The 41,419-nt window shown below is 73.4% G+C and carries 35 protein-coding genes; 15 read left to right on the top strand and 20 right to left on the bottom strand.

The window, feature by feature from the left end:
- Positions 1-53: 53 nt before the first annotated feature.
- The gene (locus IH61_RS0131870) at positions 54-1,694 is read left to right on the top strand and encodes an MFS transporter (protein ID WP_078911548.1); all 1,641 of its coding nucleotides are present in this window, start codon (positions 54-56) and stop codon (positions 1,692-1,694) included.
- 44 nt (positions 1,695-1,738) lie between these two features.
- Here the strand turns inward: IH61_RS0131870 and IH61_RS0131865 are convergent, their stop codons facing one another.
- The 3 genes from IH61_RS0131865 to IH61_RS0131855 all read right to left on the bottom strand — a co-directional run bounded on the left by IH61_RS0131865 (position 1,739) and on the right by IH61_RS0131855 (position 6,655).
- Positions 1,739-4,204, bottom strand: coding sequence for a SpoIIE family protein phosphatase (locus IH61_RS0131865; protein WP_031076245.1), 2,466 nt, complete (start codon positions 4,202-4,204; stop codon positions 1,739-1,741).
- A 148-nt stretch (positions 4,205-4,352) separates the two neighbouring features.
- The gene (locus IH61_RS0131860; protein ID WP_031076243.1) at positions 4,353-4,973 is read right to left on the bottom strand and encodes a TetR/AcrR family transcriptional regulator; all 621 of its coding nucleotides are present in this window, start codon (positions 4,971-4,973) and stop codon (positions 4,353-4,355) included.
- Positions 4,974-5,053: 80 nt separating this feature from the next.
- Entirely contained in the window at positions 5,054-6,655 is a 1,602-nt protein-coding gene (locus IH61_RS0131855) for an AMP-binding protein (RefSeq protein WP_037973634.1), read from the bottom strand.
- Positions 6,656-6,891: 236 nt separating this feature from the next.
- Between IH61_RS0131855 and IH61_RS0131850 the strand changes: the two genes are divergently transcribed.
- Both IH61_RS0131850 and IH61_RS0131845 read left to right on the top strand, forming a co-directional pair.
- Positions 6,892-7,578, top strand: coding sequence for a hypothetical protein (locus tag IH61_RS0131850; RefSeq protein WP_037973633.1), 687 nt, complete (start codon positions 6,892-6,894; stop codon positions 7,576-7,578).
- Positions 7,565-8,254 (top strand): class F sortase, encoded by a 690-nt coding sequence (locus IH61_RS0131845; RefSeq protein WP_037973632.1) that lies wholly within the window; start codon positions 7,565-7,567, stop codon positions 8,252-8,254. Before IH61_RS0131850 ends, IH61_RS0131845 begins: the two co-directional genes overlap by 14 nt.
- Before the next feature lie 58 nt (positions 8,255-8,312).
- On the opposite strand, the gene IH61_RS0131840 is transcribed toward IH61_RS0131845, so the two are convergent.
- From IH61_RS0131840 to IH61_RS0131825, 4 genes are read right to left on the bottom strand one after another with little or no spacing between them, the layout of a single operon-like run.
- Complete coding sequence (locus tag IH61_RS0131840; RefSeq protein WP_031076239.1) at positions 8,313-9,485, bottom strand: acyl-CoA dehydrogenase family protein; 1,173 nt, start codon at positions 9,483-9,485, stop codon at positions 8,313-8,315.
- The gene (locus IH61_RS0131835) at positions 9,482-11,437 is read right to left on the bottom strand and encodes an acetyl/propionyl/methylcrotonyl-CoA carboxylase subunit alpha (protein WP_037973631.1); all 1,956 of its coding nucleotides are present in this window, start codon (positions 11,435-11,437) and stop codon (positions 9,482-9,484) included. Before IH61_RS0131835 ends, IH61_RS0131840 begins: the two co-directional genes overlap by 4 nt.
- A gap of 11 nt (positions 11,438-11,448) precedes the next feature.
- Positions 11,449-13,047, bottom strand: a complete 1,599-nt coding sequence (locus IH61_RS0131830) for an acyl-CoA carboxylase subunit beta (protein ID WP_031076236.1) — start codon at positions 13,045-13,047, stop codon at positions 11,449-11,451.
- Positions 13,044-14,765, bottom strand: a complete 1,722-nt coding sequence (locus IH61_RS0131825; protein ID WP_031076234.1) for an acyclic terpene utilization AtuA family protein — start codon at positions 14,763-14,765, stop codon at positions 13,044-13,046. The genes IH61_RS0131830 and IH61_RS0131825 overlap by 4 nt, the downstream gene beginning before the upstream one ends.
- A gap of 250 nt (positions 14,766-15,015) precedes the next feature.
- Here IH61_RS0131825 and IH61_RS0131820 point away from each other — a divergent pair, with 250 nt between their 5' ends.
- From IH61_RS0131820 to IH61_RS0131805, 4 genes are all read left to right on the top strand, one after another.
- Entirely contained in the window at positions 15,016-16,644 is a 1,629-nt protein-coding gene (locus IH61_RS0131820; protein ID WP_078911547.1) for a PQQ-binding-like beta-propeller repeat protein, read from the top strand.
- A gap of 271 nt (positions 16,645-16,915) precedes the next feature.
- On the top strand, positions 16,916-17,410 hold the full coding sequence (locus tag IH61_RS0131815) for a hypothetical protein (RefSeq protein WP_031076229.1): 495 nt from the start codon (positions 16,916-16,918) through the stop codon (positions 17,408-17,410).
- 129 nt (positions 17,411-17,539) lie between these two features.
- Positions 17,540-17,953, top strand: coding sequence for a VOC family protein (locus IH61_RS0131810; protein WP_031076227.1), 414 nt, complete (start codon positions 17,540-17,542; stop codon positions 17,951-17,953).
- A 104-nt stretch (positions 17,954-18,057) separates the two neighbouring features.
- Positions 18,058-20,430 carry an ATP-binding cassette domain-containing protein gene (locus IH61_RS0131805; RefSeq protein WP_031076225.1) on the top strand — a complete coding sequence of 791 codons (2,373 nt, stop codon included), beginning with the start codon at positions 18,058-18,060 and terminating at the stop codon, positions 20,428-20,430.
- A 22-nt stretch (positions 20,431-20,452) separates the two neighbouring features.
- Here IH61_RS0131805 and IH61_RS0131800 read toward each other — a convergent pair whose 3' ends face one another.
- The 7 genes from IH61_RS0131800 to IH61_RS0131770 all read right to left on the bottom strand — a co-directional run bounded on the left by IH61_RS0131800 (position 20,453) and on the right by IH61_RS0131770 (position 27,003).
- On the bottom strand, positions 20,453-20,980 hold the full coding sequence (locus tag IH61_RS0131800) for a GNAT family N-acetyltransferase (RefSeq protein ID WP_037973629.1): 528 nt from the start codon (positions 20,978-20,980) through the stop codon (positions 20,453-20,455).
- Positions 20,981-21,053: 73 nt separating this feature from the next.
- A complete protein-coding gene (locus IH61_RS0131795; protein WP_031076220.1) occupies positions 21,054-22,886 on the bottom strand; it encodes an endonuclease/exonuclease/phosphatase family protein in 1,833 nt (610 codons plus the stop codon).
- Between the two features lie 292 nt (positions 22,887-23,178).
- Positions 23,179-23,523 carry a hypothetical protein gene (locus IH61_RS0131790; RefSeq protein WP_031076218.1) on the bottom strand — a complete coding sequence of 115 codons (345 nt, stop codon included), beginning with the start codon at positions 23,521-23,523 and terminating at the stop codon, positions 23,179-23,181.
- A 46-nt stretch (positions 23,524-23,569) separates the two neighbouring features.
- Positions 23,570-24,001: a hypothetical protein gene (locus IH61_RS0131785; protein ID WP_031076213.1), complete on the bottom strand. Its 432-nt coding sequence runs from the start codon at positions 23,999-24,001 to the stop codon at positions 23,570-23,572.
- Between the two features lie 287 nt (positions 24,002-24,288).
- A complete protein-coding gene (locus IH61_RS0131780) occupies positions 24,289-25,221 on the bottom strand; it encodes a Gfo/Idh/MocA family protein (protein WP_031076211.1) in 933 nt (310 codons plus the stop codon).
- A gap of 53 nt (positions 25,222-25,274) precedes the next feature.
- The gene (locus tag IH61_RS0131775) at positions 25,275-25,817 is read right to left on the bottom strand and encodes a TetR/AcrR family transcriptional regulator (RefSeq protein WP_031076209.1); all 543 of its coding nucleotides are present in this window, start codon (positions 25,815-25,817) and stop codon (positions 25,275-25,277) included.
- A 274-nt stretch (positions 25,818-26,091) separates the two neighbouring features.
- Positions 26,092-27,003 (bottom strand): LysR family transcriptional regulator, encoded by a 912-nt coding sequence (locus IH61_RS0131770; RefSeq protein WP_031076207.1) that lies wholly within the window; start codon positions 27,001-27,003, stop codon positions 26,092-26,094.
- A gap of 216 nt (positions 27,004-27,219) precedes the next feature.
- Between IH61_RS0131770 and IH61_RS0131765 the strand changes: the two genes are divergently transcribed.
- Entirely contained in the window at positions 27,220-28,602 is a 1,383-nt protein-coding gene (locus IH61_RS0131765; protein ID WP_051838426.1) for a PD40 domain-containing protein, read from the top strand.
- Between the two features lie 201 nt (positions 28,603-28,803).
- Here IH61_RS0131765 and IH61_RS0131760 read toward each other — a convergent pair whose 3' ends face one another.
- The gene (locus IH61_RS0131760; protein ID WP_031076203.1) at positions 28,804-30,006 is read right to left on the bottom strand and encodes a glycine C-acetyltransferase; all 1,203 of its coding nucleotides are present in this window, start codon (positions 30,004-30,006) and stop codon (positions 28,804-28,806) included.
- 48 nt (positions 30,007-30,054) lie between these two features.
- Positions 30,055-31,083: an L-threonine 3-dehydrogenase gene (gene tdh, locus IH61_RS0131755; protein WP_031076201.1), complete on the bottom strand. Its 1,029-nt coding sequence runs from the start codon at positions 31,081-31,083 to the stop codon at positions 30,055-30,057.
- Positions 31,084-31,595: 512 nt separating this feature from the next.
- On the opposite strand from tdh, the gene IH61_RS0131750 reads away from it, so the two are divergent.
- Positions 31,596-33,023, top strand: coding sequence for a serine hydrolase domain-containing protein (locus tag IH61_RS0131750; RefSeq protein WP_078911546.1), 1,428 nt, complete (start codon positions 31,596-31,598; stop codon positions 33,021-33,023).
- Positions 33,024-33,101: 78 nt separating this feature from the next.
- Here IH61_RS0131750 and IH61_RS0131745 read toward each other — a convergent pair whose 3' ends face one another.
- A complete protein-coding gene (locus IH61_RS0131745) occupies positions 33,102-34,163 on the bottom strand; it encodes an ATP-dependent DNA ligase (RefSeq protein ID WP_031076196.1) in 1,062 nt (353 codons plus the stop codon).
- A gap of 66 nt (positions 34,164-34,229) precedes the next feature.
- Here IH61_RS0131745 and ligD point away from each other — a divergent pair, with 66 nt between their 5' ends.
- Positions 34,230-35,243 (top strand): non-homologous end-joining DNA ligase, encoded by a 1,014-nt coding sequence (gene ligD, locus IH61_RS0131740; protein WP_199823418.1) that lies wholly within the window; start codon positions 34,230-34,232, stop codon positions 35,241-35,243.
- 54 nt (positions 35,244-35,297) lie between these two features.
- Positions 35,298-35,948 (top strand): GNAT family N-acetyltransferase, encoded by a 651-nt coding sequence (locus tag IH61_RS0131735; RefSeq protein ID WP_031076191.1) that lies wholly within the window; start codon positions 35,298-35,300, stop codon positions 35,946-35,948.
- Between the two features lie 68 nt (positions 35,949-36,016).
- Here IH61_RS0131735 and IH61_RS0131730 read toward each other — a convergent pair whose 3' ends face one another.
- Entirely contained in the window at positions 36,017-37,108 is a 1,092-nt protein-coding gene (locus IH61_RS0131730) for a hypothetical protein (protein ID WP_031076189.1), read from the bottom strand.
- Between the two features lie 278 nt (positions 37,109-37,386).
- Between IH61_RS0131730 and IH61_RS0131725 the strand changes: the two genes are divergently transcribed.
- On the top strand, positions 37,387-37,644 hold the full coding sequence (locus IH61_RS0131725; protein ID WP_031076187.1) for a hypothetical protein: 258 nt from the start codon (positions 37,387-37,389) through the stop codon (positions 37,642-37,644).
- 5 nt (positions 37,645-37,649) lie between these two features.
- Positions 37,650-38,018 (top strand): hypothetical protein, encoded by a 369-nt coding sequence (locus IH61_RS0131720; RefSeq protein ID WP_031076185.1) that lies wholly within the window; start codon positions 37,650-37,652, stop codon positions 38,016-38,018.
- A 37-nt stretch (positions 38,019-38,055) separates the two neighbouring features.
- On the opposite strand, the gene thpR is transcribed toward IH61_RS0131720, so the two are convergent.
- Positions 38,056-38,658, bottom strand: coding sequence for an RNA 2',3'-cyclic phosphodiesterase (thpR, locus tag IH61_RS0131715; protein ID WP_031076178.1), 603 nt, complete (start codon positions 38,656-38,658; stop codon positions 38,056-38,058).
- Positions 38,659-38,667: 9 nt separating this feature from the next.
- The gene (locus IH61_RS0131710) at positions 38,668-39,861 is read right to left on the bottom strand and encodes an 8-amino-7-oxononanoate synthase (protein ID WP_051838425.1); all 1,194 of its coding nucleotides are present in this window, start codon (positions 39,859-39,861) and stop codon (positions 38,668-38,670) included.
- A 135-nt stretch (positions 39,862-39,996) separates the two neighbouring features.
- Between IH61_RS0131710 and IH61_RS41835 the strand changes: the two genes are divergently transcribed.
- Together IH61_RS41835 and IH61_RS0131700 are read left to right on the top strand one after the other, a co-directional pair.
- Positions 39,997-40,725, top strand: a complete 729-nt coding sequence (locus IH61_RS41835) for a hypothetical protein (RefSeq protein ID WP_037973628.1) — start codon at positions 39,997-39,999, stop codon at positions 40,723-40,725.
- Positions 40,718-41,392 (top strand): hypothetical protein, encoded by a 675-nt coding sequence (locus IH61_RS0131700; protein WP_031076174.1) that lies wholly within the window; start codon positions 40,718-40,720, stop codon positions 41,390-41,392. Before IH61_RS41835 ends, IH61_RS0131700 begins: the two co-directional genes overlap by 8 nt.
- The last annotated feature ends 27 nt before the right edge of the window (positions 41,393-41,419 follow it).

Here is a 41,419-nt window from a genome sequence, read left to right as displayed (position 1 = left end):
CCCCCCGCCCCCACCCCCAGCGCACCGGACCGGAAACCGGAAACCGATACCCCATGAGCAGCACCGCCCCTGCCCGCACCGACACCCGCGACCTCCACAGCACCCGCTGGACGGGCCTCGCCGTCCTCGTCCTGGCCGTCACCGTGGTGGCCCTGGACGCGACCGTCCTCTCCCTCGCCATCCCGTCCATCAGCGAGACGCTGCGCCCCAGCGGCACCCAGCTGCTCTGGATCGGCGACTCCTACTCCTTCGTCCTGGCCGGCCTCCTGGTCAGCATGGGCGCGCTCAGCGACCGGATCGGCCGCAAGAAGCTGCTGCTGATCGGCTCCGCCGCCTTCGGCGCCGCCTCGCTGCTGGCCGCCTACGCGCCTGGCCCCGGCTGGCTGATCCTGGCCCGCGCGCTGCTCGGCGTGGCCGGGGCGACGATCATGCCCTCCACCCTCTCGCTGATCCGCGCCCTGTTCCCGGACGACCGCGAGCGGGCCACCGCGATCGGCATCTGGGGCGCGGCGGCCACGGCCGGCGCCGCGCTCGGGCCGGTGGTCGGCGGGGTGCTGCTGGAGCACTTCTGGTGGGGCTCCGTGTTCCTGATGAACATCCCGGTGCTGGTCCTGCTGCTCGTCCTCGGTGCCCGGCTGCTGCCGGAGTCGAAGGACCCGAAGCCGGGCCGCTGGGACGTGCTGAGCGTGGCGCTGTCCATGGCCGGGGTGATCGGCGTGGTGTACGCGATCAAGGAGGCCGCCGCCCACGGCCTGGCCCGCTGGGACGTACCGGTGACCTTCCTGCTCGGCGCCGCCGCGCTGACCGTCTTCGTCCGGCGCCAGCTGCGGCTGGAGAGCCCGCTGCTGGACGTGCGGCTCTTCGCGAACCGGCGCTTCACCGCGGCGGTCACGGCCTCGCTGATCTCGCTGGTCGGCGTCTCGGGCGTGATCTTCGTCAGCTCCCAGTACCTCCAGCTGGTGCGGGGCTACGGCCCGCTGCAGGCGGGTCTGGCCGAGCTGCCCGCCTTCGCGGGCTCGGTGGCCGGTGGTCTGCTGACGGCCCGGCTGGCCCGCCGCTTCGGCGCCCGGACGCTGCTGACGACCTGTCTGCTGGCGATGGGCCTCGGCATGGGCGTCCTCGGCTTCCTCCAGCAGGACACCACCTACCTGGCGCTGGCCGCCTCGTTCCTGGTGGTCGGCACGGCCGAGGGCGTGGCCTACACCCTCAGCGCGGACCTGGTGCTCACCGCCGCGCCCGCCGACAAGGCGGGGGCCGCCTCGGCGGTCTCGGAGACGGCCTACGAGCTGGGCACGGCGCTCGGCATCGCGCTGGTCGGCTCGGTGGTCGGCTCGATCTACGCGAGCGGCCTGACCGTCCCCGCGACCGCGGGCCCGGAGGCCACCGCCCGTGCGGGCGAGTCCCTGGGCGCGGCCGTGGAGACGGCCGGCACCCTGCCGGCGGACGTCGCCGCCCCGCTGCTGGCCAGCGCCAGGGACGCGTTCGTCCAGGGCATGAACTCCGCCGGACTGCTGGCGGCCCTGCTGCTGGCGGGCTCGGCGCTGATGGCCTGGCGTCTGCTGCGCGGGCTCCCCGCCCAGGAGGCCCCCGCTCAGCAGGCCCCCGCCCGAAACACCCTCACCCAGCGGACCCCCACCCGGGAGGCCCCCGTCGAGGTGACCCCGGCTCAGGAAGCCGAGAAGACCGTAGCCTGAGCCGACCCCGGTCCCCCCGCACGACCACGTGCGGGGGGGACCTCTCAGTTCACCCCGAACGGCAGTTCCAGCTCCGCCCAGACCACCTTGCCGTCCCGCGTCAGCCGGCTCCCCCACCGGTGGGCCAGCTCGCTGACCAGGAACATCCCGCGCCCGCCCTCGTCCTGCTCCGCGAAGGGCCGCAGCTGCGGCGTCTGCCCGCCCGCGTCGGAGACCTCGACGGTGAGCACCCGGTCGCGGAAGAGCCGCAGCCGGCGCGGGGCGTCGGCGTGCAGCAGCGCGTTGGTGACGAGTTCACTGACGAGCAGTTCGGCGTAGTCGGACAGCGCGCTCAGGCCCCAGGTCTCCAGGGTGGCGCGGGTGAAGCGTCGGGCCTGGCCGGGCACCCGGCCGCCGCCGGTGAGGGGGAGGGTGGCGATGCGGTCGGCGGGCAGCGGGAGCACCCGGGCCATGATCATCGCGATGTCGTCCTCGGTGCCGTCGGTCACGAGCGCGGAGACGACGGCGTCGCAGTTCTCCTCCAGCGTGCGGCCGGGCCCGGCGAGGGTGCGGGCGAGGTGGTCGATCCCGGCGTCGATGTCCTGCCCGCGCCGCTCGACGAGGCCGTCGGTGTAGAGGGTGACGAGCCCGCCCTCGGGGAGGGTGAACTCGATGGACTCGAAGGCGACCCCGCCGACGCCCAGCGGCACCCCGGGCGGCACCTCGACCCTGCGGGGTATGCCGTCGGGGCCGACCCATACGGGCGGCAGGTGGCCGGCGGAGGCGACCTGGACGGTGCGCTCCAGCGGGTCGTAGACGGCGCAGATGCAGGTGGCGAACTGGCCCTCGCCGATGCCGGAGGCGGTTTCGTCCAGTCGGGTGAGGACCTGCTCGGGCGGCATGTCGAGGGTGGCGAGGGTACGGGCGACGGTGCGCAGCTGGCCCATGGTGGCGGCGGCGCGGATGCCGTGGCCCATGACGTCGCCGACGACGAGGGCGACGCGCCCGCAGGAGAGCGGCACCACGTCGAACCAGTCGCCGCCGACCTCGCTGACCACGCTGCTGGGCAGGTAGCGGTAGGCGATCTCCAGGCCGAGGGTGCGGTTGATCTCCTGGGGCAGGAGGCTGCGCTGGAGGGTGAGCGCCGTCTCGCGCTCGCGCCGGTAGAGGCGGGCGTTGTCGAGGGCGAGCGCGGTGCGGGCGACGAGTTCCTCGGCGAGCGCGACGTCGGCGTCGGTGAACGGCTCGGGGTTGCGCATGCGGATGAACTCGGAGCCGCCGAGGACCATGCCGCGGGCGGTGATCGGCACCATCAGGTACGAGTGGATGCCGGCCGCCATCCCGGGGGCGACGCGGTCCTCGCTGGAGACCAGTCCGCGCAGCACCTCCTCGTCCACGTGGGCGCGCAGCAGCGGCTTCCCGCTGCGCAGGCACTGGGTGTAGCTGCGGTCGGGGGCGTACTCGCTGGTCTCGCCGACGACGTCGACGGCGTGGGCGAGGCCGGATTCGTAGGATTCTCCGACGGCGACGGCCCGCAGGGTGATGGTGCGGTCGGTGGGGATGGCGCTGGGCTCGGAGCCGCGCAGGACGGGTTCGAGGAGGTCGACGGTGGCGAAGTCGGCGAAGCGGGGGACGACGGCCTCGATGAGCTCCTCGGCGGTGCGCTGGAGGTCGAGGGTGGTGCCGATGCGGGCGGTGGCCTCGGCGATGGTGGCGAGTCGTTCCTGCGCGCGGGCGGCGCGGGCCTCGGCCTGGAAGCGTTCGGTGACGTCGATGATCGAGGAGCAGACGCCGAAGACCCGGCCGGTGGAGTCCTCGAGCCGGAAGTAGGAGGCGGACCAGGCGCGGTCGCGGCGCGGGTCCCCGGGGACGCGGCCGTGGGAGCGGGCGTCGACCACGGGTTTGCCGGTCTTGAGGACCTGTCTCATGGTCTGTTCGATCTCGGCGGTGTTGATGCCGGGCAGGACGGCGGATATGCGGCGGCCGAGGTGGCCGGCGACGGGGACGCCGTTCATCCGGGCGAGGGCCTCGTTGATCCGGACGAAGCGCAGGTCGGTGTCGTAGACGGCCATGCCGATGGGCGAGCGGCCGAAGACCCCGTCGAGCACGGCGAGGTCGGCCTCGACGGCGTGCAGGGCGCGGGTGTCGGAGGCGGTGGCGAGGAGCAGCAGGGTGCCGGCGGGGCCCGCGATGGGGTGGGTGCGGAACTCCAGGTCGACCTTGTGCCCGTCGCGGTGGCGTACGGGGAAGACGCCGGACCAGCCGTTGCCGGTCATGATCCGGGAGAAGAGGGCGAGCACGGCGGGCCGGTCGGTGCCGTCGGTGAGCAGCTGGGCGGCGTAGCTGCCGACGGCCTCGTCCGCGCTGTAGCCGAGCAGGGCCTCGGCGTCGTCGCTCCAGTGCAGGATCAGTCCGTCTCCCTGGAGCAGGACCGTCGCGAAGGGGACGAGCCGGTGGCCCTCGGGGCGTGCGAAGGTGCCGCCCGGTGCGGGGCCGGCGGCATCGGTGGCGTCCCAGTCGTGTCCGTGCATGATCAGGCAGCACCCCGGTTCGGCTCGTGCCCGGCCGGGTGGGCCTCGCGGTCCGTGCCGGCCGGGGTTCTTCTCCAGACTGCACGGACATCGGCCGCCCGGCGACCCCTTGGTCTGGGGGCGTCCGGCCGCTCCGGGTGTACGGGCGTCATGGGCGTACCGGGCGCAGCGTACTCTCCAGAAGGCCCGCCCAGTACCGGATCACCCCGGAACGTCGATGGCTGTCGTCGGTGAGCAGGTTGGCGAGGCCGAGTCCGCGGGCGAGGTCGAGGGTGGCCTGGACGGATTCGCGCACGCCGGGGCGGGTCTCGTCGGCGTCGAGGAACTCGACGGCGGCGCGGTGGGCCTCGCGTCCGACGCGGCCTTCGAGCAAGACGATGCGCTCGCGCAGGGCCTCTTCGGTGGCGGCGGCGGTCCACAGGTGGAGGGCGGCGCGGAAGTCGGGGCCGGTGTAGAGGCGCACGATCATGTCGACGACGGCGCGGGTGCGGTCGGGGCCGGCGGCCGGCAGTTCGTCCGCGTGGGCGCGGACGGCTGCCAGCCGCTCGGCGGTGACGTGTTCGACGGCCGCGGTGAACAGGTCCTCGCGGGTCGGGAAGTGGTGCTGGGCGGCGCCCCGGGAGACGCCAGCCCGTTCGGCGACGACGGTGACGGTGGAGCCCTGCCAGCCGAGTTCGGCCAGGCACTCGACGGCCGCCGCGAGCAGCCGGGCGCGGGTGGCGCGGCTGCGGTCCTGCTGGGGTGTGCGGGCGGGGTGCTGGCTGGTCATGGCGGGCGGTGGTTCCTGTTCGGACGGCGTCGCGGTCGGTCGATCTTCACAGACGGGCCGCGGTCCTCGCCCGCCGGGGGTCAGAGGGCCGCCCCCTCGCGTTGGGCCTCGCGGGCGCGCAGTTCGCGGCGCAGGATCTTACCGGCAGCGGACTTGGGGACGGCGTCGACGAACTCCACGGCGCGGACCTTCTTGTAGGGGGCGACCTGCCCGGCGACGTAGCCGGTGACCTCCTCGGCGGTGAGGCCGCTGCCGGGGGCGCGGACGACGAACGCCTTGGGGCATTCGGTGCCGTCGGCGTCGGTGACGCCGATGACGGCGGCGTCGGCGATCTGCGGGTGGCCGAGGAGGACGGCCTCGAGTTCGGCGGGGGCGACCTGGTACCCCTTGTACTTGATGAGCTCCTTGACCCGGTCGACGATGTGCAGGTAGCCCCGGCCGTCGACGAAGCCGATGTCGCCGGTGTGGAGCCAGCCCTCGGCGTCGACCGTGGCGGCGGTGTCGGAGGGACGGCCGAAGTAGCCCTTCATCACCTGGGGGCCTCGGATGAGCAGTTCGCCGGGCAGGTCGGGGCCGAGGTCGTCGTCGGTGCCGTCGAGGGCGGCGACGCGCAGCTCGGTGGAGGGGACCATACGGCCTACGGAGCCGGGCGAGGGGTCGCTCTCCTGGGGGGAGACCACGTGGGTGACCGGGGAGAGCTCGGTCATGCCGTAGCCCTGGAGCAGGTGCGGCAGGCCCAGGCGGTCGGCGCAGGCGGCGGCGAGTTCCGGGTCGAGGGGGGCGGCGGCGCAGAGCAGGTACTCGACGGAGGAGAGGTCGTAGCGGTCGACGATCGGGTGCTTGGCGAGGGCGAGGGCGATGGGCGGGGCCACGAAGAGGGCCTGGACGCGTTGTTCCTCGATGGTGCGGCAGAACTGCTCGAGGTCGAAGCGGGGCAGCACGACGACGGTGGCGCCGCAGCGCAGCGGCTGGTTGAGCAGCGCGGTCAGCCCGTAGATGTGGAAGAAGGGCAGGACGGCGAGGATGCGCTCGCCCTCGGCGGGGCGGTAGAGGGCGTCGCACTGGGCGAGGTTGGTGGCGATGGAGCGGTGGGTGAGCATGACGCCCTTGGGCAGCCCGGTGGTGCCGCTGGAGTACGGGAGCACGGCGACGTCCCGGGCGGGGTCGACGACGAGTTCGGGGGCGGGGCCGGGGGCGGCGAGCAGGTCGGCGAGGGAGAGGTGGCCCTCGGCGCCGTCGAGGACGATCGTGCCGGCGAGCGGGCGGCCCTGCTCGGCGAGCAGGTCGGCGGCGCGGGCGGCGGTGGGCAGCAGGGGGGTGGCGGTGACCAGCCAGCGGGCGCCGGCGTCGCCGAGCTGGCCGGCGAGTTCGGCGGGGGTGGCCAGGGAGGGCACGGGGGTGACGGTGGCTCCGGCTCGGGTGGCGCCGTAGAAGGCCATCGGGTAGGCGGTGCTGTTGGGACTGAACAGGGCCAGGACGTCCCCCTGGCGCACCCCGGCGGCGGCCAGCCCCGCGGCGACGCGGTCGACGGCCTCGACGAGCCGTGCGTAGCCGACACCCTCCCCGGTGACGCCGTCGACCAGGGCCGGACGGTCACCGTGGCGCGCGGCGTCGCGCAGCACCGCATCGTGGATCGGCAGGTCGATCGGCGGGACGTCCGGGAACTCGCTACGGAACACCAAGGTAAGCCTCCAGTAAGGAAGTTGACGCATCAACGACGGCCGGCGAAGGGTGGTTCGCGGCGCCGGCCCGGGGCGCGCTCTGGAGCATACGGACCATCGGGCCGCCGCTGGGCCATTGTGGGGAACCGGGGAGGGCGCGCGCGTGGCACGGTTGCCCCGGGGGGCGCCCGAGCCGACGGTGGTGCACCACGGCCGCCCGCCCCCGGGAGCGGTCCCGAAGCTTGGAGCCAACCCCCGTGAGAGCCCTCCTCCCCGCCCGTTTCCTCACCGCCGCCGCCGTCGCGGCCACCCTGACCCTCGGCGCCGCGCCGACCGCGTTCGCCGCGCCCGGCGACAACGGCGACGTGAAGGTGCACGACAGCAGCACGCCCGTCTCCAGCCAGAACAATGACCCCAAGGTCTGCAAGTTCTACCTGGACGCCTTCAACTTCGACACCGTCCAGCTGGTCAACTGGACGATCGAGCAGCAGCCGCCCACCGGTACGGCCCAGGTGCTCGCCGGGAGCATCGTCCTCATCAACGGCACCGGTTCGACCCAGACGTACAGCCTGCCGGACGGGCACTACAAGCTCGATTGGACGTTCGTCGGCGAGAACGGCAGCGCGAAGCACAAGGTCTTCGAGGTCTCCTGCGCCACCTCCTCGCCGTCCCCGTCGTCGTCCCCCTCCAGCTCGCCCTCCTCCTCGCCCAGCGGATCCCCGAGCGCATCCCCCAGCACCTCGCCCAAGCCGTCCACCTCCCCCGGGGCCTCGCCGAGCGCCTCCCCGAGCGCCGGGCCGCACGGCCCCGTCGGCACCGGCGGCGGCGGCACCTCCGGGCCCGACGCGGCCGAGGTGCTCGGCGGTGCCGTGCTGCTCGCCGGCTCCGGCGTGCTCGCCGCCCGGGTGGTGCGCCGTCGCAACGGGCGCAATGCCGAGTCCTGACCGCAGCGCCCGCGCACCGCGCGTCGGCCCCGGCCGCCCCCCGTGGGCGGCCGGGGCCCTCGCGCTGGTGCTCGCGGCGGGCGGCGGCTGGCTCGTCCTGCACGGCTCCGCCGACCGCGCCGGGCCACCGCTGCCCCCGCCCGCGCCGTCGTCCGCCACGCCCGCGCCGTCACCCTCGCCCACTCCCGTGCTCCAGCCCGCCTTCCCGCCCCTGGGAGCCTCGGCGCCGACCCGCATCCGCATCCCGGCGATCAAGGTCGACGCCCCGGTCACGGGCCTCGGGCTCACCGCCGCCCACCAGGTGGCCACCCCGCCCATGGACCAGCGCAACCTCGCCGGCTGGTACCGGGACGGCGCCTCACCCGGCGCCGCGGGCACCGCGATCGTCGTCGGCCACGCGGACAACCGCAGCGGCCCGGCGGTCTTCTACCGGCTCGGGCTGCTACGCCCCGGCGACACCGTGGAGGTGGCGCGCAAGGACCGGCGCACGGCGGTGTTCACCATCGACTCCGTCCGGGTGTTCCCGAAGAAGGACTTCCCGGACGCGATGGTCTACGGCGGCATCGCCGACCGCGCCGAGCTGCGGGTGATCACCTGCGGCGGCCGCTTCGACCGGGGCACCGGATACGAGGCCAACACGGTGGTCTTCGCCCATCTGAGCTCCGTGCGCGGGTAGTCGCAGCCCCCTCTCCGCCCGTCCGAGCGGGCGGAGAGGGCCTTTCCCGGTACGACTCCTAGTACGACTTGGGCAGGCCCAGGGTGTGCTGGGCCACGTAGTTGAGGATCATCTCCCGGCTGACGGGCGCCACCCGGCCCACCCGGGTGGCGGCGAGCAGGGCCCCCAGGCCGTACTCCTGGGTGAGGCCGTTGCCGCCGAGGGTCTGGACAGCCTGGTCGACGGTACGGGCGGCGGCCTCCCCGGCCGCGTACTTGGCCATGTTGGCGGCCTCCCCGGCGGCGAGGTCCTCGCCCGCGTCGTACAGCAGCCCGGCCTTCTGGGTCATCAGGCGGGCGAGCTCGATCTCCACGGCGCACTGGGCGAGCGGGTGCGCCAGGCCCTGGTGGGCGCCGATCGGGGTGGACCAGACCGTGCGGGTCCTCGCGTACTCGACGGCCTTGCCGAGGGCCTGGCGGGCGAGCCCGAGGGAGAACGCGGCGGTGAGGATGCGCTCGGGGTTGAGGCCCGCGAAGAGCTGGAGCAGGCCCGCGTTCTCGTCGCCGACCAGGGCGTCGGCGGGAAGGCGCACATCGTCCAGGAAGACCTGGAACTGCTTCTCGGGGGCGATGAGTTCCATCGGTATCGCCCGGTACTCGAAGCCGGGCGTCCCGCGCGGGACGACGAACAGGCAGGGCTTGAGCTTGCCCGTGCGCTCGTCCTCCGTGCGGGCGACGAACAGGACGGCGTCGCAGTGGTCGATGCCGGAGACGAACACCTTGCGCCCGGTGAGCAGCCAGTCCTCGCCGTCGCGGCGGGCGACGGTGGAGATGCGGTGGGAGTTGGAGCCGGCGTCCGGTTCGGTGATGCCGAAGGCCATCCTGCGGGTGCCGTCGCCGAGTCCGGGCAGCCAGCGCCGTTTCTGCTCCTCGGTGCCGTAGCGGGCGATGACCGTGCCGCAGATCGCCGGGGAGACGATCAGCAGCAGCAACGGGCAGCCGGCGGTGCCGAGTTCCTCCAGGACGATGGCCAGGTCGGTGATGCCGCCGCCCCCGCCGCCGTACTCGGCGGGCAGGTTGACGCCCAGGTAGCCGGCCTTGCCGGCCTCGGCCCACAGCTCCTCGGCGGGCTCGCCCGCGCGGGCCTTGGCGAGGTAGTAGGCGGAGCCGTAGCGGCGGCCCAGGTCGCCGACGGCCTGGCGCAGGGCGCGGCGTTCGGGGGTCTCGAGGAGCTGGCTGCCGATGGTGGTCATGCGGGTCCTTCCTCTGTCTCTGCAGGGGTTTTGACGACGGCGAGCAGGGCGCCGAGCTCGACCTGGCGGCCGGGTTCGGCGCGGAGTTCGACCAGGACGCCGTCCGCGGGGGCGGTGATGCGGTGCTCCATCTTCATCGCCTCCAGGACGAGCAGGGGCTGTCCGGCGGTGACGGTGTCGCCCACGGCGGCGGCGGTACGGACGACGGTGCCGGGCATGGGGGCGTGCAGGGCGCCGGGGTCGGTGCGCACCATCGGTTCGGGGAAGCGGGGCAGAGCGACGAGGGCGACGGGGCCGGCGGCGGTGTCGACGTACACCTGGTCGCCGTAGCGGGCGAGGTGGTGGCCGCGCCGCAGGCCGCCCTCCTCGAGGACGACGAACCCGGGGGTGGCGCGGACGAGTTCGACGCCGGGGTGGGTCTCGGACCGCAGGCCGTCGCGGGTGAGGCGGTAGCGGACCTCCAACTCCCGTCCGTCGGCGGTCCGGTAGCGCTTGACCTGCGACTGGGAGGGCAGGTTGCGCCAGCCGGAGGGCAGCGGGGTGCGCCGGGAGGCGGCGTCCGCGAGGGCGGCGGCCAGGGCGGCGCGCTCGATGCCCGCCGTGTCCGGGCGCGTGAGTTCCTCGGCGTGCTCGGCGAGGAACCCGGTATGCAACCGCCCTTCCAGGAAGGCCGGGTGACGCAGCGCGCGCACCAGCATCTCCCGGTTGTTCGCCGGTCCGTGGACGCGGGCGCGGGCGAGGGCGTCGGCGAGGAGGCGGGCCGCGCGAGCACGGGTGGGGGCCCTGGCGATGACCTTGGCGAGCAGCGGATCGTAGTGGACGGTGATCTCGTCCCCGGACCGCACGCCGGAGTCGAGCCTCAGACCCGAGCCGCAGAACTCGTCGTGCAGCTGCGGGAGTTCGAGGCGGTGCAGGGTGCCGGTGGCGGGCCGCCAGCCGTGGGCCGGGTCCTCGGCGTAGAGGCGGGCCTCGATCGCGTGACCGGTGGTCGGCGGGAGCGGGCCAGACAGCGGTTCGCCTTCGGCGACGGCGAGTTGGAGGGCGACGAGGTCGAGGCCGGTGACGGCCTCGGTGACGGGGTGCTCGACCTGGAGGCGGGTGTTCATCTCCAGGAACCAGAACCGGCCGTCCTCGCCGAGGAGGAACTCGGCGGTGCCCGCGCCCCGGTAGCCGATGGCCTTCGCGGCGTCGACGGCCGCCTGGCGCAGGGCGGCGCGGACGGCGGGCGGCAGGCCGGGGGCGGGGGCCTCCTCAATGACCTTCTGGTGGCGGCGCTGGAGCGAGCAGTCGCGGTCGCCGACGGCCCAGACGGTGCCGTGGGCGTCGGCGAGCAGCTGCACCTCCACGTGCCGGCCGGCGGGCAGGTAGCGCTCGCAGAACACCTCGGAGTCGCCGAAGGCGCTCGCGGCCTCGGCCCGTGCAGCCTCCAACTCCTCCGGCAGGTCGGAGAGTCGGCGGACGACCCGCATCCCCCGCCCGCCGCCGCCCGCCGCCGCCTTGACCAGCAGCGGCAGGTCCGCCTCGGTGGGTTCGGTGAGGGCGGTCAGGACGGGCACTCCCGCTTCGGCCATCAGCCGCTTGGCGGCGGTCTTGGAGCCCATGGCGGCGATCACGGCGGGCGGCGGGCCGACCCAGGTGAGGCCCGCGTCGAGCACGGCCTGCGCGAACTCGGCGTTCTCGGCGAGGAATCCGTACCCGGGGTGCACGGCGTCCGCCCCGGCAGCGAGGGCGGCGGCCACGATCAGGTCCCCGCGCAGGTAGGTGTCGGCGGGCGCGGCGCCGGGCAGCCGGACGGCCGCGTCGGCCTCGCGCACGTGCGCGGCGTCGGCGTCCGGATCGGAGTGGACGGCGGTGGTGGCGATGCCGAGGTTGCGGCAGGTGTGGAAGACCCGGCGGGCGATCTCGCCCCGGTTGGCGACCAGCAGGTTGCCGATCAACGGGTTGGTTGTCATCAGGGGTTCCCTCACATCCGGAAGACGCCGTAGCCGCGCGCGCCCTCGACGGGCGCGTTGTGGATCGCGGACAGGCACAGGCCCAGCACCGTCCGGGTGTCGCGCGGGTCGATCACGCCGTCGTCGTAGAGCCGCCCGGACAGGAAGACGGGCAACGACTCGGCCTCGATCTGCTGCTCGACCATCGCCCGGATCGCGGCGTCCGCCTCCTCGTCGTACGGGCGGCCCTTCGCCGCGGCCGACTGGCGGGCGACGATCGACAGCACCCCGGCGAGCTGCTGGGCGCCCATCACCGCGGACTTGGCGCTCGGCCAGGCGAACAGGAACCGCGGCTCGTACGCCCGGCCGCACATGCCGTAGTGCCCGGCGCCGTAGGAGGCGCCCATCAGCACGGACAGGTGCGGGACGGTGGAGTTGGAGACGGCGTTGATCATCATCGCGCCGTGCTTGATGATGCCGCCCTGCTCGTAGTCCCTGCCGACCATGTAGCCGGTGGTGTTGTGCAGGAACAGCAGCGGGGTGTTGCGCTGGTTCGCCAACTGGATGAACTGGGCGGCCTTCTGGGACTCCTGGCTGAACAGCACGCCCTGCGCGTTGGCGAGGATGCCGACCGGGTACCCGTGCAGCCGGGCCCAGCCGGTGGCCAGGCTGGTGCCGTAGAGCGGCTTGAACTCGTCGAAGTCCGAGCCGTCGACGATCCGGGCGATCACCTCGCGCGGGTCGAAGGGCACCTTGAGGTCGCCGGGGACGATGCCGAGCAGCTCCTCCTCGGCGTACTTGGGCGGCTCGGCCAGCGGGTCGGGGCCCGGGCCGGGCTTGCGGTGGTCCAGGCGGGCGACGATCCGGCGGGCCAGGCGCAGCGCGTCCGGCTCGTCCACGGCGAAGTGGTCGGCCAGTCCGGAGGTGCGGGCGTGCATGTCCGCGCCGCCCAGGGACTCGTCGTCGGCCTCCTCGCCGGTGGCCATCCTGACCAGCGGAGGGCCGCCGAGGAACACCTTGGCGCGCCCCTTGACCAGGACGGTGTGGTCGGACATGCCGGGCACGTACGCGCCGCCGGCGGTGGAGTTGCCGAACACCACGGCCACGGTGGGGATTCCGGCGGCGGAGAGCCGGGTGAGGTCCCGGAAGAGGGCGCCGCCGGGGATGAAGATCTCCTTCTGGCTGGGCAGGTCGGCGCCGCCGGACTCGACCAGGTTGACCAGCGGGAGCCGGTTGGCGAGCGCGATCTCGTGGGCCCGCAGGGCTTTGCGCAGCGTCCACGGGTTGCTGGCGCCGCCGCGCACGGTCGGGTCGTTGGCGGTGATGACGCACTCCACGCCCTCGATCACGCCGATCCCCGTGACCAGCGCGGCGCCCACGGGATGGTCACTGCCCCAGGCGGCCAGCGGGGACAGCTCCAGGAACGGCGAGTCCTCGTCGACGAGCAGCTCGATCCGCTCGCGCGCCAGCAGCTTCCCGCGCCCCCGGTGCCGCTCCACATAGCTCGGCCCGCCCCCGGCCAGGGCTTTGGCGTGCTCGGCGTCCAGCTCGGCCAGCTTGGCGAGCATCGCCTCACGGTGCGCCGCGTACTCGGTCCCCGCCGGATCGAGGCGGGTGGGCAGGACGGTCACAGGAGTGCCTCCGGGATGTCGAGGTGGCGGGCGCGCAGCCACTCGCCGAGTGCCTTGGCCTGTGGGTCGAAGCGGTGCTGGGCGGCGACACCCTCGCCGAGCAGGCCCGTGATGACGAAGTTGACGGCCCTCAGGTTCGGCAGCAGGTGGCGGGTGACGGGCAACTCGGCGGTCTCGGGAAGGAGTTCGCGCAGGCGGTCGGTGGTGAGGGTGTGGGCGAGCCAGCGGTAGCCGTCCTCGGTGCGGGCCCAGAGGCCGAGGTTGGCGTCGCCGCCCTTGTCACCGCTGCGGGCGCCGACGACCCGGCCGAGGGGGGCGCGGCGGGTGGGGCCTTCGGGGAGTGGGCCTTCGGGGAGCGCTTCGGGCAACTCCGGCTCCACGGGGGCCGTTTGTGAGGTGACCGGCGCCGGTGGGACGGTCAGGCGGCGCCCGTCCGGGAGGACGGCGGTGTGCTCGACGAGCTTCGCGTCGAGGTACGCGGCGGTGAACACCCCGTACGGCGCGCCCGGTCCGGGCGGGGCGGTGAGGTGGAAGCCGGGGTAGCCGGAGAGGGCCAACTCGACGGCCGCCTTGCCGAGTTCGCGGCCGACCTTGGCCGGGTCGCGGTCGCGGGCGGTGAGCCTGAGGTACGCCGAGGCGGCTTCCTCGGTGTCGGCGTCGGGGTGGTCGGTGCGGGCGAGGGTCCAGCGCAGTTCGGCCGGGCGGGCCTCGGGGGGCAGAGCTTCGGTGAACTGCCGCCGGACGAGGGCGGCTTTGGCCTCGATGTCGAGCCCCGTGAGGACGAACGCCACCTCGTTGCGGTGGCCGCCGAGGCGGTTGAGGCCGACCTTGAGGGTGGCCGGCGGGGCCTCACCGCGTACGCCGTCGATGCGGACCCGGTCGGGGCCCTCCTGGGTGAGGCGGACGGTGTCCAGGCGGGCCGTGACGTCGGGGCCGGGGTAGTGCGCTCCGCTGGTCTCGTACAGGAGTTGGGCGGTGACGGTACCGGTGGTGACGGCGCCGCCGGTGCCCGGGTGTTTGGTGATGACGCTGGAGCCGTCCGCGTGGAGTTCGGCGACGGGGAAGCCGGGGTGCGTCACGTCGTGCTCGTGGAAGAAGGCGTAGTTGCCGCCGGTGGCCTGGGCGCCGCACTCCAGGACGTGTCCGGCGACCACGGCCCCGGCGAGGGCGTCGAGGTCGGCGGGCGTCCACCCGAAGTGGGCGATCCCCGGGCCGACGACCAGCGCGGCGTCGGTGACCCGCCCGGTGACCACCACGTCCGCCCCCTCGGTGAGGCAGGCGGCGATCCCGAACGCCCCCAGGTAGGCGTTGGCCGCCAACAGCCCCTCGGGCAGAGCGAGTTCGGCCCGCCGCGCCAGCAGGTCGTCGCCCTCGACGTGGGCGACCGCCGTCTCGACCCCCAGCCGCCCGGCCAACTGCCGCAGTTCCTCGGCGAGTCGGGCCGGGTTCAGCCCGCCCGCGTTGACCACGATCCGCACGCCCCGCTCCCGCGCCAGGCCGAGGCACTCCTCCATCTGCCGCAGGAACGTCCGCGCGTACCCGAGCGAGGGGTCCTTCAACCGGTCGCGCGCCAGGATCAGCATGGTCAGCTCGGCCAGGTAGTCCCCGGTGAGCACGTCCAGCGGCCCGCCCGTGAGCATCTCCCGCACCGCCGCGAACCGGTCCCCGTAGAACCCCGACGCGTTGCCGATCCGCAGAACCGCCCGCTTGCGCGCCAATGCGCCTCCCCTGCCGGTGGGTTGGCGGCGTTCCCCTACGAGCGCCGCCGCGCAGCAGCGTGGCACCGACCGCAGAAAAAAGCAATCATGCCTGCTTGTTTTCGGTCTCCTGGGCTCGTCGGGTGGTACCGAGAATGCCGTCGGCCATCTGGCCCTCGCCACATCGTCACCGTACGAACAGACGGTCACACAATGGCGTCACGACGCCGGGCGCCCCCGGCATTCCCCCGACTGCCGAAGGCCGATCCGCATGAGACGACCTCCCCGTTCACTCCCGTGCCGCGCCCCGCACCCGTCACGGGCGCCCGGTGGCGGGCACCGCCGACCGGCGGCCCTGCTGGCGGGCCTGGCGCTGCTGACCCCGAGCGTCGCGGCCTCGATGCTCGCCCCGGCACCGGCGCGGGCCGACAACCCGACCGTCTCGGTGAACAACCTGCGGACCGGCTGGGACGCGGCCGAGCCGAACCTCGGGCCCGCCCAGGTCTCGGGCGCGGACTTCGGCCGACTCTGGTCCACCGCGATCGACGGCGCCGTGCACGCCCAGCCGCTGGTGGCCGGGTCGACGGTGGTCGTCGCCACCGAGACCAACCACGTGTACGGCGTCAACGCCGCCGACGGGCGCATCCTCTGGCAGCGCGCCCTCGGCGCCCCCGTGCCCTCCTCCACCGACTGCCTCTCCCCCGGCACCGGCATCACCTCGACGCCGGTGCTCGACTCGACGAGCGGCACCGTCTACCTGGTGTCGCGCTCCAACGACGGCGGCGCCCACTTCTCCGCGCACGCCCTGGACCTCGCCACGGGCGCCGAGCGCTCCGGCTGGCCGGTCGCGGTCCAGGGCGCACCGGTGAACAGCCCCGGCGTCCCGCTCAACCCGACCACCTCCGTGCAGCGCGCCGGACTGCTGCTCCTCGGCGGCGCGGTGTACTTCGGCTTCGCCTCGGACTGCGGCAAGAACCCGTACGTCGGCCACGTCGGCGGCGTCGACACCGGCACGCGCAAGGTCACCCTCTGGTCCACCGAGGCCGGCTCAGACTCGCAGAACGGCGGCGTCTGGATGAGCGGCGGCGGGCTGATGTCCGACGGCGCCGGCCGGATCTTCGTCGCCACCGGCAACGGCGCGAACGGCGGCTCGCCGCCCACCGGCCCGGGCAACCAGCCGCCCGCCCACCTCGCCGACTCGGTCGTCCGCCTCGGCGTCAACGCCGACGGCACCCTCGCCCCGAAGGACTTCTTCAGCCCCACCAACAACCGGGACCTGGACCACAACGACCTCGACCTCGGCTCCGGAGGCCCCGCCGCACTGCCGGACGGCTTCGGCACCTCCGCCCACCCGCACCTGCTCGTCCAGGTCGGCAAGGACGGCCGCATCTTCCTCCTCGACCGCGACAACCTCGGCGGCACCGGCCAGGGCCCGGGCGGGACGGACGCCGTGGTCGGCACCACCGGCCCCTACAAGGGCATCTGGGGCCACCCCGGCGTCTGGGGCGGGGACGGCGGCTACGTCTACCTCGTCGAGAACAACGGCTCCCTGCGCGCCCTCAAGTACTCCGTCGACGGCTCCGGCACCCCGAAGCTGACCAGCGCCGGCACCAGCCCCGAGGGCTTCGGCTACGCCTCCGGCTCCCCCGTCGTCACCTCCGACGGCACCACCTCCGGCTCGGCACTCGTCTGGACCGTCTACTCCGGCACCGGACCGGGCGGCCAGAACGGCGAACTGCGGGTCTACGACCCCCTGCCGGTCAACGGGGCGCTCAAACTGCGCCGAAGCTTCGCCCTCGGCACGGTGAGCAGGTTCTCGGTGCCCGCGACGGACAGCGGCCGGGTCTTCGTCGGCACCAAGGACGGCCACCTCGTCGCCATCGGCCGCACCGGCACCTGAGCGCGAGGGTGTCGGTCGTCGGTTGTCGGCGGCCCGGTGGCCGTGCCCCGGTCCCCGTGTCCGCACAGCCTCGACACCTAGCCGATCATCATGGGGCACTCGTTCGGCGGAGCGTTCACCCAACCGCTCGTCGGCGCCCGCCGACCTCGCCCTCGACCGGGCCCTCGCACCCACCGCCGGCGACCTCGACCGCTCCTGAGCCCTCCTCGGAGGAAATCGGCGGGAAGAAAGTCGGTGCGCCCACGGCCCGCCCTTGGCTAGCCTCGGCGCCATGACCTGGCTTCCCGCTGACTTCGTCCACCCCCTCCGCGTCCCGCTGCCCGACGGCGTCCACCACCTGCGGCCGATCCGCGAGGCCGACGCCCCGCTCGACTACCCGACCGTGATGGGCTCGCGCGAACACCTGTGGAGCATCTTCGGCCCGGCCTGGGGCTGGCCCGCGGAGACGATCACGTACGAGGCGAACCGGATCGACCTGGCGCGTCACGAGAAGGAGATCGCCGCCCACCAGTCCTTCAACTACGCGATGTTCGACAGCGCCGAGACGGCCATCCGCGGCTGCGTCTACATCGACCCGCCCGAGCGCGTCGGCGCGGACGCCGAGATCTCCTGGTGGGTCGTCGCCGACCGTGTCGGCAGCGAGCTGGAACAGGCCCTGGACGCCCTCGTCCCCGCGTGGATCGCCGCGGACTGGCCCTTCCGGCAGCCGCGCTACCTGGGCCGCAGCATCAGCTGGCAGGACTGGCAGGCCCTGCCCGCCGTCTGACCGGCGTCCTTCCGGCGTCCGACCGACGACTGACCGCCGTCCGACCGGCGGCGCCGAGGACCGACCCCGCACCCAACCGGTCAGTTTTCGAGAAGCGCGCCGGGCGGGTGCGCGCCTAGCGTTGCAGTCATGAACGAGATCACCATTCACTGGACCTTCCTCCCCCACACCGACCCCGAGGCGTCCCTCGGCTTCTACCGCGACCTGCTCGGCTTCGAGGTGCGCCAGGACGTCGGCGGCGGCCCGATGCGCTGGATCACCGTCGGCCCGGCCGGGCAGCCGGACGTCTCGGTGGTGCTGGAGCCCCCGGCGGCCGACCCGGGCGTCACGGAGGACGAGAAGCGGCTGATCACCGACATGATGGCCAAGGGCACGTACGCCCGGCTCGTGCTCGCCACCCCCGACCTGGACGGCGTCTTCGACCGGCTCAAGGCCGGCGGCGCCGAGATCGTCCAGGAGCCCACCCAGCAGCCGTACGGTGTGCGAGACTGCGCTTTCCGTGACCCGGCGGGGAACATGATCCGCTTCAACGAGGTCCGCTGAAAACACCCCCTGCCGGATGTCCCGGGCCCGCCCCTCCTCGCGCACCGGCCGAGGAGCGGCGGGGCCCCGCCCGTAGAGAACGAGACGGAGAGAGAGCCGCCGCCATGGCCAGGAAGACGGACGCGCCGCACACCGCCGACAGCCACGACCTCATCAGGGTGCACGGCGCCCGCGAGAACAACCTCAAGGACGTCGACGTCGACATCCCCAAGCGCCGCCTGACGGTCTTCACCGGCGTGTCCGGTTCCGGAAAGAGCTCGCTGGTCTTCGACACCATCGCCGCCGAGTCCCAGCGGCTCATCAACGAGACCTACAGCGCCTTCGTCCAGGGCTTCATGCCCACCCTCGCCCGTCCCGAGGTGGACGTCCTGGAGGGCCTCACCACCGCGATCATCGTCGACCAGCAGCGGATGGGCGCCGACCCGCGCTCCACCGTCGGCACCGCCACCGACGCCAACGCGATGCTGCGCATCCTGTTCAGCCGCCTGGGCACCCCGCACATCGGCTCCCCCAAAGCTTTCTCCTTCAACGTCCCCTCGATCAGCGGCGCCGGTGCCGTCACCGTCGAGCGCGCCGGAAAGACCGTCAAGGAGCGCCGCAGCTTCAGCATCACCGGCGGCATGTGCCCGCGCTGCGAGGGCCGCGGCAGCGTCTCCGACATCGACCTCACCCAGCTGTACGACGACACCAAGTCGATCTCCGAGGGCGCGTTCACCATCCCCGGCTGGAAGACCGACAGCTGGTGGACGGTCGGCGTCTACGCCAACTCCGGCTTCCTGGACCCGGACAAGCCGATCCGCAGGTTCACCAAGAAGGAGATGCAGGACTTCCTGTACCGGGAGCCGACCAATGTCAAGGTCAACGGCGTCAACCTCACCTACGAGGGCCTGATCCCCAAGCTCCAGAAGTCCATGCTCTCCAAGGACAAGGACGCCCTCCAGCCGCACATCCGCGCCTTCGTCGAGCGCGCCGTCACCTTCTCCGCCTGCCCCGACTGCGGCGGCACCCGGCTCAGCGAGGGGGCCCGCTCCTCCAAGATCGGCGGCATCAGCATCGCCGACGCCTGCGCCCTGCAGATCAGCGATCTCGCCGACTGGGTAGGGAAGTTGGACGAGCCGTCGGTGGCGCCGCTGCTCGCCTCCCTGCGCCACACCCTGGACTCCTTCGTCGAGATCGGCCTCGGCTACCTCTCCCTCGACCGCCCCTCCGGCACCCTCTCCGGCGGCGAGGCCCAGCGCGTCAAGATGATCCGCCACCTCGGCTCGGCCCTCACCGACACCACGTACGTCTTCGACGAACCGACCACGGGCCTGCACCCGCACGACATCAGCCGGATGAACGACCTGCTGCTGCGCCTGCGCGACAAGGGCAACACCGTGCTGGTGGTGGAGCACAAGCCGCAGACCATCGCGATCGCCGACCACGTCGTCGACCTCGGCCCGGGCGCAGGCACCGCGGGCGGGGCCGTCTGCTTCGAGGGCAGCGTGGACGGGCTGCGCACCAGCGGCACCGTCACCGGGCGCCACCTCGCGGACCGTACGGCGCTGCGCGCGAGCGTGCGCAAGCCGACCGGGAAGCTGGAGATCCGGGGCGCGAACTCCCACAACCTGCGGGACGTGGACGTGGACGTGCCGCTGGGCGTGCTGACGGTGGTCACCGGGGTGGCGGGCTCGGGCAAGAGCTCGCTGATCCACAGCTCGATCCCTGCCTCCGAGGGCGTGGTCTCCGTCGACCAGGGCGCCATCAAGGGCTCACGGCGCAGTAACCCGGCCACCTACACGGGCCTGCTGGAGCCCGTCCGCAAGGCGTTCGCCAAGGCGAACGGCGTCAAGCCCGCCCTGTTCAGCGCCAACTCCGAGGGCGCCTGCCCGACCTGCAACGGCGCGGGCGTGGTCTACACGGACCTGGCGATGATGGCCGGGGTGGCGACCACCTGCGAGGACTGCGAGGGGCGCCGCTACCAGGCGTCGGTGCTCGAGTACCACCTCGGCGGGCGGGACATCAGCGAGGTGCTGGCCATGCCGGTCGCGGAGGCGGAGGCGTTCTTCTCTGCTGGCGAAGCCCAACTCCCCGCCGCGCACCGCATCCTGGAGCGCCTGGCGGACGTGGGCCTCGGCTACCTCACCCTCGGGCAGCCGCTCACCACCCTCTCCGGCGGCGAGCGCCAGCGGCTCAAGCTGGCCACGCACATGGCGGACAAGGGCGGGGTGTACGTCCTGGACGAGCCGACCACCGGTCTGCACCTGGCGGACGTGGAGCAACTCCTGGGCCTGCTCGACCGGTTGGTGGACTCGGGCAAGTCGGTGATCGTGATCGAGCACCACCTGGCGGTGATGGCGCACGCCGACTGGATCATCGACCTGGGCCCGGGCGCGGGCCACGACGGCGGCCGGGTCGTCTTCGAGGGCACCCCGGCCGAACTGGTCGCCGCCCGCTCGACGTTGACCGGGGAGCACCTGGCCGACTACGTGGGCTGACCGCCCAGCGCGACGGTGCCTCTCAGCCCAGCGCGAGGACCATCCGCAGGGTGTTCGTGGCCGGGTCCAGCACGAACGGCTGTGCGTCACCGGTGAATTCGAAGCCGCGCCGCCGGTAGAAGGCGGCGGCGCGGTCGTTGTCCTCGTGCACCCGCAGCACCACGCGGTCCTTGCCCTCGGCGCGCGCCCAGTCCAGGACGGCGTCGAGCAGGGCGTCCGTCGCGCCGCGCCCGCGGCCGCGGTGCTCGGGGGCCACCCAGACGCCGATCAGCACGGCGGTCGCGGGCTCCTCGGGGTGCGGGAGGGTCAGCATCGTGCCGACCCACTCGCCGTCGTCGCCGCTGTCGCCGCCGACGTCCACCGCCACCAGGCCGACCCTGCCGGGCCCGTTCACGGCGGCGGCGCGGTCACGCCACTCGCTCTCGGGGTGGCCGAGCGCCGTCTCGTGGGTCTCGACGAAGGCCATCGGCGTGTCGAGGAGCTGGGCCAGCCGTACGGCCTTCAGCCGCTCCCAGTCCCCGGCGCCGATCCGCTCGATCCTGTACCCCATGTGCTGTGCCCCCGAAATGTGCCCGGACCACCGGTGACCACCGGCGGTCCGGGCAGCATATCCGCAGCTCAGGTCACGGCTTGAGGCGGACCACCTGCGGGTCGTGGTCGCTGGCCTGCTGGGCGAACTCGGCGTTGATGTGGACCACGTCGTACTTGGCGTAGCCCAGCTCGGGGCTGACCAGGATGTGGTCGAGCACCTGCGAGTTGCCCTGGTAGACGTACGAGTACTGCTCGGTCTCGGGCAGCTCGTTCACCAGGTCGCGCAGCGCACCGTCCTTGGTGAGGGCGGCCAGGGCGGGCGAGAACTGGTAGTCGTTGTAGTCACCGACGGCGACGACCTTCGCCTCCTTGTCGGCGGCCAGCAGCTTGGCCACGAACGCCTGCTCCACCGTGGCCTGCGTGATCCGCTGTACCTCGGAGCTGCGGACCGGGGCCTGGAAGCGGCTGTCGATGCCCTGGTCGCCGCCCTTGCTGTTGAAGTGGTTGGCGATCACGAAGAGCTTCTTGCCGCGGAAGGAGAACTGCCCGACCAGCGGCTTGCGGCTGTTGGTCCACGCCTCGTCGGCGGGCTCGATGCGGCCGGGCGAGGCGGTGAGCGCGGTGGAGGCGCCCGTGCCGGTGACGCCCACGGCGGTGGTGGCGGTGCCGCCGGGGATGTCGGTGAAGGAGACGCGCTGGGGGTTGAACAGGAACACCTGGCGGATGTTGCCGCCGGGCTCGCCGCCGTCCTTGCCGTCCTGCGGGTCGACCGAGCGCCAGTCGTACGCCGGGCCGCCCGCGGCCTTGACGGCCTCGACGAACTTCGCGACCGTCCTGCTCGCGCCGACCGTGCCGTCGTTCTTGCTGCCGTTGTCGTCCTGGATCTCCTCCAGGGCGACGATGTCGGGCGAGCGCAGGTTGGTGACCACGCCCTGGGCGAGCTCGGCGAACTTGGCGTCCGGGTTGGTGGCGGCCAGGTTCTGCACGTTGTACGTGGCGACGGTGAGCTCGCGCTCGCCGGCCTGGGCGGTGACCTCGCGCTGCAGGTGGTTGTCCTGCAGGGCGCCGACCGTGCCGGCGACGAGGGTGTAGCCGCCGAAGGCGTTGTAGTCCAGCGGGCCGGTGGTCGTGCCGGTCAGCACGTCGCCGACGTTGGCCACGGGGAACGGCTGCTGGGAGACGGGCGCCTGCTGCTGCACCATCAGGCGGCCGACGTTGGGCTCGCGGTAGGACTCGTACAGCACCCCGCCGCGCTTGCTGCGCTGGTCCTGGCGGTCGGCGGCCACCCACAGCTCGTTGTACTTGTCGGTCGCCTGTATGACCCGGGCGTCCTTGACCTGGACGAGCATGCCCTCCAGGGACTCGTAGAAGTCCAGGGCGTACTTCTCCGGGTTCAGCGCCACGGAGTCGATGCTGCCGTCCGCCGCCGCGGGCGGGGCGTAGGTGCCGGGGATGTTGCGGGTGTCCACGACGACCGGGGCGGGCAGCGGGTTGCCGCCGGAGACCACGGTGACGGCGGGGCCGGTGAGTTCGGTGACGGACTGCGAGCCGCCCGCGAAGCTCGGGTAGTACTCGGTGACCTTGCCGCTGACCAGCACCGAGTCGCCGACCTTCACGGTCGGGGCGGCGCCGGTGAAGACGAACACGCCCTCACTGGTGGCCGGGTCGGCGTCCGGGTTCGGGTCCTGCATCCAGAAACCCTTCGAACTCCCGTACCCCCGCACCCCGGTGACGATTCCGGGCACACCCACCACGGCCTTCCCCGCCTGCGGCGAGACCCGGGTGGCCCCCTGGAGGTCGTGGATGCGCAGCGGCCCGGCCTCCGTCGGCGCGGGCGTCGCGGCACCGCCCGCCGCATGGGCGGCCGACAGCGGCACGAGCACCAGCGAGACGGCCAGCGTGGCCGGAAGGACGGCGGCGCGCAGCAGCGCGGCTCTGCCGGAGCGGGAAGCGGGAGCGTTGGTCACCGGCGCAGGTCTCCTCGTCGTCGACGGGCCGCACACGTCCCCAGAAGTGCGCACTACCCGCGTAGAGAACGACGGAAGACAACTACCCTCCCCCGCCGAGCCCACAACTTACGCGCGTAGAAATCCCCTCGACAAGACCCCGTCGATGAACTCCCGCCCCCCGCCCCACGCCCTCCCGTTCGCCCAACTCCCAGGCTCCTCCCAGGTTTTCCCACCCTCTCTCCAGCCGCCTTCCAGGATTCCGGCCGGATCATGCGTCGATGCAGACCGCCGCCGAGGTGAGGAAGACGCCGATCTCGAAGCTGGCAACGAGGGCGGCCAGGAACAGGGCCAGTTCGCCGACGACCTCGGCTGCGCCGCCGACCGCGGCGACCAGGCCGCCGGACGATGCGACCAGCTCCGCGAGGCGCTTCCAGGCGGCTGCCTCGAGCTTCTTCGAGGCGAAATCGAGGGCGAACTTCACCTTTCCGTCGAGCTGGGAGTACCAGGCCGTGGCCGCCTTGACCGCCGCGAAGGCCAGGTCCTTGCTGCCGTTGAATGCCTGCAGGCCCTTGTTCCTGAGGAAGTCGCCGACATCGGTCTGCTTGCTGTCCATGCAACCGGTGAATGAGTCCCAATCGGACATCGTGCCGTTCCTTCCCTCACGCGTTGGACGGGTCGCCGGTGTTGCCGGTTGCTCCGGTGTCGCCGGTCTCGCCGCCCGGGTCCGACGGGTTGGAGGCGACGATCCCACCGCCGCCACCGCCCGAATCGTTCATGGCGACCTGGAAGCTGGCCTGCCCGTCGCTGAGCATCGCCGTGAGGCCCAGGCCGGCCTGGGCCGCGATCCCGAGCAGCGGGCCGCCGGGCAGGTCGAGTGACGCGCCGGAGTCGTCCGTCGCCGACGAGAGGTCCACGCCGGACTGGGCGATGATGTCGAGCGTCTGCTTGCTGCTGTCGTCGAGTGAGCCCAGGAAGTCGCTCAGTGCGGACAGTTGGTTCTGCACGTCGTCGCTGCTGCCCATCGCCGAGCCGTCGACCGACGTGCCGGTGCGTTGGGAGAGGTCCTGGGCGAAGGCTTGTTGGAAGTCCATCGAAAGCCTCTGAGGGATGTGAGGGTTCAGGCGTGCGCGGCGGTGCCCCGCGCGTACATCGACGTGCCCGTGCGGTACGCGAGATGAGCGGTGCCGTCGGAGCCGAAGGACAGGGACGGCCGGCCGCCGGGGGCGACCTAGGCGATGCAGGGCCTTTCCACGGAATCCGTGGCGGCTACTTCCAGGCTATCCGCACCCCGGGGGCCCGTCCTGCCGGTCGCCCCGGGGCCTCGGTCAGCGCGCCCCGGAGCGGCTCACAGCGGCTCAGTACGACTCGGAGCAGCGTGTCACAGCGCCTCGAGGCGGTCCACGATCAGCTCGCACAGTTCGTGGGTGCGCAGGGCGTCGTGGGCGTCGAGGGTCTTGCCGGAGCGGGTGGCGTCGAGGAAGGAGTGGACGCACTGTTCGATGCCGCGCTGGCGGGCGACGGGGACCCAGTCGCCGCGGCGGCGGACGGTGGGCTGGCCGCGGTGGTCGATGACCTCGGCGAGGTTGTGGACCTCGCGCTTGGAGTCGGCGCCGGAGACCTGGAGGATCTCCTCGGTGGAGCCGGAGAGGCGGTTCATGATGCCGAGGGCGGTGAAGCCGTCGCCGCCGAGGGTGAGGACCACGTGTTCCACGAGGCCCCCGCGCACCCGGGCGCGGACGTCGACGTGGCCGATCTCGCCGGGGGCGAGGAAGCGCAGGGTGTCGACGACGTGGATGAAGTCGTCGAAGACGAGGGTGCGGGCGGCCTCGGGGAGGCCCTCGCGGTTCTTCTGCAGGACGATCAGGTCGCGCGGGCGCTCCAGGGCCTGGGCGTAGCCGGGGGCGTGGCGCCGGTTGAAGCCGACCATGAGGGAGCGGCCCGTGCGGTCGGCGAGGTTGACCAGTTTCTGGGAGCCCTCGAGGGTGTAGGCGAGGGGCTTGTCGACGTACACGTCGACGCCGGCGCCGAGGAGTTGCTCGACGATCGGGACGTGCTGGTCGGTGGAGGCGTGGACGAAGGCCGCGCGGATGCCGCTGTCGATCAGCTCGGCCAGGTCGGTGAACCGCCGCTCGGGGCCGACCCGGTAGGTCTCGCCGAGGCGGGCGAGCTTGGCCGCGTCGCGGGTCATCAGGTGCAGGTCGATGCCCGGCGTGGCGCCGAGGACGGGCAGGTACGCCTTCTGCGCGATGTCCCCGAGCCCGATGACGCCGATCGGGAGCGGGGCGTCGTGGTCGGTGGTGGTGGGGCGCATGAGGTCTCCGTACGTCGCGCGGGCCGGGCCCGGCCCACCCTATGCGGAATGACTCAGGCTGCCAGGAGGGACTCCGCGATGCTGCGGGCGCGCCAGGCGGCCTCGGGGGTGCCCTCGCGCAGGGCGGTGACGATGGCGCCGTCCATGAGGAGCGCGAACTGCCGTGCCCTGATGTCGGGTTCGGGCACCTGGGCGTCGCGCATGAGCTGTTCGACGAGGTCGACGACGCGGACCTTGTGCAGGGCGGCCATCTGCCGGGCGGGGCTGGTGCGGTCGGCGATCTCGGTCATGGTGGTGATGGCGACGCAACCGCGGTAGTCGGGGGCGGCGAAGCGTTCGGCGAGGGCGTCGAAGACGTTGAGCGGGTGGCCGCCGTAGGCCGCGACCCGTTCGGTGAGCCAGGCCCGCCAGCGGGCGTCGCGGGCTTCGAGGACGGCCGTGACCAGGGCCTCCTTGGAGGCGAAGTGCCGGTAGAAGGAGGCCCGGCCCACACCGGACTCGGAGAGGATGCGCTCGACGCCCACCGCGTGAATCCCGTAGGCGTAGAAGAGGGACTCGGCCGTGGCCAGCAGGCGCGCCCGTGCGTTGACTGCCATGCGAACGATCCTACCGACCCTTGACGCCAAACGGCACCGATCGGTACCGTCCTCTCAGTCGGAACCGATCGGTACCGTTTCGCGGGGACGGAAACGCGGAGACAGAAACGCGGGAACAGGAACGCGGAGACGGAAACGCGGAGACGGACGATCGCCCCATGATCCAGCGGCTGCACGGCCGCCCTTGCCGGGACGCCCCGCCGAGCACCACGGCGGCGCCGCCCGGTTCGGGACGCCGAGCAGCCGCAGGCTTTTCCACGCGCCTTCGGCCGCTCTACGCGCCTTCGGCCGCCGCCTCCGCGAGGGCGTCGAGCACCGGCCGGATCAGCGGGTGGCCGTCGGCCCCCGCCCGGACGGCGGCGAAGACGCGGCGGGTGGCGAGGTCGCTGTCCAGGGGCCGCACGGCGACCCGGGAGAGGTCGACGCCGCGCAGCGCCGAGCCCGGGACGAGGGCCACGCCCGCGCCCGCCGAGGCGAGGGCGACGACGGCGCGGAAGTCGTCGGAGGAGTGCAGCAGCCGGGGCTGGAACCCGGCGTGCTCGCAGGCGAGCAGCACCACGTCGTGGCAGGGGTTGCCGGGGTAGGGGCCGATCCAGGGCTCGTCCGCGAGGGCGCCGACGGCCAGCGGGCCGGTGTCGGCGGCGAGGCGGTGGTCCAGCGGCAGGACGGCCTCGAAGGGCTCGGCGTACAGCGGGACCCTGGTGAGCCGGGAGTCGTCGGCGCGCGGCGCGCCCCGGTACTCGACGGCCACGGCGAGGTCGGCGCGCCCGTCCAGGACCATCGGCAGGCTGGCGTCCCCCTCGGCGTCCTGCACCTTGAGCCGCACCCCGGGCGCCCGCTCGGCGAGCAGGCCGATGGCGGGGGCGAGGACGTGCGAGATGCCGGTGGCGAAGGAGGCGACGGTGACCTCCCCGGCCACTCCCCCGCTGTACGCGGCGAGGTCGGCCTCGGCACGCTCCAGCTGGGCGAGCACGGCGTCGGCGTGGCCGAGCAGGATCTCGCCGGCGGCGGTCAGCCGCACGCCCCGGCCCTCGCGGGCGAGCAGGTGGTGCCCGGTCTCCTGCTCGAGGGCGGCCAGCTGCTGGGAGACCGCGGAGGGGGTCAGGTAGAGCGCGGCCGCCGCGGCGGTCACCGTGCGGTGGTCCGCCACGGCCCGCAGGGTCCGCAGCCGTCGTGCGTCGATCACAGCTCAATTCTGCCAGCGCGGCGGGGCTGTCCCGGCGGAGCGCCCGGGTCCGTCCACGCCGGCGACGTATTTCCGGACGAGATCCTTCGGCTTCGGTGGCGGGTTCGTTGACGTCCGGGCACGGGCGGCGCTTGGCTCGTGCCCGGTCCGGGTCCCGGGGGCAGCCCTGGACCCGGCGGCTCCGTGAGCCGTCAGTCGTTCGTCAGGGGAGGAAGAATGATCACCGCACGCAGCATGAGCACCGCGCGCCGCCGGCTCGCCCGTACGGCCTGCGTCCTGGTCGCGGTCGTCGTGGCGGGCGCCGCGTCGCCCGCCGCCCAGGCCCGTCCGCCGAAGGGGCAGACGGCTCGGGTGAGCGAGGGCTTCAAGGGTGAGCAGCTGGACGGCGCCTCGACGGCGCTCGGGCTGAGCGCGGACGGCCGCTCGGCGCTGTTCTCCTCGGCGGCCACGAACCTGCTGCCCTCCGAGGGCACGCCGAACGCCGTGGAGGTGTACGTCCGGGACCTGCGCAACGGCCACATCGAGAGGGTCAGCGTCGCCGACGACGGCTCGAAGCTGGACGCCGCCACCTCGGACGCCTCGATCAGCGCCGACGGCCGGTACGTGGCGTTCAGCACCACCGCCACCGACGTGGTGCCCGGCCAGGCCAAGCACGCGAGCGACGTCTTCGTCCGCGACCGCTGGACGGGCCGCACCGAGCTGATCACCGCGGGCACCCTCGCCACCACCGACGACGAGAGCATCCGCAGCGCCGACAACCCCACCCTGAGCGCGGACGGCCGCTACGTCGCCTACGCCTCCAACCGCACCGACCTGGCCACGGGCATCCACCGCGGCAAGATCAACATCTATGTGACCGACCGCTGGACCCGCACCACCCGCCTGGTGACCGCCTCCACGGACGGCACGGGCGCCGACAACCACTCCTACCGTCCGACGATCAGCGCGGACGGCCGCACGGTCGGCTTCGTCTCCCGCGCCTCCAACCTCGCCCCGCAGGCGCCCGGCGCCACGACAGAAGCCGAGCTGGCGGGCCCGCGCTTCTACCCGTACTACGTCTGGTCCGCCGCCGACGGCCGCATCGTCGAGGCCAGCGTGGACGAGACCGGCGCCCAGCGCGGCGTCGGCCTGACGGACGCCCGGATCAGCCCCGACGGCCGCTTCGCGCTGTACGGCCTGCCGACCTACGGCGTCGGCCCCCGGCCCGGCTCGCACGGCATCCGCATGGACGTCTACGCCCACGAGCTGGCCACCGGCAGGGTCACCGTGGTCAACACCTCCCTGCCCGGCACCACCACGACCGAGGGCTCCTACGACCCGGTGATGACCGCCGACGGCCGCTGGATCTACTTCGACACCACCGCCGAGAACATCGTCCCCGGCGACACCAACCAGGCGAGCGACGTGTTCCGCCGCGAGGTGGCGACCGGCCGGATCGAGCGGGTCAGCCTGACCCCGGACGGCGGCCAGGCCACCGCCGGCTCCGACCAGCCGTACGTCGACGCCACCGGCGGCACGGTGCTGTTCGACGCCGTCGGCGGCACCCTGGTTCCGGGGGAGGACAACACCCTCACCAACGTGTTCCGCCGCGTTCTCTGACCCGTCGGGTCTCCGCCGAAACCGCGAACGGGGGTGGGACGACGGGCGGGCCGTCGTCCCACCCCCGAAGCGGGAGGGTGGGGCAGTTGGTCTTGGGGGGCCGTGCGGCGCGGGTTTCGATGCGCCGCGCCGCACGGCGGTCGTGAGCCCGTGGGGGCGGTCCGGTTCCGAGCGGACCGCGCCCACGGGCGGCTCAGGGGGTTACGCCTCGGGCGTCTCGAGGGCGTCGCGGGCGTCGATGAAGGCCGCGACGGCGCGCTCGACGTCCTCGGTGGAGTGGGCCGCCGACAGCTGCACCCGGATGCGGGCCTGGCCGTGCGGCACCACCGGGTAGGAGAAGCCGATCACGTACACGCCGCGCTCCAGCAGCAGTTCGGCGAGCTTCCCGGCCTTGGCCGCGTCGCCGATCATCACCGGGGCGATCGGGTGGTCGCCGGGCAGGATCTCGAACCCGGCCTCGGTCATCTTCGTGCGGAACAGCGCCGTGTTGGCCGCCAGCTTCTCGCGCAGCTCGTTGGAGTTCTCGACCAGGTCGAGCACCTTCAGCGAGGCGGCCGCGATGACCGGGGCGAGGGAGTTGGAGAACAGGTACGGGCGGGAGCGCTGGCGCAGCAGGGCGACGATCTCGCGGCGGGCCGCGACGTAGCCGCCGGAGGCGCCGCCGAGCGCCTTGCCGAGGGTGCCGGTGATGATGTCGACCCGGTCCATGACGCCGTGCAGCTCGGGGGTGCCGCGGCCGCCCGCGCCGACGAAGCCGACGGCGTGGGAGTCGTCGACCATGACCATCGCGTCGTAGCGGTCGGCCAGGTCGCAGATCTCCCGCAGCGGGGCGACGTAGCCGTCCATGGAGAACACGCCGTCGGTGACGATCAGGCGGCGGCGGGCGTCCTGGGTGTCCTGGAGCTGCTTCTCCAGGTCGGCCATGTCGCGGTTGGCGTAGCGGTGGCGGCGGGCCTTGCTGAGGCGGATGCCGTCGATGATGCTCGCGTGGTTGAGGGCGTCGGAGATCACGGCGTCCTCGGCGCCGAGCAGGGTCTCGAAGACGCCGCCGTTGGCGTCGAAGCACGAGGAGTAGAGGATGGTGTCCTCCTGGCCGAGGAAGGCCGAGAGGCGCTCCTCCAGCTCCTTGTGCACGTCCTGGGTGCCGCAGATGAAGCGGACGGAGGCCATGCCGTAGCCCCAGCGGTCGAGGGCGTCCTTGGCGGCGTCCAGCACCTCCTGGTTGTCGGCGAGGCCCAGGTAGTTGTTGGCGCAGAAGTTGAGCACCTCGCCGGGCTTCCCGCCGCCGGTGACGGTGACGGCGGCGCTCTGCGGGCTGCCGATCACCCGCTCGGGCTTGAACAGGCCGGCCTCGCGGATCTCGTCGAGGGTGGCGGCGACGTCGGCGCGGACGTTGTCGAACACGGATGACTCCTAAAAGCGGATCGGCGGGTGGCTCAGGCGGACCAGGACTCAGGCGGTCCAGTCGAGGATGATCTTGCCGCAGTTGCCGCCGGCGGCGTCGGCGAAGGCGTCCTCGAAGTCGTCCGCGGCGTAGCGGCCGGTGATCACCGGGCTGAGGTCCAGGCCGCCCTCCAGGAGGACGGACATCGCGTACCAGGTCTCGAACATCTCGCGGCCGTAGATGCCCTTGATGGTGATCATCGAGGTGACGATGCGCGCCCAGTCGACCGGGAAGTCGTCGGCGGGCAGGCCCAGCATGGCGATCTTCCCGCCGTGGGTCATGTTGGCGATCATCGACTGCATCGCCTCGGGGCGGCCGGACATCTCCAGGCCGACGTCGAAGCCCTCGCGCAGGCCCAGCTTCTGCTGGCCCTCCTCGATGGTGTGCTCGGAGACGTCCAGCGCCAGCGTCACGCCGACCCGGCGGGCCAGGTCGAGGCGGTACGGGGAGACGTCGGTGATCATCACGCTGCGGGCGCCGGCGTGCTTGGCGACGGCGGCGGCCATGATGCCGATCGGGCCGGCGCCGGTGACCAGCACGTCCTCGCCGACCAGCGGGAAGGACAGCGCGGTGTGCACCGCGTTGCCGAAGGGGTCGAAGATCGCGGCCACGTCCAGGTCGACGGGCACCCGGTGCACCCAGACGTTGGAGGCGGGCAAGGCCACGTACTCGGCGAAGGCACCGTCGCGGTTGACGCCCAGGCCGATGGTGTTGCGGCACAGGTGGCGGCGGCCGGCCAGGCAGTTGCGGCACTTGCCGCAGACCAGGTGGCCCTCGCCGGAGACCAGGTCGCCGATCGCGATGTCCGCGACGGCGGCGCCGATCTCGGCGACCTCGCCGACGAACTCGTGGCCGATGGTCATGGGCGTCCTGATGGTCTGCTGCGCCCAGCCGTCCCACTTGCGGATGTGCAGGTCGGTGCCGCAGATGCCCGTCCGCAGCACCTTGATCAGCACCTCGCCGGGGCCGATCTCGGGCTTGGGGACGTCGATCATCCAGAGACCGGGCTCGGCCTTCTGCTTGACGAGTGCCTTCACGGGCCACGGCTCCTGACGTGCGGATCTGGTACGGCTTCGAGCAGAAATCTGCCTGGTGGGAGGGGGTGCGGTCCATCGAGGAATTCTTAAGGACGGTCACAGCTGAGCTGAACGATCGTGCCCGAGCCCGCCCCGCGGGCGTCCGCGGCGTGCCGGTGCTCACCCGTCCGGCGGAGCGCGCCGCGTCCGTCGCGACACCAACCACCGGCCGGTCGCAGGTACTTGACAGGGGCGTGTTCCCCGGCCGCGCGGGCGCGCTCCCGACCGAGAGGCTCCCCGACCGAGAGGCTCTCCGGCCGGGAGGGCTTGCTCCCCGGCCGCAGGGGCGCTCGCTTCGGCCGCCACCCGGATCGGGCCACTCGACTGACGGCGGGCCCGTTCGGATCATCGGACGGTCGACCCGCGCGCGGCCGGGCGGAGGCGGTGCTTACGGTGGCGACGCTCCCCCGCGGCCCCGTGGAGCCGTCCTTCGCGCTCCGGGGCCCTCCGCCGCAGAGAGGCGCTCCCGACCCATGACCCACCAGACCCGACGGCCCCGCCCGGCCGCCCACCGCTCCGTACGCGCGGCCTCCGCGGCCCTCGCGCTGACGGGCCTGCTCACCACCGCGGCCTGCTCCGGCTCGTCCAAGCCCGCCGAGCCCGCCGCGGGCGCCGTCGTCACCGCCGCACCGGCCGCGCTCAGCCCGTCCCCCTCGACCGCGGCCTCCTCCGGCGGCGCGGTCGTGCCGTTCACGCCGGACGTGACCTCCAGGCTGGACACCGCGATCAAGCAGACGATGAGCCAGGTCGGCGTCCCCGGCGTGATCGTCGGCCTCACCACGCCGGACGGCAGCTACCAGCGGGCCTTCGGCGTCGCCGACAAGACCTCCGGGACGCCCATGTCGCCCGATCTCTACATGCGGGTCGGCAGCGTCACCAAGACCATGACGGCCACGGCCGTCCTCCAGTTGGTCGACCAGGGCAAGGTGGGCCTGGACGACCCGATCTCCAAGTACGTCCAGGGCGTGCCCGGCGGCGACAAGATCTCCGTCCGCGACCTCGGCGACATGCGCAGCGGGCTGTACAGCTACAGCTTCGACCCGGACTTCCAGCACGCGCTGTTCTCCGACCCCAAGCGCCCCTTCACCCCGGACGAGCTGCTCGCCTACGCGTTCAAGCACCCGGCGAACTTCCCGCCGGGCACCCAGTACGAGTACTCCAACACCAACGCCGTCCTGCTGGGCGTGCTCGTCGAGAAGCTCACCGGGAAGTCGCTCACCGACGTCCTCGGGCAGCAGGTCTTCGGCCCGGTCGGGATGACCAAGACCAACCTGCCGACCGACGCGGCCTTCCCGACCCCGCACGCCCACGGCTACACCAACCAGACCCTCAACGGCGACGTCCAGGACTCCACCGACTGGAACCCCTCCTGGGGCTGGGCGGCCGGCGCGGCGATCTCCACCCTCTCCGACCTGCAGACCTGGGCCAAGGTGCTGGCCACCGGGGACCCGCTGATCAAGCCCGCCACCCAGGCGGAGCGGCTGAAGTACCGGGGCGTCGGCACGCCGGACCTCGGCTACGGCTTCGGGATCTTCACCACGCACGGCTGGGTCGGCCACAACGGCTCGCTGCCCGGGTACCAGAGCGTGGTGATGTACCTGCCGGAGGCGAAGGCCACCATGGTCGTGCTGCTCAACACCGACATCTCGCACGAGGGTTCGGAGCCATCGACGTTCCTGGCGCGGGCGATCACGCAGATCTTCTCGCCGAACAACGTCTACACGCTGCCCACCCCGCCCGCCTCGGGGTCGGCCTCGCCGTCGGCCTCCGCCGCCTCCCCCTCGGCCTCGCCCTCCACGGCCTCGCCGTCGGCGATCGAGCCCCGTCCGTCGCTGGGAACGCTGACGCCCGCGCCCTCGGGCTCGGCCAAGCTCTCCGACGAGGAGGAGTCCGACTCCTGAGGGCACCTGAGGACACCGCACAGCAGCCCGAACCGATAGGTCGGTTCGGGCTGCTGGCGTTGCTTCAGGGGCCTTGCCTCAGATGCCGAGCACCCGCCGCAGGTCGTACGAGACCGGCTCCTCCAGCTGCGCGTAGGTGCAGCTCTCCGGGGTGCGGTCCGGCCGCCAGCGGCGGAACTGCGCGGTGTGCCGGAAGCGGGTGCCCTCCATGTGGTCGTACGCGACCTCGATCACCCGCTCGGGGCGCAGCGCGATCCAGGAGAGGTCCTTGCCGCCCGTCCAGCGGCTGACGGCGCCGGGCAGCCGGCCCTCGGCGTGCGCGGACTCCTCCGCCCAGGCGCCCCAGGGGTGCGCGGCGAGGTCGTCCGTCCTCAACGGGGCGAGTTCCTCGGCGAGTTCGGCGCGGCGGGCCATGGAGAAGGCGGCGCAGACGCCGACGTGCTGGAGCCGCTGCTCCTCGTCGAAGATGCCCAGCAGCAGGGAGCCGACCACCGGGCCGCTCTTGTGCTCCCGGTAGCCGGCGACCACGCAGTCGGCGGTGCGCTCGTGCTTGATCTTGTACATGGTCCGCTCCCCCGGCCGGTACGGCCGGTCCAGCGGCTTGGCGACGATGCCGTCCAGTCCGGCGCCCTCGTACTCGGCGAACCAGGTCTGCGCCACGTCCCGGTCGGTGGAGGCGGGGGCGGTGAACACCGGGTCGCGGGCGCCCTCCAGCGCCTCCTCCAGGGTGGTCCGGCGCAGGGACAGCGGCTCGTCCAGGTAGGACGCGTCGCCGAGGGCGAGCAGGTCGAAGGCGACGAAGGAGGCGGGGGTCTGCTCGGCCAGCAGCCTCACCCGGCTGGCGGCCGGGTGGATGCGCTCCAGCAGTTCCTCGAAGCGCAGCCGCCCGTCCCGGGCGATCACCACCTCGCCGTCCAGCACGCAGCGCTCGGGCAGCTCGCGCCGGAACGCCTCGACCAGTTCGGGGAAGTACCTGGTCAGCGGCTTGCCGGTGCGGCTGCCGAGCTCGATCTCGTCGCCGTCGCGGAAGACGATGCTGCGGAAGCCGTCCCACTTGGCCTCGTACTGCATCTCCGGCGGGATCTTGGCCACCGACTTGGCGAGCATCGGCGCCACCGGTGGCATCACGGGCAGGTCCATGCCCCCGATCCTCGCCCGCATCGCCTCGGGGCGCGCGGTGGGCGCGGCGCGCTTAGCGTGAGACGCATGGGCGCTGCCGTGGAACTGGAAGTCGCCGGGCGGAGCGTCCGGCTGTCGAACCCGGACAAGGTGTACTACCCCGAGCGCGGCTTCACCAAGATGGACGTCGCCCAGTACTACCTGGCGGTCGCGGACGGGGTGCTGCGCGGGCTGCGGGAGCGGCCCACCACGCTGCAGCGCTTCCCGGACGGCGTGGAGGGCGAGTTCTTCTACCAGAAGCGCGCGCCCAAGGGCCTGCCGGAGTGGCTGCCCACCGCCCGCATCGCCTTCCCCAGCGGGCGCTTCGCCGACGAGATCTGCCCCACCGAGCCCGCCGCCGTCCTGTGGGCCGCCAACCTCGGCTGCCTCACCTTCCACCCGTGGCCGGTGCGCCGCGCCGACACCGACCACGTGGACGAGCTGCGCATCGACCTCGACCCGCAGCCCGGCACCGACTTCCACGACGCGGCCCGCGTGGCCCACGAACTGCGGGCGCTGCTCGGCGAGTTCGGGCTGCGCGGCTGGCCGAAGTCCTCCGGCGGGCGCGGCGTGCACGTGTACGTACCGCTGGTGCCCGAGTGGACGTTCATCGACGGGCGGCACGCGGTGATCGCCCTCGGGCGGGCGCTGGAGCAGCGGATGCCGGGTGCGGTGACCACCGCGTGGTGGAAGGAGGAGCGCGGGGAGCGGATCTTCGTCGACTACAACCAGATGGCCCGCGACCGCACCATCGCCTCCGCCTACTCCCTGCGCGCCCGGCCCCGCGCCACCGCCTCCACCCCGCTGCGCTGGGAGGAGCTGGACGACGCCTCGCCCGAGGACTTCGACCTGCGGACGGTACCGGAGCGGTTCGCCGAACTCGGCGACCTCAACGCGGAGATGGACGACCACGCCTTCCGGCTGGAGGGGCTGCTGGAGCTGTACGAGAAGCAGGTCCGCGACGAGGGCTTCGGCGAACTCCCGTACCCGCCCGACCACCCCAAGGCGGCGGGCGAGCCCACCCGGGTACAGCCGAGCCGGGCGCGGCGTTCGAACGGTTAGGCTGCGCTCGCTGTCGATCGATCGTCTGCGAAATCGTCAAAGGGGTGGGCCGAGATGGGCGTGCGGGGGCTGGCGGAGATCCTGGCGGACGCGGCGGGCGGGGTCTTCCCGCCGCCGGACGGGTCGGTGACGGTGGTGGCGCAGCCCTCGCCGCGCGACCTCGGGGTGCTGGCGTTCGCGGCGCACGCGGTGGTGTTCGTCGACGAGGACCCGGCCTGGGTGGAGGAGACGCTGGCCGCCGTCCCCGGTGACCCGCTGGCCGCGCCGCTGTGTCCGCCGTTCCTGACCGCGCTGGCCGCGCGCACGGGCCTCGTCGTCGGCGCCATCGACCTGCTCACCTGTGCCGACCGACTGCCGGGCGAGCCGCCGCTGCCGCTCACCGAGGTCCTCGACCGGGAGCACCCCCGGGTGGTGCGGGCCCTCGACTACCGCGAGGACGTACGGGTGTTCACGGCGGACGGCGGCCTCCTCGTCCTCGGCCGGGGCCTCGCCGGCCGCTGGGAGGCCGCCATCGAGGTCGACCCCCACACCCGTGGCCGGGGCCTGGGCCGCGCCCTGGCCACCGCGGCCCGGCACCTCCTGCCGGAGGGCGCCGTCCTCTGGGCGCAGCAGGCCCCGGGCAACGCCCCCAGCGTCCGCGCCTTCCAGGCGGCCGGCTACCGGCCGGTGGGGGCGGAGGTGCTCCTCTCCTCCGACGGCGCCTGAGCCCGCCGGTGACTACGGATGTAGTGGCACTACTGCAGTAGTGCCACTACATCCGTAGTGCCACTCCGTCAGTGGGCGACGATCTGGAGGTTGGCGGTCAGGCCGACGGTGCCGCCCACGTAGAAGGTGTGGCCGTCGGGGCCCAGCGCCAGGCCCGTCAGGCTCTCCTCGTCGAGGTCGCGGGCGCCGTCGACGGCCACGGGCGCGCCGGTGGCGGTGTCCAGGGCGAGCACGGAGGCGCTGCTCGTGCCGTAGTTGGTGTCGGCGACGTAGAGCCGGGTGCCGTCCGCGCTGACCTGCGGGTTCTCCAGCGTGTCGCCGCTGCCGGCGGCGTGGAAGGTGCGGGTCACGGTGTCGGTGGCCGGGTCGATGACGGTGCTGTTGCCGGTGCCGAGCTCGGCGAGGCCGAACAGGCGCTTGCCGTCGGGGGTGAACGCCAGGTTGTAGTCCAGGTTCGAGGCGGTGCCCTGGACGGTGCCGGCCACGACGGGCGCGGTGGCCGCCTGGGCCACGTGGACCACGCCCTGGCTGCTGCCCACGTACACGTCGCCGGTGCCCGGCCGGGCCGCGGGGGCGCCCACGTAGGGGGCCGGGATCTGCACGGAGGTGGTGAACGCCTGCTGCGCGGTGGCGAAGGCCAGGATCCGGCTCTGCCCGTTCTGCCGGTAGGCCGTCGGGCCGCTCTGGGACACGTACAGGGTGGCCCCGTCCGGGCCGAACGCCAGACCGGAGGTCGAACCCGCGGCCCAGCCCGCCGGACGCGGCTGGTCGGGCAGGGTGAGGGTGGCCCGCAGCGTCAGCGTGGCGGTGTCCACCACACTCAGCCGCTGCCCGTCCAGCACGTACAGCCGCGACCCGTCCGCGCTGAGCGCCGGGTGCGTACCCCACTGCAGGGTGCCCAGCACCAGCCGCCCGGTGACGGCACCGCTCTGGGTGTCCACCGCCTTCACGGTGGAGGTGTTGTCGGCCTCGGTCACCACGACGTACGCCGTGGCGCCGTCAGGACTGACCACCGGAGCGGCGTTGCGCGCCCCGACGGCGATCGTCGCCTCGGCCCCGGACAGCGGCGCGGCGGCCGCAGCGGCGCCGCTGAAGGCGAGCAGGGCCGTGGCGGCCGCGGCAACCACGGCGGCGGTACGGCGGTGGGTCGTACGGGACATCGGTTTCCCCCTCATCGAGCGCGCGGCGGCGCGGAGCGTCGTCCCCGAACGATCAACCGGGCATCAACTCCCCCACGCGCACCACGCGTTACAGTGCCGGGGGCAGGCTAGCCGATACAGGCGAAGATCCGATCGACATACGAGCGATCAATCGATGACCGCCCGCCGAACCGAAACCGATGCCGCAGGGGCGCGAGCCCGGGCGCGAGCGCCCCCGGCGCCTTGGCGGGTACGGGTGCGTACCCATACGCTGGCACCGACCGAAGGGAGCGCCCCCCATGGCCGACGCCAACATCCGGATTCCCGCCGAAGCCCGCGACAGACTCGCCGAGATCGCCGCCGCCGAGCACCTCTCCCTGCGCGCGTACCTCGCCCAGCTGGCGGAGACCCTGCTCACCCCGGCCGAGCGCGCGGAACGCGCCGAACAGGCCCGCGCCGCCCTCAAGGCGTGGAACGGCTACGACCCCGACCCCGCGCACACGCAGCTGCTGGACGCCGAACTCGACCGGCGCCTCGCCCAGACGGAGATCCGGTGACCGAACTGCACGTCGTCCTCGACGACACCGCCATGGTCGCGGCCGGCCGCGGCAACCTCCTGGCCTCCCGCCTCATCCACCGCGCCCACGCCGAGCCCGGCTGGTACCTCTACGCACCCGCCTGCGCCCTGGTCGAGGCGGACCGCGCCCGCCCCGGCACAGCCGAACACCTCGCCGCGCTGCCCGGCGTCACCGTCCTCGAGCTCGACCTCCCGGCCGCCCTGGTCGTGGCCACCGACACCACCTGGTCCCAGGCCCACACCCGCCACGCCGCCGCTCCCACTCCGGAGCGCCCCGCCGGCGCCGTCGTCGCCACCGCCGAACCCAAGCGCTGGACCGGCGAGCCCGTCCGCATCATCGACCTCACCCCCTGACCGGCGGGCGACCTGGCCTTGGCCATGGCCGGTGGCGTTACTGCCCTTCGGGCGGGCCCAGCAACCAGGAGTCGAGGTCGCGGTAGTGGATCGGGCCCGGGCCGCGGCCGATGTTGCTGCCGCACAGGTGGAGGCGTTCGGCGCGCCAGGGGCGGCCGTGGAAGCCTTCGAGGCCGGCGGCGGCCTCGGGGACGCTGACGGGGTCGTCGCGGCGGGCGCGGGCCAGGGTGAGGTGGGGGCGCAGCGGGCGGGTGAGGAAGTCGATGCCGCAGGAGCGGACCAGGGCGCGGACGTCGGTGGCGAGGCGGTGGAGTCCTTCGAGGTCGCCGTCGATGTCCGCCCAGAGGAGCCGGTCGTCGAAGTGGCCGCCGCCGCGCAGGCCGAGGTGCAGGGCGGGCTGCTCGGGGGCGAGGGCCGCCAGGGCCGTGCGCAGCGGCGGTACGGCGGTGGTGGGGAGCTCGCCGAGGAAGGCGAGGGTGATGTGCCAGTCCTCGATGCGGTTCCAGCGCAGCCGCGGGTAGCCGTCGTAGGCCGGTCGGAGGGCCCGGGCCAGCTCGTCCTTGGCCTCGTCGGGCGGGGCCAGGGCCACGAAGACGCGCCGGGTCGAGGGTTCGGGCTGATCATCCAGCAGGTCGTTCACCAGGGATTTCTAGCACCCGCCCCGGGCGCCGTCCGGGGCCAGGTCGGCGATGGTGCGGACGGCGTCGGCGATCTGGGTGCCCGTGAGGTCGCCGCGGGCGGTCAGGCGCAGCCGGGAGATGCCGTCCGGAACGGACGGGGGGCGGAAGCAGCCGACGGCCAGGCCCGCGCGGCGGCAGTCGGCGGCCCAGGTGACGGCGGCCTCGGGGCCGGGGGCGCGGACGGAGACCACGGCCGCGTCCGGGTCGCAGGCGTGCAGGCCCGCGGCGGTGAGGCGGGCGGCGAGGGTGCGGGCGACCTCGCGGGCGCGGTCGGCGCGGTGGGGTTCGGCGCGCAGCAGGCGCAGGGCGGCGAGGGCGGCGCCGGCGGCGGCGGGGGCGAGCCCGGTGTCGAAGATGAAGGTGCGCGCGGTCTCGGTGAGGTGGCGGATCACCCGGCGCGGGCCGAGGACGGCCCCGCCCTGGGAGCCGAGCGACTTGGAGAGGGTGACGGTGGCGACGGTGTCCGGCTCCCCGGCCAGCCCGGCCGCCGCGAGGGCGCCCGTGCCGCCGGGGCCGAGGACGCCCAGCCCGTGGGCGTCGTCCACGAGCAGGGCGGCGCCGTGCGCGCGGGCGGCGGCGGACAGCTCGCGCAGCGGGGCCGCGTCGCCGTCCACGGAGAAGACGGAGTCGCTGACGACCAGGGCCCGCCGCTGCGCCCGTCCGGCGAGGACCTCGCGGACGGCGTCCGGGTCGCTGTGCGGGGCGCGGTGGACGTCGGCGCGGGAGAGGCGGCAGCCGTCGATGAGGGAGGCGTGGTTGTAGGCGTCGGAGACGATCAGCGTGTCCGGGTCGGTGAGCGCGGTGAGCGCCGCCAGGTTGGCGGTGTACCCGGAGGAGAAGACGAGCGCGGCCTCCACCCCGCAGAACTCGGCGAGTTCCTCCTCGAGTTCGGTGTGCAGCGCCGTCGTCCCGGTGACCAGCCGGGAGCCGGTCGCGCCCCCGCCCCAGCACAGCGCGGCCTCGGCGGCGGCCTGGGTGACCGCCGGGTGCCTGGTCAGCCCCAGGTAGTCGTTCCCGGCGAGGTCGAGCAGCCCGTCCTCGGCCTCGCGGCTGCGCAGGGTGCGGGTCAGCCCGGCCTCGGCCCGCAGCGCGGCGGTCTCGTCGAGCCAGTCGAAGACCTGGGCGGGGGCGGTGGGGGTCTCGTACGCCAGGGGGTGCACCATGTCGGGCACTCTGGCACGGGCCGCGAGAGCGGGGCAATGTGCGGCTCCGCACACCGTCGGCGGGACGCTCCTGTCACAGGACGGCATCGCCTTCGCTAGGCTGCACACGGACTTTCACCCGGGGGGACGGATCACGTGACGGAACGTACGACGGACGAGGCGGAGTCGATCCCGAGGCTGCCCTCGTGGTGGCGCCGGCCGCGGACCTGGGTGTCGGCCGCCCTCGCCCTGGCCCTCGCCGGCGGCTTCGCACTCTGGTCATGGGCGCCGTGGCAGACCCTGGAGCTCCCGCAGAGCGCCTGCTGGTCCGCCCTCTCCCGGGAGGACCTGAAGCCGCTCGCCGCGAAGCACGGCAAGGCGACGGCGACCGGGGCGCCCCGCATCCAGACTCCGACCTCCCCGGAGGAGCCGGTGGTCCGGGGCACCCTCTGCGTCGTCCAGTGGGAGCCGGCCGGGGGCGGCGACCGCCGCGACCTCCTCTCGGTGGAGGTCGCGCCCGCCTGGAACGGGGTGAGGAAGAGCAGCCCCACCGATCCTCTCGTCCCGCTGGACTTCGGCCCGGGCGCGGAGGGCCTGCTCTCGGAGTTCACCGGCCCCCGGATCGAGCTGTACATCCGCTGCGACTTCGCCGTACGGAAGGTCCCCGGCGCCGACCCGAACGCCCAACCCGCGCGCTACGTCGAGGTCAGCGTCCGCGGCGACGCGATCGAGGGCGCCTCCAAGGCCCGGGCCCGCCAGGCGTACGCCGACGTCGCCCTGAAGGTCGGCCGGGTCGCCGCCGCCGAGTACGAGTGCACCAACCAGGTGCAGCTGCCCGCGGCCGCCCCCACCGTCCCGGCCGCGAAGGAGACGGCCGGTGGCTGAGCGTCCGCGCCGACCCCGCGCCCTGGCCATAGCCCTCGGCGCGGCCCTGCTCGCCGGTGCCGGAGGCGGCCTCTGGTACTGGAACCTACCGCCGACCGGCATCGAGGCGCCGCAGAGCGCCTGTTGGGGCGCCCTGACCGGGGACGACCTCCGGGCGATGACCGACGAGGGCTACCGCTCGACCGAGTCGCAGAACGGTTCGCCGTCCGACCCGAAGAACACGGGGGCCTTCTGCACCGTCTCCGAGCGGGACCTGGACGGCGACACCAGGGACCGGGCGCGCGGGCTGCTCGGGATCAGCGCCCTGCGGCAGGACGAGAACGGCCAGAAGGCGAAGACGAAGGCGGAGTCCGGCGGCTGGGCCCCGATCCGCCCCGCTTCCCTGGACTTCGGCCCGGCCGCCCAGGGCTGGTACTTCGACAACGGCACCGTGCAGCTGATGCTGCGCTGCGACGAGCCGCCGCCCGCCAACCCCTCGTCGTTCCCGCCGCAGCCGTACATCGAGGTCACGGTCAGCGGCAGCCAATGGACCGACCGCACCCCGCTCACCCGGCTGCACCAGATCCGCGCCGACGCCGCCTTCCGCGTCGCCCAGGCGCTGGTGCGCGACCAGGGGTGCACCAACCACCCCCAGCTCGCCGAGCGGCCCCCCACCGTGCCCTCCTGAGCGGCCCCACCCACCCCCACGCAGCCC

It is taken from the genome of Streptomyces sp. NRRL WC-3742 (genome assembly GCF_000720635.1).
GTDB lineage: Bacteria > Actinomycetota > Actinomycetes > Streptomycetales > Streptomycetaceae > Kitasatospora.
The sequence above is the reverse complement of the archived record's forward strand: the minus strand, read 5'-3'. Positions and strand labels throughout refer to the sequence as shown.

What these genes read in the sequence shown, in the direction of transcription:
- IH61_RS0131810 (WP_031076227.1), top strand. Translation starts at nt 17,540, where the DNA reads ATGAACGAGATCACCATTCACTGGACCTTCCTCCCCCACACCGACCCC.
- ligD (WP_199823418.1), top strand. Translation starts at nt 34,230, where the DNA reads ATGGGCGCTGCCGTGGAACTGGAAGTCGCCGGGCGGAGCGTCCGGCTG.
- IH61_RS0131800 (WP_037973629.1), bottom strand. Translation starts at nt 20,980, where the DNA reads ATGGGGTACAGGATCGAGCGGATCGGCGCCGGGGACTGGGAGCGGCTG.
- IH61_RS0131860 (WP_031076243.1), bottom strand. Translation starts at nt 4,973, where the DNA reads ATGACCAGCCAGCACCCCGCCCGCACACCCCAGCAGGACCGCAGCCGC.
- IH61_RS0131735 (WP_031076191.1), top strand. Translation starts at nt 35,298, where the DNA reads ATGGGCGTGCGGGGGCTGGCGGAGATCCTGGCGGACGCGGCGGGCGGG.
- IH61_RS0131725 (WP_031076187.1), top strand. Translation starts at nt 37,387, where the DNA reads ATGGCCGACGCCAACATCCGGATTCCCGCCGAAGCCCGCGACAGACTC.
- IH61_RS0131865 (WP_031076245.1), bottom strand. Translation starts at nt 4,204, where the DNA reads ATGCACGGACACGACTGGGACGCCACCGATGCCGCCGGCCCCGCACCG.
- IH61_RS0131790 (WP_031076218.1), bottom strand. Translation starts at nt 23,523, where the DNA reads ATGGACAGCAAGCAGACCGATGTCGGCGACTTCCTCAGGAACAAGGGC.
- IH61_RS0131870 (WP_078911548.1), top strand. Translation starts at nt 54, where the DNA reads ATGAGCAGCACCGCCCCTGCCCGCACCGACACCCGCGACCTCCACAGC.
- IH61_RS0131815 (WP_031076229.1), top strand. Translation starts at nt 16,916, where the DNA reads ATGACCTGGCTTCCCGCTGACTTCGTCCACCCCCTCCGCGTCCCGCTG.
- IH61_RS0131845 (WP_037973632.1), top strand. Translation starts at nt 7,565, where the DNA reads ATGCCGAGTCCTGACCGCAGCGCCCGCGCACCGCGCGTCGGCCCCGGC.
- IH61_RS0131765 (WP_051838426.1), top strand. Translation starts at nt 27,220, where the DNA reads ATGATCACCGCACGCAGCATGAGCACCGCGCGCCGCCGGCTCGCCCGT.
- IH61_RS0131805 (WP_031076225.1), top strand. Translation starts at nt 18,058, where the DNA reads ATGGCCAGGAAGACGGACGCGCCGCACACCGCCGACAGCCACGACCTC.
- IH61_RS0131710 (WP_051838425.1), bottom strand. Translation starts at nt 39,861, where the DNA reads ATGGTGCACCCCCTGGCGTACGAGACCCCCACCGCCCCCGCCCAGGTC.
- IH61_RS0131775 (WP_031076209.1), bottom strand. Translation starts at nt 25,817, where the DNA reads ATGGCAGTCAACGCACGGGCGCGCCTGCTGGCCACGGCCGAGTCCCTC.
- IH61_RS0131745 (WP_031076196.1), bottom strand. Translation starts at nt 34,163, where the DNA reads ATGGACCTGCCCGTGATGCCACCGGTGGCGCCGATGCTCGCCAAGTCG.
- IH61_RS0131820 (WP_078911547.1), top strand. Translation starts at nt 15,016, where the DNA reads ATGAGACGACCTCCCCGTTCACTCCCGTGCCGCGCCCCGCACCCGTCA.
- IH61_RS0131730 (WP_031076189.1), bottom strand. Translation starts at nt 37,108, where the DNA reads ATGTCCCGTACGACCCACCGCCGTACCGCCGCCGTGGTTGCCGCGGCC.
- IH61_RS0131780 (WP_031076211.1), bottom strand. Translation starts at nt 25,221, where the DNA reads ATGCGCCCCACCACCACCGACCACGACGCCCCGCTCCCGATCGGCGTC.
- IH61_RS0131750 (WP_078911546.1), top strand. Translation starts at nt 31,596, where the DNA reads ATGACCCACCAGACCCGACGGCCCCGCCCGGCCGCCCACCGCTCCGTA.
- IH61_RS0131835 (WP_037973631.1), bottom strand. Translation starts at nt 11,437, where the DNA reads ATGACAACCAACCCGTTGATCGGCAACCTGCTGGTCGCCAACCGGGGC.
- IH61_RS0131840 (WP_031076239.1), bottom strand. Translation starts at nt 9,485, where the DNA reads ATGACCACCATCGGCAGCCAGCTCCTCGAGACCCCCGAACGCCGCGCC.
- IH61_RS0131785 (WP_031076213.1), bottom strand. Translation starts at nt 24,001, where the DNA reads ATGGACTTCCAACAAGCCTTCGCCCAGGACCTCTCCCAACGCACCGGC.